The organism is Pseudomonas sp. IT-P171, from assembly GCF_949767765.1.
Classification (GTDB): Bacteria; Pseudomonadota; Gammaproteobacteria; order Pseudomonadales; family Pseudomonadaceae; genus Aquipseudomonas; species Aquipseudomonas fluorescens_B.
Genome location: NZ_CATKQN010000016.1, coordinates 1 through 55,883, shown reverse-complemented (window position 1 = coordinate 55,883; position 55,883 = coordinate 1). Strand labels below are relative to the sequence as shown.

The following is a 55,883-nucleotide window of genomic DNA, read 5'->3' as shown; positions in this document are numbered from 1 at the left end:
TCAAGCATCACGCTACCCGTCAGGTTGCCCATCAAGTTACCCACAGCCGAAAAACGCGACAGCGAAATCAACGAGCCGTAGTCGGTGTACTTGTACACAGGCAACGGCTTGCCTTCGATCCGCAGCTTCAGCGATTTGGCCAGCAGCGACGCCTGTTGATGCGCTGCCTGGGCACGCGGCGGCACGTTGCGATCGGTGCCCGGCTGCGGGCAGGCGGCGCAGTCGCCGAAGGCGAAGATGTTTTCGTCTCGGGTGGTTTGCAGGGTCGGCAGCACTTGCAGCTGGTTGATCCGATTGGTTTCCAGACCGTCGATGTCCTTGAGGAAACCTGGCGCACGAATGCCCGCGGCCCAGACCTTGAGGCTGGCGTTGATCACTTTGCCGTCGGCGGTGATCAGGCTATCCGCGGTCACTTCACTGACGGCCGCATTGGTCATGACGTTGACCCCGAGTTTCTCCAGGGTTTTATGCACAGGGCCGCCGATCCGTTCCGGCAATGCTGGCAGTACCCGTGGACCGGCCTCGATCAGGGTGATGTGCATGTTCTCCGGTTTGATCCGGTCCAGGCCGTAGGCCGCCAGTTCATGTGCGGCGTTGTGCAGTTCGGCCGCCAGCTCGACGCCCGTGGCGCCGGCGCCGACGATTGCCACGCTGATCTGCTGCACCACATCCGTCTGCCCGGCGTGGGCGCGCAAATAATGGTTCAACAGTTGCTGGTGGAAGCGCTCGGCCTGTTTGCGGGTGTCGAGGAACAGGCAATGCTGCGCCGCGCCCTGGGTACCGAAATCGTTGGTGGTGCTGCCGACGGCGATCACCAGCGAGTCGTAAGGCACTTCACGCGCCGGCACCAATTCCAGGCCGGCCTCATCGTAAGTGGCCGCCAGCTGGATTTTCTTCTGCGCGCGATCAAGCCCGCTCATGCGCCCCAGCTGGAACTCGAAGTGGTTCCATTTTGCCTGGGCGACATAGTTGAGTTCGTCTTCGGAAGAGTTAAGGGAACCGGCCGCGACTTCGTGCAACAGCGGTTTCCAGATGTGGGTCAGGTTCGCGTCGACCAGCATCACACTGGCCGTGCCGCGCTTGCCCAGAGTCTTACCCAGACGGGTAGCCAACTCCAGACCGCCGGCGCCGCCGCCAACGATGACAATACGATGAGTCATGGGGATATCTCGCAAGGCTAAAAGAAATCGGTGCAATTACCCGAGCGAGCGCGATGCAGCTCATAGCGTCAGGTAACTGATAAATCGGCTCAACAAGCCCAGGCCAATGGTCACTGCCAACACCACCACCAGGAGCATCCACGGCCGGAAAGGCCGGCGCTCGACTCGGTGCTGGGACAGGTGCAGGTACTCTTCGACATGTTTCTGGTCGTCGGGGTTCAGGCGGCTGGTCATATCGGGCCTCGTCATCGGGTAGACGTTGCTGAATTGATAGAAGCTACAGGGGTTTTTACCCCACATTGAACGGAGCATAGCCGCTGGCGGGAATCGGCTCGACACTGACTGTATCGTCCAGCCGAATGATTCCACTTTGTAACACTCGGGCGGTGATTCCGCCATGTCCGCGAACGGCCTGGAAAGTGCCGGGGCCGAGGTTGTTTTGCAGGCGTGCGCAAGGCTGGCACCAACCGGTGGTTTCGAAAATCGCCTGGCCGATTTTGAAGCGACGACCCTTGAGGCTGAACAGATTTATCCCGCTGACAACGAGGTTGCGCCGCAAATCACCAGGCAGGACCGGATTGTCGTCCGGTCGGCCCATCAGCGAACTGATCACTGGCAGATGCTCCCATTGAATCAGTGTCACCTGTCGCGCATTGCGTACGCCGGGACGGGCCCGATCGCCGGTCAGGCCGGCCTCGAGACGCGCTTCCACGGCCTCCAGCTCGATCATCGGCACATGCGGTTGCGGGCGCACGCCGATCCAGCGTACACGGCCGGTTTGCGGGACTTCAGCGATCAGTTCCTGCAGCGGACTCACAGGCTGATCCCGACATCGAAGACGATGCTGCGACCGAGGTTGCTGCGCAGGAAGTCCGGTGCGTCGGGATGCGCAAACAAAACCCGGGCGAATGTCGGACCGACCAGTGACAACGAGCGCCAGCCCTGACGCAAGTATTCGGTGGGTGGCGGGAAATGGCTGTTGAGGTCGAGCACTTCGCGCTTGAGGCTGGCAAAGGCGATGATGTCCAGTTCGCCCAGGTCCATGCCGCGTTCCTTGTAGTTGTGCGCTTTTTTGCGCAAGGTCGGCGCCAGTCTCAGCAGGAATTCATTGGCCGGAATGCGCCTGGGCTTGGCTTCTCGGCGCACCAGCGAACTCAAGGAAAACGCACTGCGTCGCCGCTGCAGCTCATCGCGCCACTCATCATTGAGACGCCGGCCCTCGTCGAGCACGAAAAACACTTCGAAATTCGCATCGCGAAACAGCACGTCCGGCGGTTCGCCGGCGGGAGCGAATTCGTCGACGCGGTAAGGAATGTTCAGGCCTTGCAGCAGGCGCTGGCACACCCAACGCTCACGCTCCCATTTGCGGGCATTGGAAAGGAACGCGTTGGCTTGCTCGGCCGCAATGGTCAGCAGGCGTAGATAATCTGAGTCATCCATAGGCCCAAGCTTAGCGTTCAAATGCGACAAGCTGAAAGCTTTGCGTTGAAACGAGGACGTAATGCCCCGGCAGGCGTCATCGCTGATCGGATGGTAGCTGCGGTGCTTCTTTGATCGTTGTCGCGGCGATGGGGTGTGCAATACAGGCGGTGTAGACTGGATTCATTGCGCTCAAGCGCCTCAACGAAGGGGAATGTCGTGAAATTATGGCCCGTGTTATTGCTCAGTCTTGTGCCTCTTTGGGCTCAGGCGCTGGAGGTGGGGGAGCGGCTGGCGCCGTGGACCTTGCTTGATCAGTTCGATCAGGCCTTCACGCTCGACAATCAGACTCAGACGCTGCTGGTGGCGCGCAGCATGGACGCCGCGAAGCTGGTCGACGCGGCACTGCAGGGCCAGCCCAAGGGCTATCTGGAGGCCCGGCACGCGGTATTTGTCGCGGATATCCAGCGCATGCCCCGGCTGATCGCGAAGATGTTCGCCGTGCCGGCCATGCGCGATTATTCCTATCGCGTGATGCTCGACCGTGACGGACGCGTGGCGCCGCGCTACCCCGGGGCCGTGGATAAAGTGTTGTGGCTGGAGCTCAAGGACGGTCAAGTGGTCGGTGAGCACGAATACGCCACGGCGGCGCAACTGCGTGAGGCACTGGAGAAGGCCCGGCCGTGATCGGGCTTCAGTGCGTTGACTTGTTCGGCCGCAAGGGTCAGCAGGTGTAAGTCGTCGGGGTCATCCATAGACCCCGGCTCTCCAAAGTAATCGCCAGGAAAACTGTTTGTCGCGCAGGAGCAAAGCCTGCTGCGACATCCCTCCTTCTCGCGCCCGATTCAGGGCCCTGCACAAAACGGATAGCGATCTGCGCAAAGCGGATATTGCCCCGCGCCTGGCAACTTTACCCTCGGCTTTACGGGACGTTAGCCGCTTTACCGACGCTCTGAAAAAAACAACAACAAGAGATAAATGCCATGCGCAAGATTGACGTACATGAGGTTATCGACAACGCACGATTCAACCGCTTCCACTGGATGGTGCTGTTCTGGTGTGCGCTGATCATCATCTTCGACGGTTACGACCTGGTGATTTACGGGGTCGTGCTGCCGATGCTGATGAAAGAATGGGGGCTCAGTCCTTTGCAGGCTGGCGCTCTGGGCAGTTACGCGCTGTTCGGCATGATGTTTGGCGCGCTGTTTTTCGGCCCGCTCTCGGACCGGATCGGCCGCAAGAAAGCCATCACGATCTGCGTGATGCTCTTCAGCGGTTTCACCGTGCTCAACGGTTTTGCGCGTAACCCCACCGAGTTCGGGATTTGCCGGTTCATCGCCGGACTGGGCATCGGCGGGGTGATGCCCAACGTCGTGGCATTGATGAACGAGTACGCGCCGAAGAAAATCCGCAGCACGCTGGTGGCGATCATGTTCAGCGGTTACTCCGTGGGCGGCATGCTCTCGGCGGGGCTGGGCATCGTGCTGATCCCGAGCTTCGGCTGGCAGTCGGTGTTTTACGTCGCGGTGCTGCCGTTGGTGTTGTTGCCGCTGATCATGTACTTCCTGCCCGAGTCGGTGGGTTTCATGCTGCGACAGGGACGCAATGAAGAGGCGCGCGCCATTCTTCAGCGGGTGGATCCGGCGTACATCGCGCAGACCAGCGATCAGCTGCACATGTGCGAAATGAAGGGCACCGGCACCCCCGTTCTGCAACTGTTTCGCGAGGGCCGGGCGCTGCGCACGCTGATGCTGTGGCTGGCATTTTTCTGCTGCCTGCTGATGGTCTACGCCTTGAGTTCGTGGCTGCCGAAACTGATGGCCAACGCCGGATACAGCCTGGGCTCGAGCCTGTCGTTCCTGCTGGTGCTCAACTTCGGCGCGATTTTCGGCGCGGTGGGCGGCGGCGTTCTGGGTGACAAGCTGAACCTGCCGCGGGTGTTGGCGGTGTTCTTCGCCATGGCAGCCGTGTCGATCACTTTGCTGGGCTTCAACAGCCCGATGCCAGTGTTGTACTTGCTGATCGCTATTGCCGGCGCCACCACCATCGGTTCGCAGATTCTGCTGTACGCCTGCGCCGCGCAGTTCTACTCCATGACCATTCGCTCCACCGGTTTGGGCTGGGCCTCGGGCATCGGGCGCAACGGCGCGATTGTCGGACCGCTGCTGGGCGGGGCCTTGCTCGGGATCAGCCTGCCGCTGCAACTCAACTTCATGGCGTTCGCCTTGCCCGGTGCGGTGGCCGCGATCGCCATGACCGTGTTCGCCATCAGCAGTCAGCGCAGCACCCGACAGTCGTTGGCGGATTTACGTCATGGTGCGGCGGGCGGGTCTGTCGGCGAAGCTTCATGAGGGCGTTCGTCCGGGATTTTTCCCTGTCGGCGGCGGTCGCTGGATTTATCGCCACGGTGATTTCCTACGCCGGCCCGTTGGTGATTATTTTCCAGGCGGCCGAGACCGCGCAGTTGTCGCGGGAAGTGCTGTCGTCGTGGGTCTGGGCGATCTCCATCGGCAGCGCGGTGCTCGGTATCGGGTTGAGCCTGCGTTACCGCGTGCCGGTGATCATCGCGTGGTCGGCGCCGGGCTCGGCGCTGTTGGTGGCGCTGTTGCCGGGGATCTCCATGCCGGAAGCGGTGGGGGCTTATCTGGTCAGCAGCCTGATCATTTTCCTGGTCGGCGTGTCGGGCGCGTTTGACCGGATCATCGGCAAACTGCCGGCGGCGATTGCGGCGGCGATGCTGGCGGGGATTCTGTTCAGCTTCGGCACCGGATTGTTCGTTTCGTTGCAGGGCAAGCCGTTGCTGGTGCTGGCGATGTTTGCCACGTACCTGGTCTGCAAACGATTAATGCCGCGTTATGCGGTGTTGATGGTGCTGCTGGTGGGCTGCTCGATGGCCTTTCTCGCCGGCGATTTGCACAGCGAAGCGTTGGTGATCGGCTTGGCCACGCCGGTGTGGATCACGCCCGAGTTCAGCCTGAGCGCCACCCTGAACATTGCGTTACCGCTGGTGATGGTGGCGCTGACCGGACAGTTCGTGCCCGGTATGGCGGTGCTGCGCGCCAGCGGTTACGCCACGCCGGCCGGTCCGATCATCGCCAGCAGTGCCTTGGGCACGGCGTTGTTGGCCCCGTTCGGCTGTCACGGACTGAATCTGGCAGCGATCACCGCGGCCATTTGTACCGGCCGCGAGGCCCATGAAAACCCTGGCAAGCGCTACGTCGCCGGGGTGGTCGGCGGGCTCTGTTACCTGGTGCTGGGGATCTTCGGCGCCACTCTGGTTTCACTGTTTTCGGCGTTCCCCAAAGAACTGATTGCGGCACTCGCCGGGCTGGCGCTGTTCGCCGCGATTGCCGGGGCGTTGGCCGGCGCCATGGCGGTGCCGAGTGATCGGGAAGCCGCGCTGGTGACCTTCCTGACCACCGCGTCGGGCATGTCGCTGTTGGGTTTGTCCGCAGCTTTCTGGGGCCTGATTTTCGGCATGGTCACCCATGTGTTGTTAAACGCCCGTCGCGAAAGCGCGGCGGCTGAAGCACTTCCAACTGTCGATCAATAAAAATAAGAGAACAAACGATGAAACAGATTTTTCCAGCAACCGGTCCAGTGTTGTCCATGGCGCTCGTCTCGGGTTTCTCCGCGGGGGCGATGGCGGCCGAGAGCGGCTTTATCGAAGACACCACAGCCACCTTGCAAGCACGCAATTACTACTTCAGTCGGGACTTCTCCGACATCGTCGGGGCGAACAAACAGTCGAAGGCTGAAGAGTGGGCGCAGGGTTTCATCCTCAACGTCAAATCCGGTTACACCCAAGGCCCCGTGGGATTCGGTGTGGATGTGATCGGCTTGCTCGGGCTCAAGCTCGACAGCAGTCCGGATCGGGTCAATACCGGTTTACTGCCCGTTAAAGATGACGGGCGCGCGGCGAATGATTACAGCCGTCTCGAAGCGGCGCTGAAGGTGCGTTTCTCCAAAACCGAGCTGAAAGTGGGCGAGTTGCAGCCCAATCTGCCGGTGCTGGCGTTCAGCGATATTCGTCTGCTGCCGCCCAGCTATCAGGGCGCAAGCATCAGTTCCAACGAGATCAATGGCCTGACCCTGCAGGGTGGCCACTTGAACACGACCAGCCTGCGCAACGAGGCCGGCGACGAAAAGATGCAGGCCATGCTCGGCCACGTGCCGCAACGTCAGGTCAGCAGTGACGGCTTCAATTTCGCCGGTGCCGATTACGCCTTCAACGATAAACGCAGTTCGGTCAGTGCCTGGTTCGGGCAACTGGAAGATATCTACAACCAGCGCTTTCTCGGTCTCAAGCATAGCGAACCGATGGGGGACTGGATTCTGGGCGCGAACCTGGGTTACTACGATTCGCGCGAAGACGGCAAGAAGCTGCTGGGCAACATCGATAACCAGGCGTTCTTCTCGCTGTTGTCCGCCAAGCGCGGTGGCCACACGTTTTATGTCGGTTATCAGGGAATGTTCGGTGACAGTGCTTTCCCACGGGTCTTTGCCAACATCTCGCCGCTGGGCAATGAGGTGCCCACCTACGAGTTCGCCTACACCGATGAACGCTCCTGGCAAGCGCGCTACGACTACGATTTCGCCGCCCTCGGCGTGCCGGGGCTGACCAGCACTGTGCGCTACATCTCCGGCAACAATGTCGATACCGGGCAAGGCTTCGAGGGCAAGGATCGCGAGCGTGATCTCGACCTCGGCTACGTGCTGCAAAGCGGCAGCCTCAAGGGCCTCGGAATTCGGGTGCGTAACGTGATGGCCCGTTCCAACTACCGCAGTGATATCGACGAAAACCGCCTGATCCTCAGCTACACCTGGACGCTGCTATGACCATTGAAAAAGAACAACCGTCGTACAACATCGGTTTGCAGGTCAAGCTGGAGCAATTGACCGAGTCGGTGCTGCAAACCGAGGAGGACATGCGCTTTGCCAATCAACTGGCGCGCACGGCCGGTGATCGGGTCAAGGCGAGTGCGCAGAGCATGCAGTCGTCGGCCAGTGTGCTGGAGGATCTGAACCTCTACATGCAGCGTCTGGATCAAGTGTTCGATGAGCTCGGCAGTCAGTCGATGCGCATCGGCGCGATTGTCGGCAGCATTCAGGACATCGCCCGTCAGACCAACCTGTTGGCGCTGAACGCGGCGATCGAGGCGGCGAGGGCGGGCAGCCATGGCCGAGGGTTTGCGGTGGTCGCCGATGAGGTGCGCAATCTCTCCCGTCAGGCGGCGGACTCCAGTGCGCAGATCCGGCAAATCGCCACGGGGCTGGAACAGTCGGCGGAGCAGGCGCGCCAGGGGCTTCAGCAGCTATCCGGTTCAACCCGTCTGGGTCTGGAAAAGGCTGGCGTGGCGTTGCACTCGATGGGTGAACTGCAAAGCGGTGCGGTGGCCAGGGTCGAGGTGGTCGAACGGATCATGGCGCGTCTGGCCGGTCTGCATGATTTGGCGTTGCAGGCGAAACGGCTGATCGTGTGAGTCGTGGGTTACCCGGCTTTACAGGCTGCTGGTGCAGTTGCCCATGACTGGGTAGGTCACGCTGTGGGTCTGGCCTTGATGATCGATGTAGACCATGGTTGCCGGTACGACATCGCACGCGGTTGCGGTGTCGGTCACTGAAACCACCTTGGCGATGTCCAGCGGTTGCGCCGGGTTGTATGGGGTGGCGGCTGGCTCGTGGGTGGCGGCCATGGCTGACGTGGCAATGAGGCTCAGAAGCAGGGTGGTCAGGGTTTTCATTTTTGTCGGCTCGGGGTTGGTTCTGATGCTTTGAAGTCTAGTCCTTCGCTGGGGGTGATAAAGGTGGCTGGGGCTGATTCAGTTTTGCAGGAAGCGTAATAATCGCTCGGGTTGATTGGGGGCACAAACGGCGGTGTAGACTGAAAACCTGTCCTCTCCCGGCAAAGAAAAAGGAGCAAGCCCAGCCATGATCGGCGCCGAACTGCTGACCCCGGAAACCCTCGCCGTCGGATGGCTGATCTACGTCCCAGCCCTGATCTGGGCCGTCGCACGTGCCCCGTGGGTCGAACTGTTCAGCGACAGCCGCCGCCAGCACCTGCTGTTCGGCACCGTATTCGCCCTGTTCATGCTCTGGCTGGTACGACGGGATTTCGACACCGGCGTGTCCTATCACTTCATCGGCATGACCGCAGTGACCCTGCTCCTGGACTGGCCGATGGCAATCGTCGGCGGACTGGTCGCACAAACAGGCCTGGTCCTGCTCGGACGCCAGGACCTCGCCGCCGTCGGGGTCAACGGCGCGTTGTTCATTCTGCTGCCCGTGCTGGTCACCGAGTGCTGTGCCATCCTGGTCGAGCGAGCGCAACCACGAAACCCCTTCGTTTACATCTTCGTTTCCGGCTTCTTCGCAGCGGCGCTATCGGCCTTGCTGTGCCTGTTGCTGGCCCTGTGGTTGTTGTGGTTCAACGAGCTTTTCGTCATGCCCTATTGGCTGGAGGATTTTGTCGGTTACCTGTGGCTGATCATCTTTCCCGAAGCGTTCATCAACGGCATGGTCGTCAGCGCACTGGTGGTATTCAGCCCGGAATGGCTGGAGACCTTCAACCGCACACGCTACCTTTCGGCGCCCTGGAAGGACGACGACCCGAAATCTTGATCCACATCAAATCCAAAAAACGTCGACGAATCCATGCTCCGCAAAACCTTCAGGAGCATCGAAATGAGTGTCTACGAATGGGCAAGGCAGGAGTTGCGCCACAGTCTGGATGCAGCGCAGGAAGTCGGGTTTGATCCGGGGTTGAGCTTGCGCGCCTTGCTCAGTGCAGTGGTGCAGCAGAGCAAGGCGGTACGCAGTATCGAGGATCTGGCGGATGAGTTGCAGTTTCTTGCCGAGAACCTCGATGACGGTCAGGACTACGGCTTTATGCGGCCCTGAATCCCGGCCTCAGTGACGTGGTTCGAAGTCTTCGCTGAACAGTTCGTCTTCGGCATCCGGGCTCACCGGGATCTTGTGTTCTTCCGACGCCCACGCGCCCAGGTCGATCAGTTTGCAGCGGTCCGAACAGAACGGCCGGAATTTGCTTTCCGGGGTCCATTCGACAGGGGCGCCGCAGGTTGGGCAATCGACGGTTGGGATCTGGCTCATGACTGGCCTCCACGCAAAGTAAGGTAAAAGTGATGCAGGCGCTCGACCTCGCTGTGCAGCCAGGCGAGGTCGCGGTCATTGACCACCACATCGTCGGCATGGCTCAGGCGATCCTGGCGGCTGGATTGCGCCTTGAGAATCGCCTGGACCTGTTGTTCGCTGGTCTGGTCGCGCTGCAGGGTGCGTTCGATCTGCAGTTGTTCGGGCGCATCGATCACCAGCACGCGCTGGGTCATGGCGAATTGACCGGACTCGATCAGCAACGGCGAAACCAGAATCGCGTAAGGCGATTGTGCCTTGCCTAGGTGATCGGCAATTTCCCTGGCGATCAGCGGATGCAAAAGCGCCTCGAGCCAGAGGCGTTGCTCAGGCACTTCGAAGATCAGTTTGCGCAATGCCGCACGATCCAGTTGACCGTCGGCCTGCAACACGCCGGGGCCGAAATGTTCGGCAATCTGTGCCAGCGCCGGGCGCCCCGGCTCCACCACCCAGCGCGCCGCATGATCAGCATCGACCACATGCACGCCCAGGTCGATGAAGTGCTGGGCAGCCGCGCTTTTGCCGCTGCCGATGCCACCGGTCAGGCCGAGAATCCAGGGTTTTTCCACAGGGGTATTCATTTCAAACCGACAAACTGCCAATAGAAGTCGGTTATTTGACCACCCCAGAGCAACGCAATCCAGCCGGCAATCGCCAGATAGGGACCGAAGGGGATCGGCGTCGAGGCTTTAGCGTTGCGCAGGCTCAGCAAAATAACGCCGATAAAGGCACCGACCAGAGACGACAGCAGAATGGTGAGCGGCAAAATCTGCCAGCCACCCCAGGCGCCCAGCATGGCCAGCAGCTTGAAATCGCCGTGGCCGATGCCATCCTTGCCGGTGATCAGCTTGAACAGCCAGAACACCGACCACAGCGCCATGTAGCCAGCAATTGCGCCCCACAGTGCCTCGGTCAATGGCACGAACAACTCGAAGCTGTTGACGATCAATCCCAGCCACAGCAGCGGCAGCACCAGTACATCCGGCAACAACTGATGCTCGGCGTCGATCAGGCTCATGGCCAACAAACCCCAGGTCAACACCAGCACCATCACGGCCTGCCCACCGAAACCGAAATGCCAGGCGATGAACGCTGACAGCAGGCCGCACGCCAGTTCGGTCAATGGATAACGTTTGCTGATGGGGGTTGCGCAGCTTGCGCATCGCCCACGTAAAAACACATAACTGAGCAGCGGAATGTTTTCCCAGGCGCGGATCCGGTGCCCACAGTGCGGGCATTGGGAATGGGGCAGCATCAGGTTGTAGGTCGGGAGCGGTGTTTCGCCAGGCAAGCCGAGAATTTCATAGGCCTGCAGTCGCCATTCCCGCGCGAGCATTTTCGGCAGGCGCCAGATCACTACGTTGAGGAAGCTGCCGACCAGCAAGCCGACTATCAGTGCAATGCCGACAAACGCCAGCGGGTACAGGGTCAGGATTTCGTTCAGGGGCATGTCAGATCGCATTGCCGAGTTGGAAAATGGGCAGGTACATTGCAATCACCAGGCCGCCGACGATAACCCCCAGCACCACCATGATGAACGGCTCCATCAGACTGGTGAGGTTATCGACCATGTTGTCGACTTCGGCCTCATAGAAACTCGCGACCTTGTCGAGCATGTCATCCAGTGCGCCGGACTCTTCGCCAATGGCGGTCATCTGGATCGCCATGTTCGGAAAGATGCCGGAGGTGCGCATGGAGAAATTCAGCTGCATCCCTGTCGACACATCCTGCTTGATGCGCAGCACCGCACGCTTGAACACGATGTTGCCGGTCGCGCCCGCCACCGATTCCAGCGCCTCGACCAGCGGCACGCCAGCGGCAAAGGTGGTCGACAGTGTGCGGGCGTAACGGGCCACGGCGGACTTGTACATCAGCGTGCCAATCAGCGGCAGTTTCAACAGCCAGGTGTCGGTCCGGTCGCGAAAGCCTTGTGATGTCCTGAAGGCGTGGCGCGCACCGAATATCGCAGCAATCAAAGCCCCCAGCATCACCCACCACCAATCCTGCATGAACTGCGACAGACCGATGACCATCACCGTGAACGCCGGCAATTGCGCACCTAATCCTTTGAACACCGACTCGAATTGCGGCACCACCTTGACCAGCAGAATGCCGGTGACGATGATCGCGACGAACACCACGGCCAGGGGATACGTCATGGCTTTCTTGATCTTGGCCTTGAGGCTTTCGCTCTTTTCCTTGTAGGTCGCGACGCGCTCCAACAGGGTGTCCAGCGCGCCGGCCTGTTCGCCGGCATCCACCAGGTTGCAGTAGAGCTCATCGAAATACTGCGGTTTTTTACGCAGGGCAGCGGCGAAACTGTTGCCCGCCGCGACCTCCTGTTTCACGTCGTCCACCAGTTTGCGCATGGCCGGGTTATCGAAGCCTTCGCCGATGATGTCGAACGACTGCAACAGCGGCACCCCGGCTTTCATCATGGTCGCCATCTGCCGGGTGAACAGGGCAATGTCATGCGCCTTGATGCGTTGGCCGAGGCTGAAAATCGCGGCGGACTTCTTGCGCACCTTGCCGGGATTGATGCCTTGCTTGCGCAATTGCGCCTTGATCAGCGCCGGGTTCTGACCGCTGAGTTCGCCGGTCATTTTCGTGCCTTTTTTATCCGTGCCTTCCCAGGCGTAAACGCTGATTTTCGCTGCTTTGACTGCCATGTTCAGTCCTTGGTGACCCGGTTGATTTCTTCAAGGCTGGTGATGCCTTGCATGGCCTTGATCAGCCCGGAAGTACGCAGGTCGTTGAAGCCGTCTTTGCGCATCTGGATATCGATTTCCAGCGAATTGCCTTCGGCCATGATCAGCCGTTGCAGGTCCGGTGTGTTCTTCACCACTTCATAAATTCCCACGCGCCCCTTGTAGCCAACGTTGCACTGGTCGCAACCGACCGGTTCATAGATCGTGAACGAGCCAATGCGTTCCTCGGGGAAGCCTTCCTTGATCAACGCCTCGCGGGGAATATCGATGGGTCTCTTGCAATGGCTGCACAGTTTGCGCGCAAGGCGCTGGGCGATGATCAGACTGACCGAGGTGGCGATGTTGAACCCCTGAATGCCCATGTTGTGCAGGCGGGTCAGGGTTTCCGCGGCGCTGTTGGTGTGCAGGGTCGACAGCACCAGGTGACCGGTCTGGGCGGCCTTGATGGCGATCTCCGCGGTTTCCAGGTCACGGATCTCGCCGACCATGATCACGTCCGGGTCCTGGCGCAAAAACGAACGCAGCGCCTGGGCAAAGCCCAGCCCCTGCTTGGGGTTGACGTTGACCTGGTTGATGCCTTCCATGTTGATCTCTACCGGATCTTCGGCGGTGGAGATATTGATGTCCACGGTGTTGAGGATATTCAGCCCGGTATAGAGCGACACGGTCTTGCCCGAACCGGTAGGCCCGGTCACCAGGATCATCCCTTGTGGCTGCTTCAGTGCGGCCATGTACAGGTCTTTCTGGTCCGGCTCGTAGCCGAGGGCGTCGATGCCCATTTGGGCGCTGGACGGGTCGAGGATCCGGATCACCACTTTCTCGCCCCACAGGGTCGGCAGGGTATTGACCCGGAAGTCGATGGACTTGCTCTTGGACAGGCGCATCTTGATCCGCCCGTCCTGGGGTTTGCGTCGCTCGGAGATGTCGAGGCTGGCCATGACTTTCAGGCGCGCGGCGATGCGGTTGGCCAGTTGAATCGGTGGCTTGGCGACTTCACGCAACATGCCGTCGGTGCGCATCCGCACGCGGTAGGTTTTCTCGTAGGGTTCGAAGTGCAGGTCGGATGAGCCGCTCTTGATTGCGTCGAGCAACATCTTGTGGACAAAGCGCACCACCGGCGCGTCGTCGGCGTCTTGCCCGGCGATGGCGTCCTGGTTGCGGTCGTCGATCGACTCGATGTCGACGCCATCGAGGTCGACGTCGGCCATGTCTTCGAGGCCGGAATTGTGGCTGTCGAAAAATTTCTCGATGGCGTCGCTGAGCTTGTCGTCCTCCACCAGGATGGCTTCGGTGTTCAGCCCGGTGCTGAACTGGATATCGTTGATGGCCTGGTAATTGGTCGGGTCGGAAACGCCGACGAACAACTTGTTGCCGCGCCGCCAGAGGGGCAGGGCGTTGTGCTGGCGAAGCAGTTTTTCGCTGACCAGCCCTTTGGGTTGGGACTCTTTGTCCAGGCAGTGGAGGTCCAGCAGCGCCATGCCGAAATGCTCGGAGGCGATCTCGGCGATCTGACGGCTTTTCACCAGTTTGTTCTGCACCAGATAACTGACCAGGGAGAGTTTCTGGCGTTGGGCTTGCTGATACGCCTGTTGCGCGCTTTTGTCAGTGAGCAGTTCGGCCATGACCAATTGCTTGGCCAGACCGCTAAGGGCGATGTCATTCATTGGGATACCGGACGCAGACAGTTCATGACTTATAGCCTAGTCAACCCAAGGAGCCAAACCAGCGCTGCTCTGGTGACAAAAAGTGTCAGTTAGTGCGGACCTTGGGTGCAGACAAAAGCGCCGCGTTGTTCTCGCGCCCCGTTAACAGGGGATTAACGGATTGGCACGGGCTGTGCTGCGGCTAATTCAGATCATGAGATGTCGACTCATGCATGGAGCTTGTCTATGAATACTCAAAAAGGTTTTACGCTGATCGAACTGCTGATCGTGGTGGCGATCATCGGGATTCTGGCGACATTTGCGTTGCCGGCTTATTCGAAATATCAGGCCCGGGCCAAAGTTACGGCCGGGCTTGCTGAGATTTCTGCTTTAAAAGTGAATTTTGAAGATGTGCTGAATCAGGGGCTCAATCCGGATTTGGCCAAAGTGGGTGGCACGTCGCCTACCACCAATTGCACGATCACTGCTTCGGGTACAGCCTCTGACGGCAAAGGTACTATCGGTTGCACGATTCTTAATGCGCCAGCGCCAGTTCTTAGCAAGACCATTACGCTGACCCGCGACCCGACAACCGGCTGGGCGTGTACGACCAAGGTCGATGCCGACTATGCCCCAGGCGGATGTGTTGCTAACTAAGAGCCTGTTCTGCCTCGCTTGAAATATGCCCCGTTAAAAACGGGGCATTTTTTTTGATAGCCCAAAGGAAAAAAAGAAAACCCCGAGAATTCATGGCCTTAGGCCCACGCCAAAACCCGCAACTTGCATGTACATATTTTCAAAGTCATGCAATTTGCATGATTCCGAAAATTTCACATTTATATATACCATTGATTTATAACGATTTTTTATCTGTCTCAAACTTGGCACAGCGTTCGCAATATACCCAGTAACCCTGCTGACAAGACATGCAGCAGACTTTATGAAAAAACAGGAGTTACTCGTATGAAGAAGTTCGCTATCGCTGCCGCTACTGCTACCGCGCTGACCCTGACCATGGCCAACGCTGCATTTGCTCAAACCACCCAGGCTACCCAGTCCCCAATGGTGCTGGCTGCTGGTGAAGTGACAGAAGCCAAAGAAGCAACCTCTGACACCTGGATCACCACCAAAGTCAAAGCTGACCTGGTGACCGAAAAAGGCATTCCTGGTACCGACATCAAGGTTGAAACCAACAAAGGTGTTGTTTCCCTGTCGTCTACCGTCGCGGTGACTGACGCTCAGAAAGCCACTGCTGTGGCCATCACCAAGAAAATCAAAGGCGTCAAAGCGGTCTCCGCTGACGGCCTGAAAGCCGAGTAAGGCAAGACTTCTCGCCTGGACCGGGAGAAGACGCGGTAGACGGGCCGAGTCATACGTCCGCCGCGACTTGAGAGTTCATGCGACGGCCACAAGGATGTGGCCATTACAGGCCCCGGACATTCGTGTTCGGGGCCTGTTCTATTGTGGGCGCACAAAAAAAGATCGCTGCCTTCGACAGCGCCTACAGAGATCCACATTCCCTGTAGGCGCTGCCGAAGGCTGCGATCTTTTGCTCTTCAGTTACCGCGCTTGCTGGTGATCTGCTTCAACCGATTCCCTTCAAACCGCAGATACTGGTACATCCCGCCGCTGGGTCCGTAGGTCCATTCCTCGACCTGGAATTCTTCCCGGCGATTGGCACTGCGCTTGTAGCCCAACAGATCGCGGCTGACCGGCTCACCGCACTTCTGCAGCACCTCGCTGGACCTGTCCCCGACGCTGACCAACTGACTGCCGCAACGCAGGGTATCGGCGGCCGAAGCCTGACTGGCCGCGAGTGCCAGGGTCAGGCCGAACAGCAATTGTCTGATCATCACTCGGCGTCCAGATGCAGTGGTGTCACCACCTTGCCGTCACTTTCCGCTTCGCCGAGGCTGGCGTCGATGAAATACACGCGGTCGTCGGCCAACTGTCCCTTGTCGACCAGATAATCCTTGATGCTGCTGGCACGGTCCTGGCCCAGTTGGCGCAACAGCACGTCGCTGGTACTCCAGAACTTGATCACGTCCGCGCGCATTTTCGCGGTGCGTTCTTCCTTGCCCAGATCCTTCCATTCGGCGGGTGGCTGGGTTTTCAGGCGAGTGCGGTAGATGCCTTCCAGCAGCGGGCCTTTCTCGCTGTCCGGTACTTGCAGCAGCGAAGCCTGCGCCGGCACCTTGTCGCCGCGACGCTGGAGCATTTTGTAGTAGTTGTACTGGTATTCCCGCTCCAGGCGTTGCTCGGCGATCGGCGGACCATCACTGCTGGCGGCAGCGGTGCCTTCGATTTCCAGGCGCAACGCCGGACGTTCCTTGAGGGCCTGGGACAGTTTGACCAACGAGCCCTCGGCCTCCTTGCTCAGGTCGCTGGAACCTGGTGCGAACGACACCGTGCCCAGGTCTTCCGAGCCACCGCCACTGACCAGTCCGCCGATCATTTTGAACGGCGCGGCGGCGGCCTTGACGATCAGGTTGCGCAGGGTCTGCCAGACAATCGGCATGACGCTGAATTGTGGATTGTTGAGGTCGCCGGTGACCGGCAGTTCGATGGAAATCTTGCCGTCGACGTCCTTGAGCAGGGCAATCGCCAGTTTCAACGGCAGGCTGACGGCGTCCGGGCTGTCGACCTTTTCACCGAGCTGCAACTGCTCGACCACCACTTTGTTTTCAGCCTTGAGCTGACCTTTGGTGATCAGGTAATGCAGGTCGAGATTGAGCCGGCCCTTACGGATACGGTAGCCGGCGAACTTGCCGGAGTAGGGCGTCAGCGTGGTCAGCTCGACGCGTTTGAAACTGGTAGCGATGTCGAGGCTGGCCATTGGGTCGAACGGATTGACCGAGCCCTTGATGGTCACCGGTGCGTAGCGATCGACCTTGCCTTTGATGTCCACGGTCGCCGGTTTCGCCTGACGGCTGTCGATGGTGCCGATCTGGCCGTTGAGCTGTTGCACGGCGGTGGCGAAGTTCGGGGTCAGACTGAAGTCGGCAAAGTTGGCCGAGCCGTCATTGATGGCAACCCCGCCAATGTGAATGCCCAGCGGTTTGTCCTTGCTGGCGGCGGGTTTGGCGGCGGCCGTTTTGGCCCCGGAGTCGGGCGGTTGCGGGATCAGCAGGTCATCGACGTTGGTGGTGCGGTCATCGTTGATCATGAAGCGCACATAGGGCTGGAACAGGTTGATCCGGTCGATCGACAGGCTGTCGCCGTGCTGATAATTCAAGCCTTCGACCACCACCTGCTGCCACTTGAGGAAGTCGCGGGTTTTCAGGGTGTCGAGGGTGTGCAACTGATCGATTTGCGCGCGTCCTGTCACGCTGAGCGCCAACGGCTCGGTGCTTTTCAGGTTGACTGCCAGGTCGCTGCCAAGCATGCCGCTGCGCAGTTCGAGGCGAATGAACGGGTTGATGTAGGACTGCGCAACCCGCAGGTCGATGTCCTTGGTCTGCACGTTGAGCCTGGCGCTGACGGGGGCCAGATTGACCTCGCCATCGGCGGTGATCTTGCCTTGCTTGCCCACGCCGGTGTCGAGCTTGAGGGTAAAGGGCGAGCCATTGAGGCTGTCGAAATTCTGCAGGTCCAGGTTCAGCGGGGTCAGGTCCAGCGTCACGGCGGGTTGCGCTTTCCGATCAGCCAGGTGCACCTGGTAATCGCGCAGTTGCACGTCCTTGAGCACTACCTGCCAAGGCTTGCTCGGCGCGGCAGGTGCTTTCGGCGAGTCGGCGGCCGCCGGCGTGCTTACGGGCTCGGCTTTGGCCTTGGTCGCTTCTTTGGACGGTTGGCTGGCGAACAGTTTCTGCCAGTCGAGTTGGCCGTCCGCTTCGAGCGCCGCCCAGGTTTCCAGTTTATTGCTGCGAATCTTGCCGACCACGACTTGCTGTTTGGCCAGGTCCACGGTGGTGTCGGTGATGTCCAGTCGCGCGAGTTTCGCCAGCGGTCGACCGTCCGGGGCATTGATGGCGAAAGGCGCGACGCTGACCGCTACGTTGCTCAGCAGCAGTTCGGTTTCCTTGGACAAGTTGAGCTTGTAGTCGGTGCTCAGGTTCAGCACGCCGTTTTCCAGCACCAGCGGCAGCGCGTCGCGCACATAAGGCCAAAAGGCTTTCATCTGGCCGTCGGTGATTTTCAGCTTACCTTCGGAGGCGATCGGGATCAGGCTGAAATTGCCGGTCCAGTCGAGTTGCCCACCGTTCGGGCCGATGGCCACAAGGGTCATGTCGGCGCTGTCTTCGGGCAGGGTGCTGAGGTTGTTCAGCTCGAAATCGAGTTTGTCGTAGAGGAACTCGATGGCTTCGCTGGGGCGATCGTCCTTGAAGTGCACGACACCGTCCGCCAGTTTGATCCGCTCTATGCGCAGCGGAAAAGGTTTGGCGTCCGGGTCGGCCGGGGTCGGTTCGCTGGCGGGGATGTTGAACAGACCGAGCAGATTGAGCTTGCCGTCCTTGCCAAAGAGGATTTCGGTCTTGGGTTTGTCCAGCTCGATATCCGACAGATGCAGCGCCTTGGTCCAGAGGCTGTCGATCTGCAGGTTGGCGTACAGGCGTTCGAAGCCGATCTGTTCCTTGCCCGGCTCTCCGATGATCAGGCCCCACAGGGTGACTTCAAGGCTGAAGGGGTTGAGTTCGATTCGCTGAATCGTGGCGGGCGTCGTGGCGTAGTTGGCCAGTTGCTGGTTGGCAACCCGCAATGCGATGCCCGGCAAAATCAGAAACCCCAGCAGGCTGTAGAGGGCCAGAGCAGTCAACAGGGCGCCGATAGCGCGGATCAATCCTTTGGGCATGTGTGGCTTCATCTGTCTGAATCGGAGTGCGTTGGAGTATGGCACGCGAATCCGGTTCCGAAGCCACCCTGCGTTATAGGATTTATCTGAAATTTTCTTTGGGATTCAGAGTTGCAGGATCAGGGTTTTCAGCGGTGGCTGTTGATCCATGGACGGGAAATCGCCGCCCGGTTTCATCACCGTCCACTCGCGCACCGGCCTCCCGGCTTTCTCGGCGCAACGCAAAACCTGTTCGCGCCAGTCGTCCATGCTGACTTTTGCCAGGTTGTTGCAGCAGATCAGCACGCCATTGTCGGCGGTGGTCAGCAGCGCCGGTTTGAGCAGGCTCTGGTAGTCGCGCAGCAGGTCGACGGTGCCGAAAGCGCTCTTGGCCCAGGCCGGAGGGTCCAGCAACACCAGGTCGTATTGACGTTGTTCCAGGCGTTGATAGCTCGGCAATTTTTGCCCGCGGCGCTGGCTGATGGGCAGGCCGGCGAGCTGGCGAATGGCCGGGAAGTAATCGGACTGGATGAACTGCATGGTCGGCAACTGCGGATTGAGCAGACCGTTTTCGCGGCCAACCGCCAGATTGCCTTCGGCGAAATCCAGGTTGCACACTTCGCTCGCGCCACCGGCCGCAGCGCTCAGGCCGACGCCGCAGGTGTAGGCAAACAGGTTGAGCACGCTTTTGTGCTTGCTGTGTTCCTTGACCCAGCCGCGGGTGTTGCGCAGGTCGAGGAACAGCAGCGGGTCCTGACCGGCGTGACGGCCGCGGACCCGGTAGTTCAGGCCCCATTCGTGGCCGACCAGGTCTTGCAGGGCGGCTTCGTCGGCGCGGTAAACGGTGTCTTCGCGGTCGATGCGCGAGTTGCCCCGGGAGCGGTCGTTGTAGACCAGCAGGGTTTCGAAGCCCAGGTGTTGATTGATCGCCTCGTGCAGTTGCAGCAGGTCATCGCGCTCCAGGGCCTGGTGAAAGCTCTGTACCAACAGTTGCGGGCCGTAGCGGTCGATGGTCAGGCCGCCGGCGCCTTCCTGGCTGCCATGGAACAGGCGATAGCAATCGGTGCCTTGCTGATGCAGTTCGGCAAGCAGGTCCTGGCGATGATCGAGGGCGGCGCGCAGCGCCTGATTCAAGGAAGACATGCTGAGCGCCTTGCAGGAGGGAGGGAATTTGGCGCGGGAGTTTAACACTGTGGCAAGGGGGATTGCCTGTGGCGCGGGAGCTTGCGCCCGCTGGGCTGCGAAGCGGCCCCAAAATCTCGAGCGTTTCCGAAATCTTGCCAGTGGAACGGGGGCAAGCCCCCTCGCCACAAGGGCCGGAGTTCAGGTCGGCAACCCCATCCGCCGCTTCGCCCGATGCACCGAGCCATTACGCACTGCCCAGCGCAGCATCGGCGCGCTGCGGTTGACGCTGGCGCGGATCAGCGTGCGTTGCAGCGGACTCTGGCGGACGCCCAGCATGTCACTGGCCCAATCCGGCAGCAGGTCGATACCGGCCTGCATCATCAATCCGCCGAACGGCTTGGCCAGACGGCTGGGGGCCGGGGCGTTCAACAACCGTCGCAACACCTCGCGACTGCGATCGTCGCACAGCAGTTGCGGGCGAATGCGCTCAAGGTAATCGGCTATTTCCTGTCGCGAACGGGGCACGTCACGAGCACCGAGCCGTTCGGCGACCAGAGCGATTTCGTCGTAGTAACGGACCTGATCGGCCGCAGACAGGTGCGGATTGCGGTAACGCAAATGCGCCGCGAGGAAGTTGCTGACCTCGGCCACATGCACCCACGTCAGCAGATCGGGATCACTCGCGGCGTATGGCCGACCATCCGGCGCGGTGCCGGTCACTTGAAGGTGGATGGTGCGCACTTTCTCGATCAGCCAGTCCGCATCCCGGCGGGAACCGAACGTGGTGCCGGAAATAAACTGCCCTGTACGGCGCAAGCGACCGAGCATGTCCTCGCGAAAATTCGAATGGTCCCAGACCCCGGCCAGCGCCAATGGGTGCAGGGCTTGCAGCATCAGCGCGCTGATACCGCCAATGAGCATGCTGCTGAAGTCGCCGTGAACCTGCCAACTCACCGAATCGGGACCGAACAGGCCGGGGTCGCCCTTGGGATTTTCCAGGTCGAGCTTGCCGAGGGACAGACCGGTGAGGCTCATGACCTGGGTTTCGATGCGGCTGCGGATGAATTCCATGGCGACTCAGTGGCGAAAATGAAACGCGGCCATTGCTGGCCGCGCTGGGCTTATTGGTTCAGGCGTTTATCGACCAGGTCCTGAACCACACTTGGATCGGCCAGGGTCGACGTGTCTCCCAGACTGTCGAGCTCGTTGCAGGCGATCTTGCGCAGAATCCGCCGCATGATCTTGCCCGAACGGGTTTTCGGCAAGGCCGGTGCCCACTGGATCAGGTCCGGTTTGGCGAAGCTGCCGATCTCCTTGCTGACGTGGGCCAGCAGTTCTTTCTTCAGTTCGTCGGTGGGGTCGGTGCCGTTCATGGGCGTGACAAACGCATAGATGCCCTGGCCTTTAATGTCGTGAGGGTAACCGACCACGGCAGCCTCGGCGATGCTGTCGTGCAGCACCAGGGCACTTTCGACTTCGGCGGTGCCGATGCGGTGACCGGAAACGTTGATCACGTCGTCGATACGCCCGGTAATCCAGTAATCGCCGTCCTCGTCGCGGCGAGCGCCGTCGCCGGTGAAGTAGTAACCGGGATAGGGTTTGAAGTAGGTATCGACCATCCGTTGCGGGTCGCCGTAGACGCTGCGGATCTGTGCCGGCCAGCTGGATTTGATCGCCAGCACACCGCTGCCGGCGCCTTTGATTTCCTTGCCCACTTCATCGAGCAGCACCGGTTGCACGCCGAACATCGGTTGCGTGGCGCAGCCGGGTTTGATCCGCTGCGCGCTGACCAGCGGGCTGAGCATGATGCCGCCGGTCTCGGTCTGCCACCAGGTATCGACGATCGGGCAACGCTGTTCGCCGACGACATTGAAATACCAGTCCCACGCTTCCGGGTTGATCGGCTCACCGACGCTGCCGAGTAATCTGAGGCTGGCGCGAGACGTTTCCTTCAACGGTTCGGGGCCTTCGCGCATCAGCGAGCGCAGGGCGGTGGGGGCGGTGTAGAAGATGTTGACGTGGTGTTTATCGATCACCTGCCAGAAACGTGAACTGCTTGGATAACTGGGTACGCCTTCGAAGATCAGCGTGGTCGCGCCGTTGGCCAGCGGCCCGTAGACGATGTAACTGTGGCCGGTGACCCAGCCGACATCGGCGGTGCACCAGAAGACTTCGTCGTCGCGGTAGTCGAGCACGTATTTGAAGGTCATCGCCGCTTGCAGCAGATAGCCGCCGGTAGTGTGCAGCACACCTTTGGGTTTGCCCGTGCTGCCGGAGGTGTAAAGAATGAACAGCGGGTCCTCGGCGTCCATCGGTTCTGGCGGGCAATCGTCGCTGACATCGCGCAGAGCCTGGTGATACCAGAGGTCGCGGCCTTCGACCCAGTTCACTTCACCCTGAGTACGCTCGACCACGATCACGGTGCTGACATTCGGACAACTCTGCAGCGCCTTGTCGACCTTGTCTTTGAGCGGTACGAATTTGCCGCCGCGCACGCCTTCATCGGCGGTGATCACGGTGCGGCAGTCGGCATCGAGAATCCGGTCACGCACAGAATCGGGGGAGAACCCGCCAAACACCACCGAATGCACCGCACCGATCCGCGTGCAGGCGAGCATGGCGTAGGCGGCTTCGGGGATCATCGGCATGTAGATGCACACGCGGTCGCCTTTCTTCACGCCACGGCTTTTGAGCACGTTGGCCAGGCGGCAGACGTTGTGGTGCAGTTTTTTGTAGGTGATCTGGGCGGACTCGGCGGGGTCGTCGCCTTCCCAGATGATTGCGACCTGATCGCCGCGTTTTTCCAGGTGCCGGTCAATGCAGTTGTAACTGACATTTAACTTTGCACCGGCAAACCAGCTGGCTTCACCGGTTTTCAGGTTATAGCGCTGGACGGTATCCCAGGGTTTGCTCCAGTCGAGAAAGCGTGAAGCCTGCTCGGCCCAGAATTCGCTGGGGTGTTCGATGGATTGGCGGTACAGGCGCTTGTAGTCGTCTTGACTGAGTTGTGCGGCCCGGCGGACGGCATCGGCTTTGGGGAACGTGCTGATATCGAACATGACGGTTCCTTATTCTTGTTTTGGTAAACAAGTAATAAAGATGCGCCGAGTGACCGAAGGGTTCAAGCCGTGTGCTAAACAACTGTGGGAGCGAGCCTGCTCGCGATAGCGGTGGGTCAGCCAACATCATCGTTGAATGACATACCGCTATCGCGAGCAGGCTCGCTCCCACAGGGTAATGCAGTGAACTGTCAAATCACCCGCGGTGACGACCGCGGAAGTAGTTGATCAGCCCTTGGGTGGACGCATCGTCAGCCGGGGTTTCTTCGCTGCCGACCAGGCGGTTGTAGACGCCTTTGCCCAGCTCTTTGCCCAATTCCACGCCCCACTGGTCGAAGGCGTTGATGCCCCAGACCACGCTTTGCACGAAAACCTTGTGTTCGTACATCGCCACCAGTGCGCCAAGACGACGCGGGCTGATGCGTTCGACCACCAGCGTGTTGCTCGGACGGTTGCCCGGGATCACCTTGTGCGGCGCGAGTTTCTGCACGTCCGCTTCGGCCATGCCCTTCTCACGCAGTTCGGCTTCTGCTTCGGCGCGGGTCTTGCCGAGCATCAGTGCCTGGCTTTGCGACAGGCAGTTGGCGTACAGCCATTGGTGATGATCGGAGACCGGGTTGAAGCTGACGATCGGCACGATGAAGTCGGCCGGAATCAGTTGGGTGCCCTGGTGCAGCAACTGGTGATACGCGTGTTGGCCGTTGCAACCCACGCCGCCCCAGATGACGGGGCCAGTGTCGGTGGACACCGGCGTGCCGTCCTGACGCACGCTCTTGCCGTTGGATTCCATGTCCAGCTGTTGCAAGTGTTTGGTGATATTACGCAGGTAGTGGTCGTACGGCAGGATCGCGTGACTTTGCGCGCCCCAGAAGTTGCCGTACCAGACGCCGAGCAAGGCCAGCAGCACCGGCATGTTCTGTTCGAACGGCGCGCTCTGGAAATGCTGGTCCATGGTGTAGGCACCGGACAGCAGTTCCTTGAAGTTCGACATGCCGATGGCCAGGGCAATCGGCAATCCGATGGCCGACCACAGCGAGTAGCGACCGCCGACCCAGTCCCACATCGGGAAGATGTTTTCTTCGCGGATACCGAACGCCACAGCCGCCGCGTTGTTGCTGGAAACGGCGATGAAGTGACGATACAGCTCGGCTTCCGAACCGCCCTGAGCCAGGTACCAGGCGCGAGCGGCCTGGGCATTCTTCAGGGTTTCGAGGGTGTTGAAGGATTTCGACGAAACGATAAACAGCGTGGTCTCGGCACGCAGCTTCATGGTCAGCTCATGGAGTTCACTGCCGTCGATGTTCGCCAGGTAATGACAGCGCACGCCTTTCTGGGCGTAGGACAGCAGCGCTTCTGAGACCAGCTCGGGGCCGAGGAACGAGCCACCGATGCCGATGTTCACCACGTCGGTGATCGGCTTCTCGGTGTAACCGCGCCACAGGCCGTCGTGGATACGGCCCACGAGGTCGGTAATCTTGTTCAACACCTTGTGTACTTCGGGCATCACGTTGACGCCATTGACCGACAGCTTTTCACCCACTGGACGACGCAGCGCGGTGTGCAGGGCCGGACGGCCTTCGGAGGAGTTGACGATCTCGCCGTCGAACAGCGCTTTGATCGCGCCCTTGAGGTCGACTTCGTTGGCCAGGCCCACCAGCAGATCGCGGGTTTCGGCGTTGATCAGGTTCTTCGAGTAGTCGAGAAACAGGCCGCAGCTGCTGAGGGTGAATTGAGTAAAACGCTGCGGGTCGGCATTAAAGGCTTCGCGCATGCTGAAATCCTGCATGGCTTGGCGGTGGTCATTCAGCGCTTGCCAGGCGGGCAGAGCGGTCACGTCGTGAGGAGTGCGGTAGTACGCCATCGCTGCGGGTTTCCTTTTTACTTGAACGGCCTTTTGAACACTAAAAATCCCGGAGCGCTGTGAGGGCGTCCGGTCAACTGCGTCGACACGATTTCATGGCGCAGGGCGAATACAGTAAACCTCGCGCTGCGATCTGTCTTGACTTTGTCTGACCCGTTCCCGGTACTTTTTTATACATAAAGTGGGGAACGGTCCGACAAACGGAAGAGAAGGTTCGGTCAGGCAACCTGAACCGGAATGGCATTGCTGGTGTGGCTCAACTCGTTACCCGGCGCCATGTAAAGCATGCGCGGCTTGAAGTTGAGCAGCTCGGCTTCGCTGTAGTGAGCGTAAGCGCAGATGATCACACGGTCGCCGACCTTGGCCTTGTGCGCCGCGGCACCGTTAACCGAAATCATGCGCGAGCCTTCTTCGCCACGAATCGCATAAGTGGTGAAGCGTTCGCCGTTGTCGACGTTGTAGATCTGGATCTGTTCGTATTCACGGATGCCGGACAAGTCCAGCCATTCGCCGTCGATGGCGCAGGAACCTTCGTAATCAAGAACTGCGTGGGTGACTTCGGCGCGATGCAGCTTGGCCTTGAGCATGATGGCGTGCATGAGTGTTTCCCCAGGTCGGAATCGAACGGCGGGCAGTTTGCCCGAAGGCATTGTGGGCAGCAATACAGGGCGCAAGGGAGCAGCCCTCTGCAGGAGCCAGCAAGCCGGCTCCTAAGGATTTGTGGTGTTTTATGCGGTGGCGTCGAGGTTCAGGTGCAGGTTGTCGATCAACCGTGTGGTGCCGAGGAACGCCGCCACCAGAATCACCAGATCCCGATCTTCCGTCGTCGCCGGACGCAAGGTCAGCGCATGACGGATTTCCAGGTAATCGGTACGCAGGCCCGCGGCTTCGAGCTGCTGCTGTTGTGCCGCGATCAGCGCCGGATAATCGCGATCACCTTGTTTGATGGCTTCGGCAATCGAGGCCAGCGTGCGATACACCACCGGCGCAACCGCCCGCTGTTCTTCGCTGAGGAACCCATTGCGCGATGACAGTGCCAGGCCGTCGGCCGCACGGACCGTCGGCTCGCCGATGATCTGGATCGGCATGTTCAGGTCATGCACCAGCGCGCGAATCACCGCCAGTTGCTGGAAGTCTTTCTGACCGAAGATCGCCAGGTCCGGTTGAACCATGTTGAACAGCTTGCTGACCACCGTCGCCACACCTTCGAAATGCCCCGGACGGCTGGCGCCGCACAAGCCTTCGGACAGTTGCGGAACACTGACGCGAGTCTGGCCAGCCATGCCATCGGGGTACATTTCTTCGACTGTCGGCGCGAACAGCAAGTGGCAACCGGCCTGGAGCAACTTTTCCTGGTCTGCCGCGAGGGTGCGGGGGTACTTGTCGAGGTCTTCGCCGGCACCGAACTGCAGTGGGTTGACGAAAATGCTCGCGACCACGAAATCCGCCCGTTGGCTGGCTTTGGTAATCAGTGCGATATGACCGCTGTGCAGGTTGCCCATGGTCGGCACGAAGGCAATGCGCTTGCCTTCGCTGCGGGCACGGGCCACGGCGGCCCGCAGTTCGCGTACGGTTTTAACGGTGTTCATGCAGAGAATCCGTGTTCGATACCAGGGAAAGTCGCCGCTTTGACGTCAGTGACGTAAGCGTTCAGGGCCGCTTGAATGCTGGGTTGGCCGTTCATGAAGTTTTTCACGAATTTCGGCACTCGGCCCGTAATCGACAGACCGAGCATGTCGTGCAGCACCAGGACCTGGCCGTCGGTACCGCTGCCGGCGCCGATGCCGATCACCGGTATCCCCACTGCCTGGGTAATTTCCTGAGCCAGTTCGCTCGGTACGCATTCGAGCAGCAGCATGGCGGCACCGGCCTGTTCCAGGGCGATGGCGTCGGCGCGCATCTGCCGTGCCTGGTTCTCGTTACGGCCCTGGACTTTGTAACCGCCCAGAATGTTCACCGACTGCGGTGTCAGCCCCATGTGTGCGCACACCGGGATACCGCGCTCGGCCAGCAGACGGATCGAGTCTGCCAGCCACAGCGCGCCTTCGACCTTGACCATGTGCGCACCGGCCTGCATCAACAGGGCGCTGTTGGTCATGGTTTGTTCGAGGGTGGCATAGGCCATGAAGGGCAGGTCGGCGAGGATCAACGCGTCAGTGTTACCGCGTTTGACGGCGGCGACGTGGTAAGCCATCTCGGCGGTGGTCACCGGCAGGGTGCTGTCGTGACCCTGGAGCACCATGCCGAGGGAGTCGCCCACCAGCAGCACTTCGACGCCAGCCTCATTGCAGGCGTGGGCGAAGGTCGCGTCATAGCAGGTCAGCATGGTGATTTTTTCACCTTTTTGCTTGAGACCTTGCAGAGTGGTCAGGGTGATGGCTGGCATGAAAAGTTCCTCATTCAGGCGCTGTGGAAACTACTGCGAGTAACGCGCGTGATTCTTCGTTAAATACAGGCGCACGGTCTGTTGTCGTGCTTTTAAGGCCTGGATTGCGCCCTTCAATGCCGCGTTGGCGGCAGCGGGACGCCTATAGTCGTGAGGAGAACTCGGGAAGTCAATTGCGTGTGTTACCGCGTTGTTACGCGTGGGGTGTTACCGGAGTAACTGATGCGATTCAGCAGCCGCAGATCTTATGCACGACACAAGCGGGCTTGCTCGCGAAGGCGGTGGATCAGTCGGCATCAATACTGAATGACACACCGCCTTCGCGAGCAAGCCCGCTCCCACAGTGGTTTTGTGTCAACTTTGAGGGAGGCGTTCCAGCCCGACGAACGGGCAGGCTGCGAGCAATTCACTCAGGCTGCGCCCATCCGCCAAACGCAAATCCGCCGGCGCCAACTCGGCCAGCGGATACAGAACGAACGCGCGTTCCTGCATATGGTAGTGAGGCACCTTGAGGCGCGGTTCATCGATCAGTCGATCGCCGAACAGCAGAATATCGAGATCCAGCGTGCGCGGCCCCCAGCGTTCCAGGCGTTCGCGGCCCTGTCCGTTTTCGATGGCTTGCAGCGCGTCGAGCAGGTCCAGCGGTGCGAGCGTGCTATCGAGCGCGGCGACCGCGTTGGTGTAACGCGGTTGGCCGGGTAGCAGCGAGTCGCTCTGATAAAACGCTGAAACCCCGACCAGTTCGGTCTGCGGCAATTGCGCCAGCGCCTCGACGGCGCTGCGCAATTGTTCGGCGGGGTCAGCCAGGTTGCTGCCCATGCCGATGTAGATGCGTTCCATGCTTACTCGCCCGTAGCGCTCGGAGCGCCAGCCGCGCGTTTGCGCTTGGCACCGCCGCTGCGGCGACGTTTGCGCGGCGCACCGCTGGCGCCGTCGTCCTTGCCGCTGAGGTCGCGGATCATGTCGCGACGCTCACTGTCGTTGGCGTCCTGATAATCGGTCCACCATTCGCCCAGGCCATCGGTCTGCTCGCCGGCGCTTTCACGCAGCAGCAGGAAGTCGTAACCGGCGCGGAATCGCGGATTGTCCAGCAACAGATCGGCGCGTTTGCCGCTGCGGCGTGGCAGGCGTTCCTGCATGTCCCAGATTTCGCGGATCGGCATGGTGAAGCGTTTTGGAATCGCGATCCGCTGGCACTGTTCGGCAATCAACTCATGCGCCGCTTCCTGCATCGCCGGGATCGGCGGCATGCCACGTTCCTGCAAGCGCAACACGCGAGCCGGCAGGGCAGGCCAGAGCAGGGCTGCAAACAGGAACGCCGGGGTCACCGGTTTGTTCTGCTTGATCCGCAGGTCGGTGTTGATCAGCGCTTCGCTGATCAGGGTGTGGGTGTACGTCGGGTTGTATTCCAGCGCCTCGGCACTGGCCGGGAACAGCGGATCGAACAACTGCAAGTCGACCAGCATCTCGAAGGTGTCCGCGGCGTGGCCGGAGAGGAACAGCTTGAGCACTTCTTCGAACAGGCGGGCCGACGGGATCTCGCGCAGCATCGGCGCCAGATCGCGGATCGGCACGGCGCTGTGTTTTTCGATACCGAAATTCAGTTTCGCGGCGAAACGCACGGCCCGCAGCATCCGTACCGGGTCTTCCTGGTAGCGTTGCTTCGGGTCACCGATCAGGCGGATCAGGTGATTGCGGATGTCGTGTACGCCGTTGGCGTAATCGAGAATACGTTCGCTGACCGGATCGTAATACAGGGCGTTGATGGTGAAGTCGCGGCGTTGCGCGTCTTCTTCCAGCGTGCCGTAGACGTTGTCGCGCAGGATGCGCCCGCTCTCGTTGCGGGAAGACTGGTTGCTGTCTTCCTCTTCGTCGTTTTGCGGGTGATTGGCGCGGAAGGTTGCGACTTCGATGATTTCGCGACCAAAGTGGATATGCACCAGTTTGAAGCGACGACCGATGATCCGCGCATTGCGGAATTCGGCGCGAACCTGTTCAGGGGTAGCGCTGGTGGCAACGTCGAAATCTTTTGGCGTGATGCCGAGCATCATGTCACGCACACAGCCGCCGACCAGATAAGCCTGGTAACCGGCGTTCTGCAGGCGTTCGACGATATTCACCGCATAACGGCTGAATTGCGCCTTTTGCAGCGAATGTTGGCCGCTGTTAAGCACTTCAGGCGTGCTGCGGATGTGTTGCGTATGACGCTTGGGAGAACGGAATGACTGGAACAGCTTCTTCAGCATGGGATGCACTGTTTGAAGGAATGTTCGGCCATAACGAAGAATGACCGCATGATGGGCGGGGATTCTAGCATTTAGTCGGGGGATGGTGTAGGAAGCTGCGCAAGCGCTTGAAGGGCATGCCTGGCACGGGGGGTAAACAGCAGAAACTACAAGGGGAGCCGAAGCTCCCCAAGAAGTAGTTGCATGTTCTATTTTTGTTATTGGTTTCGGGCTTCTTGTTTTTGTTGAGTGCCCGCGTCATGAAGTTTTCCTTCATGACCCTCCCAATCGGGAGCCAAGAGCAAACGGATTGCTTTGGTCGCTGTGCTGCAGTGATCTTGCGATCCAACCAGTTCAGGCTCTGTCTCAGGACAGTTTTTGTTGTTCTCGGCCTGGTCGTGGGGCAAGCCCCAAATACAACGCCTCTCCAAAAGAATCAGTTAGCTGCGCCTCTCGCCGTCTTGTTTTTATTGTGCGTGAGTCGATTCGTCTTATTTTTATTGTCTTGTGCATTGCTTGTTATTGTTGTTGTACCAAACATATAGCAGGGTGCGTGCCAACTTTTGTGAGGCCCAGCAAAACAAGGGGTTACGTCACCTGAGCAGGTTTTTCGAGGCCCAAAAAAACCGGGGCTTCGTTACCGTAAGCCCCGGCTTCTGTTACGTGAAAAAGCTGAGGTAACAGTTTTTTCACAAAGTCATGTGTTACCCGCTCAGCTCTCGCTGGCCACCCCGGTCTTGCGCCGCGGGATACCCAGGCGCTGGCGACGTTCCCACAGACATTTACGGCTGACCCCGAGTTTGCGTGCCAGCTCGGTTTCGGTCATGTGGTCCTGATGCTCGAGAACGAAGTGCTGGAAGTAATCTTCCAGCGACAGGTCTTCGGTCGGCTCATGATTGTTGTTGCCGGCGCCGTTGCCCTGTTGCGGGGGCAGGCCGATGAACTCGTCGTCTTCCAGGCCGCTCAGCTCGATGTCGATGCCCAGCAGCTCGGCGGAAATTTCCGGGCTCTCGCACAGGATGACCGCACGCTCGACCGCGTTTTCCAATTCGCGCACGTTGCCCGGCCAGGAGTAGTGACGAATCGCCTGCTCGGCGTCCGCGGCGAATTTCAGGTCGGTGCGGTTGACCCGCGCGCTCTGCCGCGCCAGGAAAGCATTGGCGATTTCGTTGACGTCGGCGCCACGCTCGCGCAGTGCCGGCAGTTTCAGGGCGATCACGTGGAGGCGGTAATACAAGTCTTCACGGAACTGACCGATCTTGGCCAGGCTCTTGAGGTCGCGGTGAGTCGCGGCGATCAAACGCACATCGACTTTCTGCGACTGCACCGAGCCCACCCGGCGAATTTCGCCTTCCTGCAACACGCGCAGCAGGCGAGCCTGGGCTTCCAATGGCAGTTCGCCGATTTCATCGAGGAACAAGGTGCCGCCGTCCGCCGCTTCCACCAGGCCGGCACGTCCGGCGCTGGCGCCGGTGAACGCGCCTTTTTCGTGACCGAACAGTTCGGACTCGATCAGGCTTTCCGGAATGGCCGCGCAGTTCACCGAAATCATCGGTGCCTTGGCGCGTTTGGACAGGTTGTGCAGGGCGCGCGCCACCAGTTCCTTACCGGTGCCGGACTCGCCCTGGATCAGGACATTGGAGTCGGTCGGTGCCACTTTGCGGATCTTGCTGTACAGATCCTGCATCGGCGGGCACGAGCCGATGATGCCGATTTCGCCGTTGCTGTTGTCGATGCCCGGTTTCGCCGCGCCATTGGCGGCTTTGCCGACGGCAGGTTCACCGCTGGCCGGCACCGATTGCCGGTCACGCAAGATGCGAGCGACGGCCTGGAGCATTTCGTCGTGGTCGAAAGGCTTGGCGATGTAATCCACCGCGCCCATCTTCATTGAGTCGACCGCCGAGCGCAGGCTGGCGTAACTGGTCATGATCAGCACCGGAGTGCCCTGGCCGAGTTTGATCAACTCGGTGCCCGGTGCGCCAGGCAGGCGCAGGTCACTGACGATCAGGTCGAACGTGGGAATGGTGAAGCGTTCTTGTGCTTCCTGCACTGAACCGGCTTCGCTGACCTGGTACTGGTTACGTTCCAGCAGGCGGCGCAAGGCGGAGCGGATAATTGTTTCGTCTTCGACGATCAAAATGTGCGGCATTGATTCGATACTCTCGACGGTCTCAGTTCACAGCGGACGTCGCTTCGACATGACGCGGCAAGGTCACCCGGATACGGGTGCCGCGTTGGCTTTGAACATCAGCCGGGCTGTCGATGGTGATTTGTCCATAATGCTCTTCAACGATGGAATAGACCAGTGCAAGGCCCAGACCGGTGCCTTCGCCAGGATCCTTGGTGGTGAAGAAAGGTTCGAACAATCGGTCCATGATGTTCTTCGGAATACCGCTGCCTTCGTCTTCCACGATCAGGTCGACCGTGTGTTCGCCGGCTTCGCTCTTGACCCGCACCGCACTGCCGGGAGGCGAGGCGTCACGGGCGTTTGAGAGCAGGTTGATCAATACTTGGGCGAGGCGTTGCGGATCGCCTTCGACCCAATGATCGGGGTCGCACAGGTTATAGAACTGCACTTCGAAATTGCGTCGGTTCAGGGCCAGCAAACCGATGGCGTCCTGGGCCACTTCGGCCAGACAGACGGGCTCGTCGCTGTGTTGATGACTGCCGGCGTGGGCAAAACTCATCAGCGACTGAACGATGCGCGACACGCGTTTGGTTTGCTCCAGGATCTGCCCGCTGATCTCCTTCAGCTCGCCATCGTCTTCACGTTCTTCGCGCAGGTTCTGCGCCAGGCACGCGATGCCGGTGATCGGGTTGCCGATTTCATGGGCCACACCCGCCGCGAGTCGCCCGATGCTGGCCAGGCGCTCGGAGTGCACCAGCTTGTCTTCGAGCATCTGGGTTTCGGTCAGGTCTTCCACCAGCAGTACCAGGCCACTGTTGCCCGGTGCGAGCGGTTCATCGATCGCCGCTTTGTGCAGGTTCAGCCAGCGGGTCTGGCCATCGAGCGCCAGATGTTGCTTATGCAAATGTTCGTCGGGCAGGTTGATGAAGCCTTGCAGCAGTTCTTTCCACGGATCGGCGATGGTGCTCAGTCGTGAGCCGACCACACGCTGCGCGGCAATTCCGGTCAGCTCCTCCATGGCTTTGTTCCACATGAGGATTTCCTGATCCTTGGCCAGCGAGCAAACGCCCATCGGCAATTCCTGCAAGGTCTGACGGTGATAGCGGCGCAGGGCATCGAGTTCGGCGGCAAGACCGGTGAGGCGCGAGTGGTAGTCCTCGAGGCGGCTTTCGATGAAGTGGATGTCCTCGGTGACATAGTTTTCGCCGCCGGCCTTGTAAGGCAGGAACGTCTCGACCATGTCCTGCGCGACGCTCGGCCCCATCAGGCCCGAGAGGTTGGCTTCGATCCGGTCACGCAAGCGGCGCAAGGCATAAGGCCGGCGCTCGTCGAACGGCAGATAGAGATCGCGCAGCGCCTGCTCGACTTCCTTTTGCGCAGCCTTGGCGCCCAAGGGTTTGGCCAGTTGCGTGGCGAACTCCTGGGGCGAGGCGGCGTGCAGTTCACGGCGTTGCGGGCGGCGCACGTTGTCCACGGCGCAGGCTTCGGCAGCGCTGGCCTCCTCGGGACTGGCGTTGGTGAACAGTGAAATCAGGGTGAACATCAGCACGTTGGCGGCCAGCGACGCAATCGCGGCCATGTGCCAACTGGTGTCGTCCAGCACGTAGATCATGTTCAGCAGCGGAATGTAGAACCCTTGCAGATTGCCGACCAGCGGCAGCAGCATGGTCACCAGCCACACCAGAATCCCCGCCAGCAAACCGGCGATGAAGCCGCGACGGTTGGCGGTCGGCCAGTAAAGGACGGACAGCACGCCCGGCAGGAACTGCAAGGTCGCCACAAACGCGACGATGCCGAGGTTGGCCAGGTCCTGCTCGGCACCCAGCAACAGGTAAAAACCGTAACCGGCCATGATGATCGCGACGATCAAGGCCCGACGGGTCCATTTCAGCCAGCGATAGATGTTGCCTTCGGCCGGTGGCTGATAAAGCGGCAGCACCAGATGGTTCAGCGCCATCCCGGACAGCGCCAGGGTGGTGACGATGATCAGTCCGCTCGCTGCCGACAGCCCGCCGACATACGCCAGCAACGCCAAGGCCTTGCTGTTGGCGGCGATGCCGATGCCCAGCGTGAAGTATTCAGGGTTGGTGGTGGCGCCGAGTTTCAGCCCGGCCCAGAGAATGAGCGGTACGGCCAGGCTCATCAGCAGCAGGAACAACGGCAGACCCCAGCTCGCACTGACCAGCGAACGCGGATTGAGATTCTCGGTAAATGTCATGTGGTACATGTGCGGCATCACGATCGCCGACGCGAAGAACACCAGCAGCAGCGTGCGCCACGGGCCTTCCTGCAACGGCGTGTGCAACGCGGCGAGGGCGGTCTGGTTTTGCAGCAGCCACAGTTCCAGCTGTTGCGGGCCATCGAACACGCCATACAACGCATACAGGCCAACACCGCCAATCGCAATCAGCTTGATCACCGACTCAAAGGCAATCGCGAACACCAGCCCTTCGTGTTTCTCGCGGGTGGCGATATGGCGCGAGCCAAAGAAAATCGTGAACAGCGTAATCAGCGCACAGAAGCTCAGGGCCACGCGATGCTGCACCGGTTCGCGGGTGAGGATACCGATGGAGTCTGCAACCGCTTGAATCTGCAACGCCAGCAACGGCAGCACGCCGATCAGCATGAAGATCGTGGTCAGTGCGCCGGCCCAGGTGCTGCGGAAACGGAACGCAAACAGGTCGGCCAGCGACGACAGCTGATAGGTGCGAGTAATTTTGAGGATCGGATACAGCAACACCGGCGCCAGCAGAAAAGCGCCGGAAACGCCCAGATAGCTGGAGAGAAAGCCGTAGCCGTACTGATAGGCCAGGCCCACGGTGCCGTAGAACGCCCAGGCACTGGCGTAGACACCCAGCGACAGGGTGTACGTCAGCGGGTGGCGAATGATCGCCCGGGGAATCATGCCCCGTTCGCTGATCCAGGCCACGCCGAACAGCACCGCCAGGTACGCGGCGCTGATCAGGATCATCTGGGTCAGGCTAAAGCTCATCGGCATCTTTTTGGCTCTGCAGGATGAAGGTCACGACGATCAGAATCAGCCAGAGCAGATAAGGGCGATACCAGGCGCCAGTGGCGTCGATCCACCAATCCATGATGGCCGGGGAGAACAGATAAATCCCCACTACCAGGAGCAGGACCAAGCGATAGATGTACATCCCGGCCTCTCTTTTTTATGCGCGTGCCCGAAAACGTGCGGCGATGGTAACGGATGGGCGCGCCACTGCAAGTGTGATCACTGTAGTTGCGCTTCGGGCAAGGTGAGTGTGCGCGGGATCTTCAGCGCATCCCAGTGGACGATTCCCCAGTTCAGCACTTCGCGTGGGGTGGCATACGCCAGTTCGGCGCCCGGATTCTGCCCGAGCGCGCGCAATGCACGCAGTAATAAAGGCGTGGCCTGATCTTCGGTCAGCGGCGGCGAACGGTAGGACTTGCCGAGCTTGTTGCCGTCAGGCTGGGTAATCAGCGGGATGTGCAGATAGCGTGGTTGCGAGAAACCCAGCAGTTCTTGCAGATAGAGCTGACGTGGCGTGGAGTCGAGCAGGTCCGCGCCACGGACGATGTCGGTGATGCCTTGCCAGGCGTCATCGAGGACCACGGCCAGTTGGTAGGCGTAGAGCCCGTCGCGGCGGCGGATCACGAAATCACCGACATCCCGGCCCAGATGCTGGCGGTATTCGCCTTGCACGCGGTCGATGAAGTGGTATTCGAGCTCGGGCACACGCAGGCGAATCGCGGCGTCTTCGGTGCCGTGGCCGGCATTGCGGCACAGGCCCGGATAAATGCCGTGATAGGGCTCAAGCTGTTTTCGCGAACAGGTGCAGGCGTAGGCCAGGCCATGATTGAACAGGCGATTGAGCACTTCGGCGTAGGCGTCGTGCCGGTCGCTCTGTCGGACCAGTTCGCCGTCCCACTCGAAACCGTAGCTTTCCAGCGCCTTGAGGATGGCCGCTTGCGCGCCGGGTTCTTCCCTTGGCGGATCGAGGTCTTCCATGCGCATCAACCAGCGCCCACCCACCGAGCGCGCGTCGAGGTACGAAGCCAGCGCAGCGACCAGCGAGCCGAAATGCAGGTGGCCGCTTGGCGTGGGGGCGAAGCGACCGATGTAGGGGGTGGCAGTCATAAGGGCGATCTATGTTGTCCGGTCGTACGCAAGTCCCTGTGGGAGAGCCTTTGTGGCGAGGGGATTTATCCCCGTCGGGTCGCGTAGCGCCCCCAAACTCTGTCATCGCGATGCGTCAGATAGAACGCATCAACCGGGTTTGCGACTGCTCCGCAGCCGAACGGGGATAATCCCCTCGCCACAAAGGCTCGCTCCCACAGGGTTCTGTCGGGGCAAATATCAGAAACAAAAACGGAGCGTTCGCACGCTCCGTTCTTCGTTCAAGTCGAGATTACTTGCCGACTTGCTTTTCCTTGATTTCCGCCAGGGTCTTGCAGTCAACGCACATGTCGGCGGTAGGGCGGGCTTCCAGTCGCTTGACGCCGATTTCGACGCCGCAGGACTCGCACCAGCCATATTCTTCGTCTTCGATCAATTGCAGCGTCTTGTCGATCTTCTTGATCAACTTGCGCTCACGGTCGCGGGCGCGCAATTCAAGGCTGAATTCTTCTTCCTGACTGGCACGATCTGCCGGGTCGGGGAAGTTCGCCGCTTCGTCTTTCATGTGATCAACCGTGCGGTCGACTTCCTGCATCAAGTCCTGTTTCCACTTGTTCAGGATCTTGGTGAAGTGAGCGCGCATGGGTTTGCCCATGTACTCCTCGCCCTTTACTTCTTTGTAGGGTTCGAAGCCGCTGATCGACTGATTTTGCTGCTTTGCTTGGGTGGGCATGAAATGGACCGCCTCTACTCTTGTAATCCATCTGCGCAGGATTGCTCCATCACCGACACCTGCCGGCCCTGCGGCTGCAAGCGGGCGAACTTACCAGATCAAATCGGGCCGCGCTACTCCCGGATGTCGAGGTAGTGGCCCGAAGGGCTTGCAAAAGATTGCAAAGCCTTGACTGGTGGTGCTGGAGACCTGATCAATTAATGATTTTAGTCAAACCTTGCGCACTCGCATGAGTCGTTTGTGGCCAGGGTCTTAACGCGTCTGACCGCTTTAGGTTCTCGCTCGTTCCTGCGCTTGGGTAGAATCGGTTTTTTTTTCCCGTTGAAGGAAGGCTAATGGCTCAGTCCTACAGTGCCCGCAGTCGCGCAATCGAACCGTTCCATGTCATGGCGCTGCTGGCGCGGGCCAATGAGCTGCAAGCCGCCGGTCACGACGTGATCCACCTGGAAATCGGCGAGCCGGACTTCACCACCGCCGAGCCGATCATCCAGGCCGGCCAGGCTGCACTGACGGCGGGGAAGACCCGTTACACCGCCGCCCGTGGCATCCCCGAGCTGCGTGAAGCGATTTCAGGCTTTTATCAACAGCGTTACGGTTTGAACATCGACCCACAGCGAATCCTCATCACGCCCGGCGGTTCCGGCGCGTTGCTGCTGGCCAGCGCCTTGCTGGTGGATCCGGGCAAACACTGGCTGCTGGCGGACCCGGGTTACCCGTGCAACCGGCATTTCCTGCGGTTGGTGGAAGGCGCTGCGCAGCTGGTGCCTGTGGGGCCGGACGTGCGCTATCAACTGACACCGGACTTGATCGATCGTCATTGGGATCACGGCAGCGTTGGCGCTTTGGTGGCGTCGCCGGCTAACCCGACCGGGACAATTCTGACCCGCGACGAACTGGCGGGGCTGTCGACCGCGATCAAGGCACGCCACGGCCATCTGGTGGTGGACGAGATCTATCACGGCCTGACTTACGGCACCGACGCGGCCAGTGTGCTGGAAGTCGACGACAATGCCTTCGTGCTCAATAGTTTTTCAAAGTATTTCGGCATGACCGGCTGGCGGCTCGGCTGGCTGGTGGCGCCCGAAGCGGCGGTCGGTGAGCTGGAAAAGCTTGCGCAGAACCTTTACATCAGTGCCCCAAGCATGGCCCAGCACGCGGCGCTGGCCTGCTTTGAACCCGCGACCATCGCCATTCTGGAAGAACGCCGCGCCGAATTCGGCCGTCGCCGGGATTTCCTTTTGCCCGCCTTGCGGGAGCTGGGTTTCGGTATCGCCGTCGAGCCGGAAGGGGCGTTCTATTTGTACGCCGATATCAGCCAGTTCGGTGGCGATGCCTTCGCCTTCTGCCGACATTTTCTCGAAACAGAGCACGTGGCGATCACGCCGGGGCTCGACTTCGGGCGTTATCAGGCCGGTCATCACGTTCGGTTTGCCTACACCCAAAGTCTCCCGCGCTTGCAGGAAGCGGTTGAACGCATCGCTCGCGGCTTGAAGAGCTGGCAAGGCTGATGCGCTTTCATCCTCCCCTCGAAGAAGGCCGCCTGATTCGACGTTACAAGCGTTTTCTCGCCGATATCGAAACCGTTCACGGCGAGTTGTTGACCATTCACTGCCCGAACACCGGCTCGATGCTTAATTGCCAGGTCGAGGGCGGGCAGGTGTGGTTCAGTCGTTCCAATGACCCCAAGCGCAAATTGCCGGGCACCTGGGAAGTCGGCGAAACCCCTCAGGGGCGGCTGTTTTGCGTGAACACCGGACGAGCCAACGGTTTGATCGAAGAGGCGCTCAGGGCTGGCGTCATCACCGAACTTAACGGTTTCACCGAACTGAAGCGTGAAGTGGCCTACGGTCAGGAAAGCAGTCGCATCGACTTTCGACTCGATTACCCGTGCGGGCCGGCGTATGTGGAAGTCAAAAGCGTCACGCTGGGGTTCGATGGCTCATCGGTCGCGGCGTTTCCCGATGCGGTCACCCAGCGTGGCGCCAAGCATTTACGGGAATTGGCCCATTTGGCCCGGGACGGGATTCGCGCGGTGCAGTTGTATTGCGTGAACCTCACCGGCATCGATGCCGTGCGTCCTGCAGACGAAATCGATTCGGCCTACGCGGCCGCTTTGCGGGAAGCGGTGTCGTGCGGGGTCGAGGTGTTGGCTTACGGCGTGCGCCTGACCCACGAAGAAATGGTGGTCGACCGGCGTCTGGAGGTGGTGTTCGGCGGTTAAAGATTGATCCAGACGCCTTGATCGTCTTCGCGGCTTGCAATGGTGGTCAAGGATTTCCCGGCACACGGGCCGGAGACGCACTCGCCGTCTTCGATCAAGAACAGTGCGCCGTGAGTGGCGCACTGGATCAGGCTGTTGCTGGGGTCAAGAAACTGGTCGGGTATCCATTCCAGCCCGACGCCACGGTGTGGGCAGCGGTTGATGTAGACGTAGACCTGACCGGCCCGGCGCACGGCAAAGAGTTTCTGGCCGTCGAGGTCGAAACCGCGGCTGCCGGACTCGGCCAGCTCAGAGCCTGTGCAAAGAAACTTCATGTCTATCCTCAACTCCGTCGGCTCGTGACCGGATATGTCCGAGCTTGACGTTCAAATGCAAACAATTATCAAATGGCCGCCTTGCCCATCGGGCGCAGGTGCGGATGCCGAGGATACTTGGCCTGTCACTTCAATGCCCGGGAAAACCTTTAAAGGAAGCTGTTTATGCGCCTGAGTACCCGCGTTGCCGCGCTGTGTGTCGGACTCCTCGTCAGTCACCATGCCGCGGCGGCCGAGTTGCCACAACGCTGGGTCAGCGCCGGCGCGGCCTTGTCGGAGTGGGTCAGTGCGCTGGGCGGCGAATCGAAACTGGTGGGTGTCGATACCACCAGCCAGCATCCGGAATCCCTCAAGGCGTTGCCCAGCATCGGCTATCAGCGGCAGTTGTCCGCAGAAGGCATCCTGAGCTTACGCCCGCAAATTCTGGTCGGCACCGAAGAAATGGGCCCACCGCCGGTGCTGTCGCAGATTCGTACGGCGGGCGTGCAGGTCGAACTGTTCTCGGCCCGGCCGGATCTGCCGACGTTGCAGGGTAACTTGCGGCAGTTGGGCAAGTTGCTCGGAGCAGAAGACAAGGCTGCGCAATTGTTCGAGGCTTATCAACAGCAACTCGATCAGCAAAGGATTCGGGTCACCCACGCGCAGTTGACACAACCTTCACCTGGCGTACTGGTGCTGCTCGGTCACGCGGGCGGCAAACCGCTGATCGCCGGCAAGGACACCGCTGCCGATTGGTTGATCCAGAAGGCCGGCGGGCACAATCTGGCGACGCACACCGGTTACAAACCTTTTTCCAATGAATCCTTGATCAGTCTGGACCCTGAGGTGCTGGTATTTGCCGACCGCGCACTGAGCGGCGACGCAGCGCGTGCAGCGTTGTTCAAGGAAAACCCGATTCTGTCCTCGACCCGCGCCGCCCGGGACGGGCGCGTCATGGAGCTTGATCCGACGCTGCTGGTGGGTGGGCTCGGCCCGCGGTTGCCCGATGCGTTGAAAAAGGTCAGTGACGGTTTCTATCCGGGCACGGCAGCCCAATGACCGTTCTGGTAAAACCCCGAACGCTGTTCATTGGCCTGAGCCTCCTGTGTTTGCTGGCGATCTGGCTGTCATTGGCGTTAGGGCCGGTGAGCCTGCCGCTGCTCGATACCTTGCGTGCGGCGTTGCGCATGATCGGCTTGCCCATTGCGCCCGACGGGCTGGAGCAGGCCGAACTGATCCTCGGGCAAATTCGCCTGCCGCGTACCTTGCTGGGGCTGGCGGTAGGCGGTGTGTTGGCGTTGTCGGGCGTGGCGATGCAGGGATTGTTTCGCAACCCGTTGGCCGATCCGGGCCTGGTGGGTGTTTCCAGTGGTGCGGCATTGGGCGCGGCGATTGCGATTGTCGGCGGTTCCGTTTTTGGCGGTTTGCCGGAATCCCTCGGACCTTATCTGTTATCGCTATGCGCGTTTCTGGGTGGCCTTGGGGTGACCGCGTTGGTGTATCGACTGGGCCGGCGTAATGGGCAAACCAATGTCGCGACGATGCTCCTGGCGGGTATCGCATTGACGGCGCTGGCGGGCTCGGCAGTGGGACTGTTCACCTATCTGGCCGACGATGCGACCCTGCGCACGCTGACCTTCTGGAACCTGGGCAGTCTCAATGGCGCCAGCTATTCGCGCCTCTGGCCATTATTGCTGATCAGTGTCGGCGTGGCGCTGTGGTTGCCGCGTCGGGCCAAGGCCCTGAATGCGTTGTTGCTGGGAGAGTCGGAGGCCGGTCACCTGGGGATCGACGTCGAAAGGCTCAAGCGCGAATTGGTGTTCTGCACGGCGCTGGGTGTCGGGGCGGCGGTGGCGGCAGCGGGGATGATCGGGTTTGTCGGGTTGGTGGTGCCGCATTTGGTGCGCCTGCTGGCCGGTCCCGATCATCGGGTGTTGTTGCCGGCCTCGGTGCTGGCGGGCGCCAGTCTCCTGTTGTTCGCCGATCTGCTGGCGCGACTGGCGCTGGCCCCCGCCGAACTTCCGATCGGCATTGTCACCGCGTTCATCGGCGCTCCGTTCTTCCTCTATTTACTGCTCCGAGGGCGTGCCTGATGTTGCGAACGCAAGATCTGCAAATCCTCCGGGGACGCAAGATCGTCCTGACGGACATCACACTTGAACTCAATCCGGGGGAAGTCCTCGGCGTACTGGGGCCTAACGGTGCCGGCAAAAGTACGCTGCTGGGTGCCTTGTGTGGTGAGTTGCCGGCGAATCAGGGCAGCGTATGGCTCGATGAACGCGAGTTGCGTGACTGGACCGGCACCCAGCGAGCCCAGCGTCTGGCGGTGTTGCCGCAAGTCTCGACCCTGGACTTCGCTTTTCGCGTCGAGGAGGTCGTCGGTATGGGGCGTTTGCCGCATCAGAGCGGCCGGGTCCGGGACGACGAAATCGTCGCCGCTGCGTTGCAGGCCGCCGATGCCGGGCATCTGAGTGGTCGCAGCTATCTGGCATTGTCCGGCGGCGAACGTCAGCGGGTGCATCTGGCTCGGGTGCTGGCGCAACTCTGGCCGGGTGAAGCGGGGCAAACGCTGTTGCTCGATGAACCGACTTCGATGCTTGATCCGCTGCATCAGCACACTACGCTGCAAGCGGTGCGCGAGTTCGCTGATCGCGGTGCGGCGGTGCTGGTGATCCTGCATGATCTGAACCTGGCGGCGCGCTATTGTGATCGCCTGTTACTGCTCGAAGGCGGACGCCCGGTGGCACTTGATACTCCCGAGCAGGTGTTGCGCCCTGAGCCGCTCAAGGCGGTGTTCGGGCTGGAAGTGCTGGTGCAACAGCACCCGGAGCGCGGGCATCCGCTGATCATCGCCCGCTGATACAGGATGGGAGTGAGTGCATGCGCGTCATGGTGATTCTGGTTGTGTTGGTACTCAGTGCTTGCCAGCATGTTTCGACGCCGCCACCGGTCGTCGGCGAGATCCGCGACCTGCGCACCGGCCAGGCGCTGACGGCACAGGAGCTGGTGCTGCGACTGGCCGAGCCTTCGCGATTGATCGTGGGTGAACAGCATGACAATCGCGATCACCACGAGTTGCAGCGCTGGTTATTGCAGGTGCTTGGAGAGCAGCGCCCGCAAGGCAGTCTGCTGTTGGAAATGCTCACGCCGGACCAACAGCCGCGCGTCGATGATGCTCGTCATGCCTCGACGCTGCCCACCGATTTGCCAGCTGCATTGGCCTGGCAACCTGGCTGGGACTGGAATCTCTACGGCCCGATCGTCCGTTTCGCCCTGACCCAACCGTACCCACTGCTGGCCGCCAATCTGGACATCGTCGAGGTGCGTGCTTTCCACGCCCATCCGCCGATATTGAGTGGCGCTCGCTCCCATGCCGCACCGGTGAAGGCTGAGTTATTGGCCCAGATCAGCGAGTCTCATTGTGGCTTGCTGCCCACCTCGCAGATGCCGGCGATGCTCGCGGTCCAGCAACAACGTGATCGACGCATGGCTGAGCGGCTGCTGGCGGCACCCCCCCCCGCGCTGCTGTTTGCCGGCGCTTATCACGCGCGCAAAGACGTGGGTGTCCCGATTCACACGCTTGATCTGGGCGCGCCCGAAGCGCCAACGGTATTGATGCTGGCGCAACAGGGCAGTGAGGTCACGGCGGCGATGGCCGATTACGTCTGGTACACACCTGCCACGCCGGCACCGGATTACTGTGCAGACATGCGCAAGCAGTTCGGCAAGTAACAGGCACTTTTCCACAGGAAAAAAAAGACCCGGCAAGAGCCGGGTCAAATAACCGTGATTAGCCTGATGAGGAGATATCTGAGAGTCCGAACCAAGGGCTTTTCAAATATCGACCAGTCTCGCGACCAGTTGTGATAATCATAGCGATTCTCATTACCAAGTCAACCGCTGATTCTTCATTTATCTGAAATTCACCTTTCGGTCGCCGAAAAGCCCCGTAACATTGGGTTTCAGGGTGTGCCTGGCTGCGTAACTTGCTTGTTCCGCAAGCACACGCTGCGCCCGTTCAATTCTTGTGGCGTGACGAGATAGCTTCCAGCTGTTTATTCAAGGCTTCCTTGCGCTCGGCGGGAATGTCGTTCCAGTGCACGTCCATCAAAGCGCCTTCGATCGCATACAACAACACCTTGGATGCCCGAAACCCGCGTGTGCGCACGGCCCGATAAGCGTCCACCGCTCCCAGGCGACGCAAGTCCGAGGCGCTGTGGATGCCCACGGCATGCAGCCATTGCGCCGACGTCTTGCCAAGATTCTTCAGGTGCTGCAGTTCATCATTCATCAAGCCTCCTTGCGACGGCCGAACGGTGCGTGGGCAAGCTTCTGAGGAGTGTAGCCATCAGTAGGAAAAGCGTGATTGTTTGGTCGGTTTCGGAGCAAATGCTTCTAAGAGGCAAGATTAATGAGCGGCGTAAAAGTACGCGAACACGATAGGAACAGGCGGGAGGGTGTCAGGTTCTCAAGCCGAAAATGCCCACAGTCCAGCGCAAGGCGGGGGCGCTGGACATGTCAGTTATCGGTCGTTTTTAACGGGTGCGATAACGCAGGCGAGTGCCGAAATTCATCGACATCAGGATTTCGTCGGCACTCAGTTCTGGCGGAAAGTAGGCGCCGGAAATCTGTGCATGGGCCAGGCTGGCCCCTTCCAGCTTGGAGTGAGTGAAGTCGATGCCGCGCAAGTCGGCGGAGCGGAAATAGGCATCGGTAAAGTCGACGCCGTCGGCGTTCAGCTCTCGCAGGTCCAGGCCTCGGAAATCACCACCGACCATGTCGATAGGCCCGTCTTTTGGACGTTCGTTGTTGAAACCTGTGATGTCGTCTTTGTGCAGCAAGGCATAAAGCGGGGTGTCGAGAAGTTTGGGCTGGTTCATGTCACATCACCTGTTGGTTTTATGACGCCAGTATAGTGCCACTATTTGACAGCCGTGAAGCCGGCGAAGGCTCCACGGCTGAAATACTTTCCTACAGCCCTGGCAAGCGTTGGCGAATTTGCGCAACGACGGTGTCGAGGGTTCCGGCTTCATTGGTCTGAACGCGCTTGCTGCAGAGGATTTCTTCTGGCGTCAGGGCTTCACGACTGGCTTGCTGGGCTGCGATCACAGCCAGGTTGGCGTCGGACGGATCCTTTTTGTCTGCCTGACGCAGGGCCAGCCAGCTTTCGATCACCGCCTGTGGCGCGTTGCAGTCAAGGATCAGGAACGGCGCCCCGGTGGCTTCGGCAATTCTGGCCGCGCCATCACGCTGATCGCGCTTGAGGTAAGTGGCATCGACCACCACCGGGAAGCCGGCTCGCAGGATCACGGCGGCGATTTCATGCAGACGGGTGTAGGTCGCGGCGCTGGCGTCTGCGCTATAAATGCCGGCCTGCGGATCGTTCGCGACGGTTTGCTCGCCGAACAGGCGTTTGCGTTCTACATCGGAGCGCAGGCGGATCGCGCCCAGCGCTTCCACCAGTCGCATGGCCACATGGCTTTTGCCGACAGCCGAAACGCCGTGCGTAATGGCCATGAAGCGCGAAGGAATGGTGCTGTAGCTTTCCGCCAGGTTGGCGTAGTTGCGGTACTGGCGCAGGGTGGTGGCGCGCTGCACCGGGTCGGCTTCGGCCGGCATGCTGAACAGGCTGACCTTGGCGCGAACCAGTGCGCGGTAGGCTTTATAGAAGTTCAGCAGCTCCAGGCCCTGGTAATCGCCGGTCAGCTCCAGGTATTGGCTGATGAAGCGACGGGCCAGGCTTTTCAGTCCGCGGTCTTCAAGGTCCATTGCCAGGAAACCGGTGTCGGCATAGACGTCGGTGAAACGGAACGGTTCGTTGAATTCGATGCAGTCGAAGATCACGACCTTGCCATCGATCACGGTGGCGTTACCCAGGTGGATGTCGCCGTGGCACTCGCGGATGAAACCTTCGGCCTTGCGTTGGGCGAACAGCGGCTTGAGGCGTTCGAAGCTGCTTTCGGCCCAGGCTTGCAGGGCGTCGAGTTGCAGCAGGTCGGCCTTGTCGCTCAGGAACGGGCGGATCTGTTCGAAGTTCTGCCGCACCGGCGCCATGACGCTGTCTGGCGTGCCGGCTTCGTGTTCCGCAGGTACTTTTGGTGCGGTGAGGTGGAATTGCGCAATCTGTGCGGCCATCTCGTCGATGTGCGCGGTGGTCAATTCGCCATTGGCTTGCAGGGTGCTGAGCAGTTGGCTCTGTGGGAACTGACGCATCTTCAGCGCATATTCGATGACCGGGCCTTCGCCGCCCAGTTGTGGTGCTTCGGCACTGCCGGTAATCGGCAACACTTCGAGGTACAAATCATTGGTCAGACGCTGATTCAGGCGCAGCTCTTCGCCGCAGAAATGCTCGCGAGCCTCAAGGCTGGTGAAGTCGAGGAAGCCGAAATTGACCGGCTTCTTCACTTTATAGGCAAACGGGCCTGTGAGAATTACCCAGGAGATGTGGGTTTCGATGACCTGGAACCCGTCTACCGGATGCGGGTAAAGGGCCGGGTTTTGCAGGGCGGCGATCAGGGACTGGCTCACAGGTGTTCCTTCAGAGTCTGGGAAAATTCACGGTCGCCATTATGGCCGCAAGTCCGCCCGACGCAAACCTCGGAGGGCTCCTGTTGAGTATGAATAAAGTGCGTATAATCCGGCGCCATGACTCGTACTCGATCCCCCCGCACCCCCAAAAAACCACCTTCCAGGGGCCTGAGCCCTTGGCTGGGCTGGGCCCTTAAACTCAGTCTGGTCGGCCTCGTGGTGCTCGCCGGATTCGCGGTTTACCTCGACGCTATTGTCCAGGAGAAGTTCTCCGGCAAGCGCTGGACCATCCCGGCCAAGGTGTATGCGCGCCCGCTTGAGCTGTTCACCGGCCAGAAGCTGAGCAAGGAAGACTTCCTCACCGAACTCGACGCTTTGGGCTATCGCCGCGAAAGTGTGAGCAACGGCCCCGGCGCTGCGTCAGTCAACGGCAACACCGTCGACTTGAATACCCGTGGTTTCCAGTTCTATGAAGGTCTGGAGAAAGCGCAGCCCGTGCGCGTGCGATTCTCCGGCGACTACGTGGCCGAACTCTCGGCGACCAACGGTTCGAAGCTTTCTGTCGTGCGGCTGGAACCGCTGCTGATCGGCGGGATTTACCCGAAGAATCTCGAAGACCGCATTCTGATCAAGATCGATCAGGTGCCGCCGTATTTGCTGGAAACCCTGATTGCCGTGGAGGATCGGGACTTCTATAGCCATTGGGGCGTGTCGCCGAAGTCGATTGCCCGCGCCATCTGGGTCAACACCTCGGGCGGCAAGATGACCCAGGGCGGCAGTACCCTGACGCAACAGTTGGTCAAGAACTTCTACCTGACCAGCGAACGCAGCCTGACCCGCAAACTCACCGAAGCCATGATGGCAATGCTGCTTGAGCTGCATTACGACAAACGGGAAATTCTTGAGGCTTACCTCAATGAAGTGTTCGTCGGTCAGGATGGTCAGCGCGCGGTGCACGGTTTCGGTCTGGCCAGCCAGTTCTTCTTCGGGCAGCCGTTGTCCGAGTTGAAACTGCATCAAGTTGCGATGCTGGTAGGCATGGTCAAGGGGCCGTCCTATTACAACCCGCGTCGCAATCCGGAGCGGGCGCTCGAGCGGCGCAACCTGGTGCTCGACGTACTTGAGCAGCAAGGCGTCGCCACCGCCGAACAGGTCGCTGCGGCGAAGAAAATGCCGTTGGGCGTGACGACACGCGGCAAACTGGCCGACAGTTCGTTCCCCGGTTTTATCGATCTGGTTAAACGTCAGCTGCGCGAAGACTATCGCGATGAAGACTTGACCGAAGAAGGCCTGCGGATCTTCACCAGTTTCGATCCTATTTTGCAGATGAAAGCCGAAGCGTCGGTCAACGATACGTTCAAGCGCTTGTCCGGGCGTAAAGGCTCCGATGACGTTGAAGCGGCGATGGTCGTGACCAACCCGGAGACCGGCGAAGTCCAGGCCATGATCGGCAGTCGTCAGGCGAGCTTCGCCGGTTTCAACCGGGCGCTGGATGCTGTCCGACCGATCGGCTCGCTGATCAAGCCGGCGGTCTATCTGACAGCCCTTGAGAAACCGACCCAGTACACGTTGACCAGCTGGCTGTCGGACGAATCCTTCTCGGTCAAAGGCGCGGACGGTCAGGTCTGGAAACCGCAGAACTATGACCGCCGCTCCCATGGCACGGTTTTCCTTTATCAAGGCCTGGCACATTCCTACAATTTGTCTACCGCGCGTCTGGGGTTGGCGGTGGGCGTGCCGAATGTCTTGAAGACGGTGGCTCGCCTGGGTGTGAGTCGCGAGTTTCCGGCATTTCCGTCGATGCTGCTGGGCGCTGGCGGCATGACGCCGATCGAAGTGGCGACCATGTACCAAACCCTCGCCAACGGTGGGTTCAATACGCCGATGCGCGGGATCCGTAGCGTACTGACGGCCGAAGGCGAGCCGCTCAAGCGGTATCCGTTCCAGATTCAGCAGCGTTTCGATCCGGCTTCTATATACCTGATCCAGAGCGCCATGCAGCGGGTCATGCGTGAAGGCACCGGCAGTTCGGTTTACAACGTGTTGCCGAAAACTCTGACGCTGGCCGGCAAGACCGGTACCAGTAACGATTCGCGAGACAGCTGGTTCGCCGGTTTCAGTCAGGACTTGCTGGCGGTGGTGTGGTTGGGGCGCGACGACAACGGCAAGACACCGTTTACCGGTGCCACCGGTGCGTTGCAGGTCTGGACCAGTTTCATGCGCAAGGCCGATCCGTTGCCGCTGGATATGCCGCAGCCGGATAATGTGGTTCAGGCCTGGGTCGATTCACATACCGGGCAAGGCTCTGATGCCAACTGCCCAGGCGCCGTGCAGATGCCGTATATTCGCGGCAGCGAACCGCCTCCCGGCGCCGCGTGCGGTGGCGAAAGCCCTGTTAACGGTGAAACGGTGATGGATTGGGTCAAGGGCTGGATGAATTAAGCAAAGAGGGTTTCAAGTGAACAAGTGGTTGATTCCAGCGGTGACCGCCGTGGCTTTGCTCAGCGGTTGCTCAAGCGTACAGCGCGGTTCGATTCCGGTTGTGGATGCCGGCAGCGCCGTTTCCAACAGTGAACGGGTTTCGGCAAATGGCGGATTTCGTCAGACGACGACCAAGCGTCCTGTGCAAGCCCAGGCGCAAGCGATTCCGCAAGGCGACACTGGCGTCGTGGTCATGGTGCCGGGTGGCGGAGCAGTGGCGTCGGCACCGATCAGCACCTCGCCGATTACGCCTGGCCCGATGACCTCGGGTCCGATCGACACCTCGCCGGTTCAGTCGGCGCCGATCAATCAGGGCAGCTACAGCATGCCGTCGACACCGAGCGGGATTCCTTCGTCGAGCGCTGGTGGCCTGTCTGCCGACGAACAGCTGGACGGCCCGGTGCTGGCATTGCTGACCACCGCTCAGCAGCAACAGGCCGGTGGCGACCTCAACGGTGCCTCTTCCAGTCTCGAACGCGCCCAGCGTGTCGCGCCGCGTGAGCCGCAAGTGCTTTATCGTCTGGCTCAGGTCCGCATGGCGCAAGGCGATGCGGCACAAGCCGAACAGTTCGCTCGTCGCGGTCTGACGTTCGCCAATGGTCGTCCGGCGCTTCAGGCCAGCCTGTGGGAACTGATTGCGCAGGCTCGTGAGAAACAGGGTGATTCCGCAGGCGCATCACTGGCCCGTCAAAAGGCCAAGGTTTCGTCGTGATGGATGCACGCTTTCCCAAGATTGCCGAGCAGTTGCTATTGATCGAGCGCGAGCTGCGCGTTCAGGGGTGGTGGGGCGATGTCTCGCCTTCCGCTGAGGCGCTGTCCAGCGTCGAGCCGTTCTCGGTCGATACGTTGGATTTCGAGCAGTGGCTGCAATGGATTTTCCTGCCTCGCATGAAAACAATCCTGGAGCAGGATTTACCGCTGCCCAATGCTTCTGGCATTCAGGAGATGGCCGAAATGGTCTTCGCCGCGCGCAATGTTCAGGGCAGGGATCGGCAGTTGCAGGTACTGCTCAAAGAGTTCGACCTGTTGATTACCGCCTCTCGCTGACCCGTTCTTTGTAGGGACGAGCTTCTGCTCCTACAGGCGTTACTGGCAGTTCTCGGCGATCTGTCTCTGCGCTTCTGCGGTGCGCTCCTGACGTTGTTCGTCAGTCAGGCGGCGCATCTCACCGTCGACATCCTCCCGCAGTCGCGGATTGTTCTGCAGTTGCGCCAGGTTCGTCCGAGCCTGCTCACAGAACACCTTCAGTTGGGCTTGCTGCTCGGCGACCTGTTTTTTCACTGTCTTGTCGACGGCTTGTTGATCACCGATGGTGTTACTGCGTGGCAGCGTAGCCGGCTTGCCCGCAGAGGGTGAGGGCGTGACCACGGTCGCGGCTTCCCGGCCCTGGGGCGGTTGCGCATCGAAGTGGGTAACGCCCTGCTCATCGACCCATTTGTATATCTGGGCGGCCATGGACACAGGGCAGATGCCGATCAGCAGGCTGGCGGCCAGGAAAAACGTTCGCATGCCATTTCCTTGTATTGAGTTGCGCAATCGAAGCTAACACAGTTGCTGTTTCGCGGTTTTTTCTTGCTTTCTCATGTGCTTAGTTCAATAAAGCACATTGACGACTTGACTTGCAGGGGACGAAACAGAAGAATCCAAAGTCCGCTGTAGAGGGACTGCCAGAAGCAGACCCACTCGGCAGATCATGAGGCGCACACCCGCGCCGACCTGTTACACCCGCAACGCGTTACCTCGCGCTGGGTGGGAAAGGCCCGCAACACTTGGGACGATCCCAATACTTGCTCAGTCAGTGCTGACGTAGTCGGCGACCACCGTCGCTCATGCTCTGCCGAGAAGTAAACCTATTAAGACCCGTCCGCCTTTGATGTGGACGGTATTCTGGCGTTTTAGAGGTGAACAACGTGGAGCTTTTATCTGGCGGTGAGATGCTCGTCCGCTTTTTGCGTGACGAAGGCGTCAAATATATCTACGGGTACCCGGGTGGTGCTCTTCTTCATGTCTACGATGCCCTGTTCAAAGAACCGGAAGTGACACACATCCTGGTTCGTCACGAGCAGGCTGCGACCCATATGGCTGACGGCTATGCCCGTGCCACCGGTAAAGCCGGCGTGGTACTGGTGACCTCCGGCCCGGGCGCAACAAACGCCATCACCGGTATTGCCACCGCGTATATGGACTCCATTCCGATGGTGGTCATTTCCGGCCAGGTGCCTAGCACCATGGTAGGCACCGATGCGTTCCAGGAAACCGACATGATCGGTATCTCCCGGCCGATCGTGAAGCACAGCTTCATGATCAAGCACGCCTCGGAAATCCCGGAAGTCATGAAGAAGGCGTTCTACCTGGCGCAATCCGGTCGTCCTGGTCCGGTCGTTGTCGATATCCCGAAAGACATGACCAACCCGGCCGAGAAGTACGAATACATCTTCCCGAAAAAAGCCAAGCTGCGTTCCTACAGCCCGGCCGTTCGCGGTCACTCCGGGCAAATCCGCAAGGCAGCCGAAATGCTCCTGGCGGCCAAGCGTCCGGTGATGTACGCCGGCGGTGGCGTGATTCTCGGTGGTGGCTCCGCGCCGCTGACCGAATTGGCGAAGATGCTCAACCTGCCAGTGACCAATACCCTGATGGGGCTGGGTGCCTACCCTGGCACCGACCGTCAGTTCATCGGCATGCTCGGCATGCACGGCAGCTACACCGCTAACCTGGCGATGCACCATGCTGACGTGATCCTCGCAGTCGGCGCACGTTTCGACGATCGCGTGATCAACGGCGCGTCGAAGTTCTGTCCGAACGCCAAGATCATTCACATCGACATCGATCCGGCTTCGATCTCCAAGACCATCAAGGCCGACGTACCTATCGTCGGTCCGGTCGAGAGCGTCCTGACCGAAATGGTCGCGATCCTCAAGGAAATCGGCGAGACCCCGAACAAGGAGTCCGTTGCGAGCTGGTGGAAGCAGGTTGATGAATGGCGCGGTGATCGCGGCCTGTTCCCTTACGACAAGGGCGACGGCAGCATCATCAAGCCGCAGACTGTGATCGAAACCCTGTGCGAAGTGACCAAGGGGGATGCCTTTGTGGCCTCCGACGTGGGTCAGCACCAAATGTTCGCGGCGCAGTATTACAAGTTCAACAAGCCGAACCGCTGGATCAACTCCGGTGGCCTGGGCACCATGGGCTTCGGTTTTCCGGCGGCCATGGGTATCAAGTTGAGCTTCCCGGATGCCGACGTCGTCTGCGTGACAGGCGAGGGCAGTATCCAGATGAACATTCAGGAGTTGTCGACCTGCCTGCAGTACGGTTTGCCGGTCAAGATCGTCATCCTGAACAACGGTGTTCTGGGTATGGTTCGCCAATGGCAAGACATGAGTTACGGCAGCCGTCACTCGCACTCCTATATGGAATCGCTGCCTGATTTCGTCAAGCTGGCCGAGGCTTATGGTCACGTCGGCGTGCGCATCACCGAATCGAAAGATTTGAAGTCGAAGATGGAAGAAGCGTTCGCCATGAAGGATCGCCTGGTGGTGCTCGATATTTCGGTCGATACCAGCGAGCACGTCTACCCGATGCAGATCAAAGACGGCTCCATGCGCGATATGTGGCTGAGCAAGACGGAGCGTACTTAATCATGCGGCATATTATTTCCTTGCTTCTGGAAAACGAACCCGGCGCTTTGTCTCGTGTAGTCGGCCTGTTCTCGCAGCGCAACTACAACATCGAAAGCCTGACTGTGGCGCCAACCGAAGACCCGACTCTGTCGCGTCTGACGCTGACCACGGTGGGCCACGATGAGGTCATCGAGCAGATCACCAAGAACCTGAACAAGCTGATTGAAGTGGTCAAACTGGTCGACCTGTCGGAAAGTGCTCACATCGAGCGCGAACTGATGCTGGTCAAGGTCAAGGCCACCGGCGCCCAGCGCGCCGAGATCAAGCGCACCACCGATATTTACCGTGGGCAGATCGTCGATGTCAGCGCTAGCGTGTATACCGTTCAATTGACCGGTACCAGCGACAAGCTCGACAGCTTCATTCAGTCCATCGGCACCGCGTCGATTCTGGAAACCGTCCGCAGCGGCGTAACCGGTATTGCTCGCGGCGACAAAGTACTCAGCATCTAAACCAAATTAGCGAACGGCCTGAACGGCCTGGATATATAGGGGAATTTCATGAAAGTTTATTACGAAAAAGACTGCGACCTGTCGATCATCCAGGGCAAGAAAGTTGCCATCATCGGTTACGGTTCCCAAGGCCACGCTCAAGCGTGCAACCTGAAAGACTCCGGCGTTGACGTCACTGTCGGCCTGCGTAAAGGCTCGGCCACTGTTGCCAAAGCCGAAGCCCACGGCCTGAAAGTGACCGACGTTGCTTCCGCAGTTGCAGCTGCCGACCTGGTCATGATCCTGACCCCGGACGAGTTCCAGTCTGCCCTGTACAAGAACGAAATCGAGCCGAACATCAAGAAAGGCGCCACCCTGGCCTTCTCCCATGGCTTCGCGATCCACTACAACCAGGTTGTGCCGCGCGCTGACCTCGACGTGATCATGATCGCGCCGAAGGCACCGGGTCACACCGTGCGTTCCGAGTTCGTCAAAGGCGGCGGTATTCCTGACCTGATCGCTATCTACCAGGATGCTTCCGGCAACGCCAAAAACGTTGCACTGTCCTACGCTGCTGGCGTGGGTGGTGGTCGCACCGGCATCATCGAAACTACCTTCAAAGACGAGACCGAAACCGACCTGTTCGGCGAGCAAGCCGTTCTGTGCGGCGGTACCGTTGAACTGGTCAAGGCCGGTTTCGAAACCCTGGTTGAAGCTGGCTACGCGCCGGAAATGGCCTACTTCGAGTGCCTGCACGAACTGAAACTGATCGTTGACCTCATGTACGAAGGCGGTATCGCCAACATGAACTACTCGATCTCCAACAACGCTGAATACGGCGAATACGTGACCGGCCCGGAAGTGATCAACGCCGAATCCCGTCAGGCCATGCGCAACGCCCTGAAACGTATTCAGGACGGCGAATACGCCAAGATGTTCATCAGCGAAGGCGCAACCGGCTATCCTTCGATGACCGCCAAGCGTCGTAACAACGCCGCTCACGGTATCGAAATCATCGGCGAGCAACTGCGCTCCATGATGCCGTGGATCGGTGCCAACAAGATCGTCGACAAAGCCAAAAACTAAGTCGCGCACTTGTACGGAAAACGCGGCCTAGGCCGCGTTTTTTCGTTTGCGCGGCCGGTTCTGGTATAAAGCTGCATCGTTTGCGGCCGAACCCTCGTCCCAGACACCTGTCGAAACTTTCCACCCCGTTGCAAGGTAATGTCCATGAGCGAACGTCCCGAAGAGCCAAACCAGGCTTCTGACGCCGAAAGCCTGCTGCCCATCGATGAACACATCGAAGAAGGGCATGACGCTGAAGGTCGTAAAGTCCGGCATCGTGGTATCTATCTTCTGCCGAATCTGTTTACCACTGCGAACCTGTTCGCAGGGTTCTACTCCATCATCAGCTCGATGAGTGCCCAGAGCGCGTTGAGTGCCGGTGATGCAATCGGTGCGAGCAAGTATTTTGCGTTTGCCGCGATCGCCATTTTTGTCGCCATGGTGCTCGACGGTCTCGACGGTCGCGTTGCCCGTATGACCAATACCCAGAGTGCCTTCGGTGCCGAGTACGACTCGCTCTCCGATATGGTCGCCTTCGGTGTCGCACCGGCATTGCTGGCCTTTGGCTGGGCCTTGGGCGATATGGGCAAGGTCGGCTGGATGGTCGCCTTCATTTATGTCGCTGGCGCCGCACTGCGTCTGGCGCGTTTCAATACCCAAGTGGGCACTGCGGACAAACGCTACTTCATCGGCCTGGCCAGTCCGGCTGCCGCGGGTGTGGTTGCAGGGATTGTCTGGGCGTTCAGCGATTACGGCATTCAGGGCTCGAAGATGTCTTTCCTGGTGGCGCTAATGGTCGCTGCCGCCGGCATGTTGATGGTCAGTAACATCAAGTACAACAGCTTCAAGGAGCTGGACCTGAAAGGGCGCGTACCTTTTGTGGCGATCCTTGCGGTCGTGCTGGTGTTCGCCGTCGTATTCAGTGATCCGCCGCGCATCCTGCTGCTGGTTTTCCTCGCCTACGCAGCATCGGGTCCGGTTCAATATCTGTTACGTCTTCGTCGGCACAAAAACACGTAATTTCCCTCATACTCCGCAGTCTATTGGTGTATCTGTTCTCCAATTCTGCGGAGTTGCCATGCTGATCAAAGTCCCCAAGACGTCCGACTGCCACGAGTCGGACGTTACGCCTGAATCCCTCTATCTATCTCGTCGAAATGTGCTGGGTGCTGCCGTCGCCGGTTTGGCAGTGAGCAGCTTGCCGAGCTGGGTCAGCGCGGACGATGCCGTGCGCTATCCGGATGTCGAGCCTGGCAAGGCGCCTTCCTGGTTTGCCGAGAAACTTCCTTCTACCCGGTGGGGGGCGGTCAACGTCAAGGATGAAGCGATCACGCCATTCAAGGATGCAACCCACTACAACAATTTCTATGAGTTCGGCACCGATAAAGGTGATCCGGCGACGAACGCGGGCGCGCTGAAAACCGAACCCTGGAGCGTTGTGGTGGATGGGGAGGTCGGCAAGCCGGGTCGATATGCGCTGGAAGACTTCATGAAGCCGTACCAGCTGGAGGAGCGCATTTATCGTCTTCGTTGCGTGGAGGCCTGGTCGATGGTTATCCCGTGGATCGGTTTTCCCCTATCGGCTCTGCTCAAGGAAGTGGAGCCGACCTCCAAAGCCAGATTCATACGCTTCGAAACCCTGCAGGATCCGAAGACCATGCCGGGTCAGCGCTCTGGTTTTGCCTTGATCGACTGGCCCTATGTAGAAGGGCTGCGTCTGGATGAGGCAATGAACCCGTTGGCGATTCTTGCGGTGGGCATGTATGGGCGCGAGTTGCCTAACCAGAATGGCGCGCCTTTGCGCCTGGTGGTGCCATGGAAATACGGCTTCAAGAGCATCAAATCCATCGTGCGGATCAGCCTCGTCAGCGAACAGCCGAAAACCACCTGGCAAAGCATTGCCGCGGATGAGTATGGCTTTTATGCGAACGTGAACCCGACTGTCGATCATCCGCGCTGGACCCAGGCCCGGGAGCGGCGTTTGCCGAGTGGTCTGTTCAAGCCCAACGTGCGCGACACGCAAATGTTCAACGGCTACTCGGATGAAGTCGCTTCTTTATATGCAGGGCTCGATCTGCGGAAGAATTACTGATGCGATATCCGTTATGGCGAGTGGCGGTCTTCATCGCGGCGGCGATATGGCCGTTGCTTTGGCTTTACCAGGCCTGGGCGGATGTGCTGGGGCCGGATCCGGGTAAGGTGCTGGTTGATCGGTTAGGGCTGGGGGCGCTTGTGCTACTGCTTATTACGTTGAGCATGACGCCTTTGCAGAAACTTAGCGGTTGGGCGGGGTGGATTGCTGTCCGTCGGCAACTGGGTTTGTGGTGTTTCGCTTATGTGGTTCTGCATTTGAGCGGTTACACGGCGTTCATTCTCGGTTTCGATTGGTCCCAGATGGGTGTCGAATTGCGCAAACGTCCCTACATTATTGTCGGGGCGCTTGGCTTCCTTTGTTTGTTGGCGTTGGCGTTGACCTCTAATCGCTACAGTCAGCGGCGTTTGGGATCTCGCTGGAAGAAGTTGCATCGGCTGGTTTATGTGGTTCTCGGACTCGGATTGCTGCATATGTTGTGGATTGTGCGTGCCGATCTAAAGGAGTGGGCTGTTTATGCCTCAATAGGGGGGTTGCTGTTAGTTCTGCGCCTACCCCCGGTAACCCGCCGAATTCCACGTCTAATCGCTAAAAAGCCATCTTCTGCAAGAAAAGCGTAATTAAGA

55 protein-coding genes (1 of these 55 running past the window's edge) are annotated in these 55,883 nt (G+C 59.8%); 24 read left to right on the top strand and 31 right to left on the bottom strand.

Going from position 1 to position 55,883, the window contains the following annotated elements:
- The 4 genes in view from ACM6I5_RS14245 to ACM6I5_RS14230 are tightly spaced (at most 60 nt apart) and all read right to left on the bottom strand, a layout consistent with a single transcriptional unit that may run on beyond the window.
- A protein-coding gene (locus ACM6I5_RS14245; RefSeq protein ID WP_017340832.1) for an NAD(P)/FAD-dependent oxidoreductase crosses the window boundary here: on the bottom strand, positions 1-1,160 show its 5' portion. It extends 139 nt beyond the left edge of the window; only the first 1,160 of its 1,299 coding nucleotides appear in the window; its start codon is at positions 1,158-1,160; the stop codon falls past the left edge of the window.
- A gap of 60 nt (positions 1,161-1,220) precedes the next feature.
- Positions 1,221-1,394 carry a DUF3094 domain-containing protein gene (locus ACM6I5_RS14240; RefSeq protein WP_008028730.1) on the bottom strand — a complete coding sequence of 58 codons (174 nt, stop codon included), beginning with the start codon at positions 1,392-1,394 and terminating at the stop codon, positions 1,221-1,223.
- A 55-nt stretch (positions 1,395-1,449) separates the two neighbouring features.
- A complete protein-coding gene (locus ACM6I5_RS14235) occupies positions 1,450-1,977 on the bottom strand; it encodes an MOSC domain-containing protein (protein WP_017340831.1) in 528 nt (175 codons plus the stop codon).
- Positions 1,974-2,600, bottom strand: coding sequence for a DUF1780 domain-containing protein (locus tag ACM6I5_RS14230; protein WP_017340830.1), 627 nt, complete (start codon positions 2,598-2,600; stop codon positions 1,974-1,976). The genes ACM6I5_RS14235 and ACM6I5_RS14230 overlap by 4 nt, the downstream gene beginning before the upstream one ends.
- Before the next feature lie 198 nt (positions 2,601-2,798).
- Between ACM6I5_RS14230 and ACM6I5_RS14225 the strand changes: the two genes are divergently transcribed.
- The 5 genes from ACM6I5_RS14225 to ACM6I5_RS14205 all read left to right on the top strand — a co-directional run bounded on the left by ACM6I5_RS14225 (position 2,799) and on the right by ACM6I5_RS14205 (position 8,062).
- Positions 2,799-3,266 (top strand): hypothetical protein, encoded by a 468-nt coding sequence (locus tag ACM6I5_RS14225; RefSeq protein ID WP_017340829.1) that lies wholly within the window; start codon positions 2,799-2,801, stop codon positions 3,264-3,266.
- A 296-nt stretch (positions 3,267-3,562) separates the two neighbouring features.
- The gene (locus ACM6I5_RS14220) at positions 3,563-4,930 is read left to right on the top strand and encodes an aromatic acid/H+ symport family MFS transporter (RefSeq protein WP_414884101.1); all 1,368 of its coding nucleotides are present in this window, start codon (positions 3,563-3,565) and stop codon (positions 4,928-4,930) included.
- Complete coding sequence (locus ACM6I5_RS14215) at positions 4,927-6,132, top strand: benzoate/H(+) symporter BenE family transporter (protein ID WP_414878308.1); 1,206 nt, start codon at positions 4,927-4,929, stop codon at positions 6,130-6,132. Before ACM6I5_RS14220 ends, ACM6I5_RS14215 begins: the two co-directional genes overlap by 4 nt.
- Positions 6,133-6,149: 17 nt before the next feature.
- On the top strand, positions 6,150-7,418 hold the full coding sequence (locus tag ACM6I5_RS14210; RefSeq protein WP_017340826.1) for an OprD family porin: 1,269 nt from the start codon (positions 6,150-6,152) through the stop codon (positions 7,416-7,418).
- A complete protein-coding gene (locus ACM6I5_RS14205) occupies positions 7,415-8,062 on the top strand; it encodes a methyl-accepting chemotaxis protein (RefSeq protein ID WP_017340825.1) in 648 nt (215 codons plus the stop codon). The genes ACM6I5_RS14210 and ACM6I5_RS14205 overlap by 4 nt, the downstream gene beginning before the upstream one ends.
- Before the next feature lie 18 nt (positions 8,063-8,080).
- Here the strand turns inward: ACM6I5_RS14205 and ACM6I5_RS14200 are convergent, their stop codons facing one another.
- On the bottom strand, positions 8,081-8,323 hold the full coding sequence (locus ACM6I5_RS14200) for a DUF2790 domain-containing protein (RefSeq protein WP_414884100.1): 243 nt from the start codon (positions 8,321-8,323) through the stop codon (positions 8,081-8,083).
- A gap of 187 nt (positions 8,324-8,510) precedes the next feature.
- Between ACM6I5_RS14200 and ACM6I5_RS14195 the strand changes: the two genes are divergently transcribed.
- Entirely contained in the window at positions 8,511-9,200 is a 690-nt protein-coding gene (locus ACM6I5_RS14195; RefSeq protein WP_017340823.1) for an energy-coupling factor ABC transporter permease, read from the top strand.
- A gap of 63 nt (positions 9,201-9,263) precedes the next feature.
- The gene (locus ACM6I5_RS14190) at positions 9,264-9,479 is read left to right on the top strand and encodes a hypothetical protein (protein WP_017340822.1); all 216 of its coding nucleotides are present in this window, start codon (positions 9,264-9,266) and stop codon (positions 9,477-9,479) included.
- A 9-nt stretch (positions 9,480-9,488) separates the two neighbouring features.
- On the opposite strand, the gene yacG is transcribed toward ACM6I5_RS14190, so the two are convergent.
- The 5 genes from yacG to pilB are packed head-to-tail and all read right to left on the bottom strand — an operon-like array spanning position 9,489 to position 14,100.
- On the bottom strand, positions 9,489-9,689 hold the full coding sequence (gene yacG / locus ACM6I5_RS14185) for a DNA gyrase inhibitor YacG (protein WP_017340821.1): 201 nt from the start codon (positions 9,687-9,689) through the stop codon (positions 9,489-9,491).
- Positions 9,686-10,309: a dephospho-CoA kinase gene (gene coaE / locus ACM6I5_RS14180; protein WP_017340820.1), complete on the bottom strand. Its 624-nt coding sequence runs from the start codon at positions 10,307-10,309 to the stop codon at positions 9,686-9,688. Before coaE ends, yacG begins: the two co-directional genes overlap by 4 nt.
- Positions 10,306-11,178 (bottom strand): prepilin peptidase, encoded by an 873-nt coding sequence (locus tag ACM6I5_RS14175; protein WP_414884099.1) that lies wholly within the window; start codon positions 11,176-11,178, stop codon positions 10,306-10,308. Before ACM6I5_RS14175 ends, coaE begins: the two co-directional genes overlap by 4 nt.
- A gap of 1 nt (position 11,179) precedes the next feature.
- Positions 11,180-12,397 carry a type II secretion system F family protein gene (locus ACM6I5_RS14170; protein ID WP_017340818.1) on the bottom strand — a complete coding sequence of 406 codons (1,218 nt, stop codon included), beginning with the start codon at positions 12,395-12,397 and terminating at the stop codon, positions 11,180-11,182.
- Between the two features lie 2 nt (positions 12,398-12,399).
- On the bottom strand, positions 12,400-14,100 hold the full coding sequence (gene pilB, locus ACM6I5_RS14165; RefSeq protein WP_017340817.1) for a type IV-A pilus assembly ATPase PilB: 1,701 nt from the start codon (positions 14,098-14,100) through the stop codon (positions 12,400-12,402).
- Between the two features lie 225 nt (positions 14,101-14,325).
- On the opposite strand from pilB, the gene ACM6I5_RS14160 reads away from it, so the two are divergent.
- Both ACM6I5_RS14160 and ACM6I5_RS14155 read left to right on the top strand, forming a co-directional pair.
- A complete protein-coding gene (locus tag ACM6I5_RS14160; RefSeq protein ID WP_414884098.1) occupies positions 14,326-14,736 on the top strand; it encodes a pilin in 411 nt (136 codons plus the stop codon).
- A 306-nt stretch (positions 14,737-15,042) separates the two neighbouring features.
- Positions 15,043-15,399 carry a BON domain-containing protein gene (locus ACM6I5_RS14155; protein ID WP_017340815.1) on the top strand — a complete coding sequence of 119 codons (357 nt, stop codon included), beginning with the start codon at positions 15,043-15,045 and terminating at the stop codon, positions 15,397-15,399.
- Positions 15,400-15,635: 236 nt separating this feature from the next.
- Here ACM6I5_RS14155 and ACM6I5_RS14150 read toward each other — a convergent pair whose 3' ends face one another.
- The 16 genes from ACM6I5_RS14150 to dksA all read right to left on the bottom strand — a co-directional run bounded on the left by ACM6I5_RS14150 (position 15,636) and on the right by dksA (position 36,469).
- Entirely contained in the window at positions 15,636-15,932 is a 297-nt protein-coding gene (locus tag ACM6I5_RS14150; protein WP_017340814.1) for a DUF2845 domain-containing protein, read from the bottom strand.
- Positions 15,932-18,883 (bottom strand): DUF748 domain-containing protein, encoded by a 2,952-nt coding sequence (locus ACM6I5_RS14145; RefSeq protein ID WP_414884097.1) that lies wholly within the window; start codon positions 18,881-18,883, stop codon positions 15,932-15,934. Before ACM6I5_RS14145 ends, ACM6I5_RS14150 begins: the two co-directional genes overlap by 1 nt.
- Positions 18,884-18,976: 93 nt before the next feature.
- The gene (locus ACM6I5_RS14140; protein WP_017340812.1) at positions 18,977-19,993 is read right to left on the bottom strand and encodes a class I SAM-dependent rRNA methyltransferase; all 1,017 of its coding nucleotides are present in this window, start codon (positions 19,991-19,993) and stop codon (positions 18,977-18,979) included.
- Positions 19,994-20,173: 180 nt separating this feature from the next.
- Complete coding sequence (locus ACM6I5_RS14135) at positions 20,174-21,046, bottom strand: oxygenase MpaB family protein (protein ID WP_414884096.1); 873 nt, start codon at positions 21,044-21,046, stop codon at positions 20,174-20,176.
- A 50-nt stretch (positions 21,047-21,096) separates the two neighbouring features.
- Positions 21,097-23,034 carry an acetate--CoA ligase gene (acs, locus tag ACM6I5_RS14130; protein ID WP_017340810.1) on the bottom strand — a complete coding sequence of 646 codons (1,938 nt, stop codon included), beginning with the start codon at positions 23,032-23,034 and terminating at the stop codon, positions 21,097-21,099.
- 196 nt (positions 23,035-23,230) lie between these two features.
- On the bottom strand, positions 23,231-24,895 hold the full coding sequence (pgi, locus tag ACM6I5_RS14125) for a glucose-6-phosphate isomerase (RefSeq protein WP_414884095.1): 1,665 nt from the start codon (positions 24,893-24,895) through the stop codon (positions 23,231-23,233).
- 218 nt (positions 24,896-25,113) lie between these two features.
- Complete coding sequence (gene panD, locus ACM6I5_RS14120) at positions 25,114-25,494, bottom strand: aspartate 1-decarboxylase (protein ID WP_003228271.1); 381 nt, start codon at positions 25,492-25,494, stop codon at positions 25,114-25,116.
- A gap of 129 nt (positions 25,495-25,623) precedes the next feature.
- Positions 25,624-26,484: a pantoate--beta-alanine ligase gene (gene panC / locus ACM6I5_RS14115; protein WP_017340808.1), complete on the bottom strand. Its 861-nt coding sequence runs from the start codon at positions 26,482-26,484 to the stop codon at positions 25,624-25,626.
- Complete coding sequence (gene panB, locus ACM6I5_RS14110; protein WP_017340807.1) at positions 26,481-27,281, bottom strand: 3-methyl-2-oxobutanoate hydroxymethyltransferase; 801 nt, start codon at positions 27,279-27,281, stop codon at positions 26,481-26,483. The genes panC and panB overlap by 4 nt, the downstream gene beginning before the upstream one ends.
- 354 nt (positions 27,282-27,635) lie before the next feature.
- Positions 27,636-28,121: a 2-amino-4-hydroxy-6-hydroxymethyldihydropteridine diphosphokinase gene (folK, locus tag ACM6I5_RS14105; RefSeq protein WP_017340806.1), complete on the bottom strand. Its 486-nt coding sequence runs from the start codon at positions 28,119-28,121 to the stop codon at positions 27,636-27,638.
- 2 nt (positions 28,122-28,123) lie between these two features.
- The gene (locus ACM6I5_RS14100; protein ID WP_414884094.1) at positions 28,124-29,527 is read right to left on the bottom strand and encodes a polynucleotide adenylyltransferase PcnB; all 1,404 of its coding nucleotides are present in this window, start codon (positions 29,525-29,527) and stop codon (positions 28,124-28,126) included.
- A 691-nt stretch (positions 29,528-30,218) separates the two neighbouring features.
- Positions 30,219-31,655, bottom strand: a complete 1,437-nt coding sequence (locus ACM6I5_RS14095; RefSeq protein WP_017340804.1) for a sigma-54-dependent transcriptional regulator — start codon at positions 31,653-31,655, stop codon at positions 30,219-30,221.
- A 22-nt stretch (positions 31,656-31,677) separates the two neighbouring features.
- Positions 31,678-34,632, bottom strand: coding sequence for a sensor histidine kinase (locus ACM6I5_RS14090; protein WP_031319123.1), 2,955 nt, complete (start codon positions 34,630-34,632; stop codon positions 31,678-31,680).
- A complete protein-coding gene (locus ACM6I5_RS14085; protein ID WP_003176118.1) occupies positions 34,616-34,792 on the bottom strand; it encodes a hypothetical protein in 177 nt (58 codons plus the stop codon). The genes ACM6I5_RS14090 and ACM6I5_RS14085 overlap by 17 nt, the downstream gene beginning before the upstream one ends.
- 77 nt (positions 34,793-34,869) lie before the next feature.
- Positions 34,870-35,757, bottom strand: a complete 888-nt coding sequence (gluQRS, locus tag ACM6I5_RS14080; protein ID WP_414878299.1) for a tRNA glutamyl-Q(34) synthetase GluQRS — start codon at positions 35,755-35,757, stop codon at positions 34,870-34,872.
- Positions 35,758-36,028: 271 nt separating this feature from the next.
- The gene (gene dksA / locus ACM6I5_RS14075) at positions 36,029-36,469 is read right to left on the bottom strand and encodes an RNA polymerase-binding protein DksA (protein ID WP_007902025.1); all 441 of its coding nucleotides are present in this window, start codon (positions 36,467-36,469) and stop codon (positions 36,029-36,031) included.
- Positions 36,470-36,804: 335 nt separating this feature from the next.
- On the opposite strand from dksA, the gene ACM6I5_RS14070 reads away from it, so the two are divergent.
- Positions 36,805-37,977 carry a pyridoxal phosphate-dependent aminotransferase gene (locus tag ACM6I5_RS14070; protein ID WP_414884093.1) on the top strand — a complete coding sequence of 391 codons (1,173 nt, stop codon included), beginning with the start codon at positions 36,805-36,807 and terminating at the stop codon, positions 37,975-37,977.
- Positions 37,977-38,690 (top strand): DNA/RNA nuclease SfsA, encoded by a 714-nt coding sequence (gene sfsA, locus ACM6I5_RS14065; RefSeq protein WP_017340801.1) that lies wholly within the window; start codon positions 37,977-37,979, stop codon positions 38,688-38,690. The genes ACM6I5_RS14070 and sfsA overlap by 1 nt, the downstream gene beginning before the upstream one ends.
- Here the strand turns inward: sfsA and ACM6I5_RS14060 are convergent.
- Entirely contained in the window at positions 38,687-39,004 is a 318-nt protein-coding gene (locus ACM6I5_RS14060; protein ID WP_414884092.1) for a Rieske (2Fe-2S) protein, read from the bottom strand. The two genes, sfsA and ACM6I5_RS14060, sit on opposite strands and share 4 nt — an antisense overlap.
- 165 nt (positions 39,005-39,169) lie before the next feature.
- Here ACM6I5_RS14060 and ACM6I5_RS14055 point away from each other — a divergent pair, with 165 nt between their 5' ends.
- Genes ACM6I5_RS14055 through ACM6I5_RS14040 form a run of 4 tightly spaced genes read left to right on the top strand, consistent with a single transcriptional unit; the run spans position 39,170 to position 42,715 of the window.
- Positions 39,170-40,042, top strand: coding sequence for a heme/hemin ABC transporter substrate-binding protein (locus ACM6I5_RS14055; RefSeq protein WP_414884091.1), 873 nt, complete (start codon positions 39,170-39,172; stop codon positions 40,040-40,042).
- A gap of 50 nt (positions 40,043-40,092) precedes the next feature.
- Entirely contained in the window at positions 40,093-41,076 is a 984-nt protein-coding gene (locus ACM6I5_RS14050; protein WP_193393008.1) for a FecCD family ABC transporter permease, read from the top strand.
- Entirely contained in the window at positions 41,076-41,843 is a 768-nt protein-coding gene (locus ACM6I5_RS14045; protein ID WP_414884090.1) for a heme ABC transporter ATP-binding protein, read from the top strand. The genes ACM6I5_RS14050 and ACM6I5_RS14045 overlap by 1 nt, the downstream gene beginning before the upstream one ends.
- A 20-nt stretch (positions 41,844-41,863) precedes the next feature.
- Positions 41,864-42,715 (top strand): ChaN family lipoprotein, encoded by an 852-nt coding sequence (locus ACM6I5_RS14040; protein ID WP_414884089.1) that lies wholly within the window; start codon positions 41,864-41,866, stop codon positions 42,713-42,715.
- 286 nt (positions 42,716-43,001) lie between these two features.
- On the opposite strand, the gene ACM6I5_RS14035 is transcribed toward ACM6I5_RS14040, so the two are convergent.
- The 3 genes from ACM6I5_RS14035 to ACM6I5_RS14025 form a co-directional block, all read right to left on the bottom strand.
- On the bottom strand, positions 43,002-43,274 hold the full coding sequence (locus ACM6I5_RS14035) for a TfoX/Sxy family protein (protein WP_007971093.1): 273 nt from the start codon (positions 43,272-43,274) through the stop codon (positions 43,002-43,004).
- Positions 43,275-43,518: 244 nt separating this feature from the next.
- The gene (locus ACM6I5_RS14030; protein WP_017340795.1) at positions 43,519-43,863 is read right to left on the bottom strand and encodes a pentapeptide repeat-containing protein; all 345 of its coding nucleotides are present in this window, start codon (positions 43,861-43,863) and stop codon (positions 43,519-43,521) included.
- 91 nt (positions 43,864-43,954) lie between these two features.
- Positions 43,955-45,511 carry an AAA family ATPase gene (locus tag ACM6I5_RS14025; protein WP_414878291.1) on the bottom strand — a complete coding sequence of 519 codons (1,557 nt, stop codon included), beginning with the start codon at positions 45,509-45,511 and terminating at the stop codon, positions 43,955-43,957.
- Positions 45,512-45,628: 117 nt separating this feature from the next.
- Here ACM6I5_RS14025 and mrcB point away from each other — a divergent pair, with 117 nt between their 5' ends.
- Genes mrcB through ACM6I5_RS14010 form a run of 3 tightly spaced genes read left to right on the top strand, consistent with a single transcriptional unit; the run spans position 45,629 to position 49,039 of the window.
- Positions 45,629-47,953 carry a penicillin-binding protein 1B gene (gene mrcB / locus ACM6I5_RS14020; RefSeq protein ID WP_414878290.1) on the top strand — a complete coding sequence of 775 codons (2,325 nt, stop codon included), beginning with the start codon at positions 45,629-45,631 and terminating at the stop codon, positions 47,951-47,953.
- A gap of 16 nt (positions 47,954-47,969) precedes the next feature.
- The gene (locus ACM6I5_RS14015) at positions 47,970-48,704 is read left to right on the top strand and encodes a tetratricopeptide repeat protein (protein WP_414884088.1); all 735 of its coding nucleotides are present in this window, start codon (positions 47,970-47,972) and stop codon (positions 48,702-48,704) included.
- Positions 48,704-49,039, top strand: a complete 336-nt coding sequence (locus ACM6I5_RS14010) for a YqcC family protein (RefSeq protein WP_017340791.1) — start codon at positions 48,704-48,706, stop codon at positions 49,037-49,039. Before ACM6I5_RS14015 ends, ACM6I5_RS14010 begins: the two co-directional genes overlap by 1 nt.
- Positions 49,040-49,078: 39 nt before the next feature.
- On the opposite strand, the gene ACM6I5_RS14005 is transcribed toward ACM6I5_RS14010, so the two are convergent.
- Entirely contained in the window at positions 49,079-49,501 is a 423-nt protein-coding gene (locus ACM6I5_RS14005) for a DUF4124 domain-containing protein (RefSeq protein ID WP_414884087.1), read from the bottom strand.
- A 401-nt stretch (positions 49,502-49,902) separates the two neighbouring features.
- Here ACM6I5_RS14005 and ACM6I5_RS14000 point away from each other — a divergent pair, with 401 nt between their 5' ends.
- The 6 genes from ACM6I5_RS14000 to msrQ all read left to right on the top strand — a co-directional run bounded on the left by ACM6I5_RS14000 (position 49,903) and on the right by msrQ (position 55,877).
- A complete protein-coding gene (locus ACM6I5_RS14000) occupies positions 49,903-51,627 on the top strand; it encodes an acetolactate synthase 3 large subunit (protein ID WP_031319122.1) in 1,725 nt (574 codons plus the stop codon).
- Between the two features lie 2 nt (positions 51,628-51,629).
- A complete protein-coding gene (gene ilvN, locus ACM6I5_RS13995) occupies positions 51,630-52,121 on the top strand; it encodes an acetolactate synthase small subunit (RefSeq protein WP_003176102.1) in 492 nt (163 codons plus the stop codon).
- Positions 52,122-52,169: 48 nt separating this feature from the next.
- A complete protein-coding gene (gene ilvC / locus ACM6I5_RS13990; protein ID WP_007948647.1) occupies positions 52,170-53,186 on the top strand; it encodes a ketol-acid reductoisomerase in 1,017 nt (338 codons plus the stop codon).
- A gap of 144 nt (positions 53,187-53,330) precedes the next feature.
- On the top strand, positions 53,331-54,185 hold the full coding sequence (gene pssA / locus ACM6I5_RS13985) for a CDP-diacylglycerol--serine O-phosphatidyltransferase (protein ID WP_017340788.1): 855 nt from the start codon (positions 53,331-53,333) through the stop codon (positions 54,183-54,185).
- Between the two features lie 58 nt (positions 54,186-54,243).
- Positions 54,244-55,257 (top strand): protein-methionine-sulfoxide reductase catalytic subunit MsrP, encoded by a 1,014-nt coding sequence (msrP, locus tag ACM6I5_RS13980; protein ID WP_017340787.1) that lies wholly within the window; start codon positions 54,244-54,246, stop codon positions 55,255-55,257.
- Entirely contained in the window at positions 55,257-55,877 is a 621-nt protein-coding gene (gene msrQ, locus ACM6I5_RS13975; RefSeq protein WP_414878286.1) for a protein-methionine-sulfoxide reductase heme-binding subunit MsrQ, read from the top strand. Before msrP ends, msrQ begins: the two co-directional genes overlap by 1 nt.
- Positions 55,878-55,883: the final 6 nt, after the last annotated feature.

Coding starts and splice junctions, on each gene's coding strand:
- ACM6I5_RS14210 (WP_017340826.1), top strand. CDS start 6,150: ATGAAACAGATTTTTCCAGCAACCGGTCCAGTGTTGTCCATGGCGCTC.
- ACM6I5_RS14045 (WP_414884090.1), top strand. CDS start 41,076: ATGTTGCGAACGCAAGATCTGCAAATCCTCCGGGGACGCAAGATCGTC.
- ilvN (WP_003176102.1), top strand. CDS start 51,630: ATGCGGCATATTATTTCCTTGCTTCTGGAAAACGAACCCGGCGCTTTG.
- ACM6I5_RS14205 (WP_017340825.1), top strand. CDS start 7,415: ATGACCATTGAAAAAGAACAACCGTCGTACAACATCGGTTTGCAGGTC.
- ilvC (WP_007948647.1), top strand. CDS start 52,170: ATGAAAGTTTATTACGAAAAAGACTGCGACCTGTCGATCATCCAGGGC.
- dksA (WP_007902025.1), bottom strand. CDS start 36,469: ATGCCCACCCAAGCAAAGCAGCAAAATCAGTCGATCAGCGGCTTCGAA.
- pilB (WP_017340817.1), bottom strand. CDS start 14,100: ATGAATGACATCGCCCTTAGCGGTCTGGCCAAGCAATTGGTCATGGCC.
- sfsA (WP_017340801.1), top strand. CDS start 37,977: ATGCGCTTTCATCCTCCCCTCGAAGAAGGCCGCCTGATTCGACGTTAC.
- ACM6I5_RS14135 (WP_414884096.1), bottom strand. CDS start 21,046: ATGGAATTCATCCGCAGCCGCATCGAAACCCAGGTCATGAGCCTCACC.
- yacG (WP_017340821.1), bottom strand. CDS start 9,689: ATGAGCCAGATCCCAACCGTCGATTGCCCAACCTGCGGCGCCCCTGTC.
- ACM6I5_RS14060 (WP_414884092.1), bottom strand. CDS start 39,004: ATGAAGTTTCTTTGCACAGGCTCTGAGCTGGCCGAGTCCGGCAGCCGC.
- ACM6I5_RS14040 (WP_414884089.1), top strand. CDS start 41,864: ATGCGCGTCATGGTGATTCTGGTTGTGTTGGTACTCAGTGCTTGCCAG.
- pssA (WP_017340788.1), top strand. CDS start 53,331: ATGAGCGAACGTCCCGAAGAGCCAAACCAGGCTTCTGACGCCGAAAGC.
- ACM6I5_RS14145 (WP_414884097.1), bottom strand. CDS start 18,883: ATGAAGCCACACATGCCCAAAGGATTGATCCGCGCTATCGGCGCCCTG.
- mrcB (WP_414878290.1), top strand. CDS start 45,629: ATGACTCGTACTCGATCCCCCCGCACCCCCAAAAAACCACCTTCCAGG.
- ACM6I5_RS14195 (WP_017340823.1), top strand. CDS start 8,511: ATGATCGGCGCCGAACTGCTGACCCCGGAAACCCTCGCCGTCGGATGG.
- ACM6I5_RS14190 (WP_017340822.1), top strand. CDS start 9,264: ATGAGTGTCTACGAATGGGCAAGGCAGGAGTTGCGCCACAGTCTGGAT.
- panB (WP_017340807.1), bottom strand. CDS start 27,281: ATGCCAGCCATCACCCTGACCACTCTGCAAGGTCTCAAGCAAAAAGGT.
- ACM6I5_RS14160 (WP_414884098.1), top strand. CDS start 14,326: ATGAATACTCAAAAAGGTTTTACGCTGATCGAACTGCTGATCGTGGTG.
- ACM6I5_RS14155 (WP_017340815.1), top strand. CDS start 15,043: ATGAAGAAGTTCGCTATCGCTGCCGCTACTGCTACCGCGCTGACCCTG.
- ACM6I5_RS14090 (WP_031319123.1), bottom strand. CDS start 34,632: ATGCCGATGAGCTTTAGCCTGACCCAGATGATCCTGATCAGCGCCGCG.
- ACM6I5_RS14010 (WP_017340791.1), top strand. CDS start 48,704: ATGGATGCACGCTTTCCCAAGATTGCCGAGCAGTTGCTATTGATCGAG.
- acs (WP_017340810.1), bottom strand. CDS start 23,034: ATGTTCGATATCAGCACGTTCCCCAAAGCCGATGCCGTCCGCCGGGCC.
- ACM6I5_RS14055 (WP_414884091.1), top strand. CDS start 39,170: ATGCGCCTGAGTACCCGCGTTGCCGCGCTGTGTGTCGGACTCCTCGTC.
- ACM6I5_RS14140 (WP_017340812.1), bottom strand. CDS start 19,993: ATGTCTTCCTTGAATCAGGCGCTGCGCGCCGCCCTCGATCATCGCCAG.
- msrQ (WP_414878286.1), top strand. CDS start 55,257: ATGCGATATCCGTTATGGCGAGTGGCGGTCTTCATCGCGGCGGCGATA.
- panD (WP_003228271.1), bottom strand. CDS start 25,494: ATGCACGCCATCATGCTCAAGGCCAAGCTGCATCGCGCCGAAGTCACC.
- ACM6I5_RS14200 (WP_414884100.1), bottom strand. CDS start 8,323: ATGAAAACCCTGACCACCCTGCTTCTGAGCCTCATTGCCACGTCAGCC.
- ACM6I5_RS14005 (WP_414884087.1), bottom strand. CDS start 49,501: ATGCGAACGTTTTTCCTGGCCGCCAGCCTGCTGATCGGCATCTGCCCT.
- panC (WP_017340808.1), bottom strand. CDS start 26,484: ATGAACACCGTTAAAACCGTACGCGAACTGCGGGCCGCCGTGGCCCGT.
- ACM6I5_RS14175 (WP_414884099.1), bottom strand. CDS start 11,178: ATGCCCCTGAACGAAATCCTGACCCTGTACCCGCTGGCGTTTGTCGGC.
- msrP (WP_017340787.1), top strand. CDS start 54,244: ATGCTGATCAAAGTCCCCAAGACGTCCGACTGCCACGAGTCGGACGTT.
- ACM6I5_RS14095 (WP_017340804.1), bottom strand. CDS start 31,655: ATGCCGCACATTTTGATCGTCGAAGACGAAACAATTATCCGCTCCGCC.
- gluQRS (WP_414878299.1), bottom strand. CDS start 35,757: ATGACTGCCACCCCCTACATCGGTCGCTTCGCCCCCACGCCAAGCGGC.
- ACM6I5_RS14150 (WP_017340814.1), bottom strand. CDS start 15,932: ATGATCAGACAATTGCTGTTCGGCCTGACCCTGGCACTCGCGGCCAGT.
- ACM6I5_RS14240 (WP_008028730.1), bottom strand. CDS start 1,394: ATGACCAGCCGCCTGAACCCCGACGACCAGAAACATGTCGAAGAGTAC.
- ACM6I5_RS14220 (WP_414884101.1), top strand. CDS start 3,563: ATGCGCAAGATTGACGTACATGAGGTTATCGACAACGCACGATTCAAC.
- pgi (WP_414884095.1), bottom strand. CDS start 24,895: ATGGCGTACTACCGCACTCCTCACGACGTGACCGCTCTGCCCGCCTGG.
- ACM6I5_RS14035 (WP_007971093.1), bottom strand. CDS start 43,274: ATGAATGATGAACTGCAGCACCTGAAGAATCTTGGCAAGACGTCGGCG.
- ACM6I5_RS14085 (WP_003176118.1), bottom strand. CDS start 34,792: ATGTACATCTATCGCTTGGTCCTGCTCCTGGTAGTGGGGATTTATCTG.
- ACM6I5_RS14215 (WP_414878308.1), top strand. CDS start 4,927: ATGAGGGCGTTCGTCCGGGATTTTTCCCTGTCGGCGGCGGTCGCTGGA.
- ACM6I5_RS14230 (WP_017340830.1), bottom strand. CDS start 2,600: ATGGATGACTCAGATTATCTACGCCTGCTGACCATTGCGGCCGAGCAA.
- ACM6I5_RS14070 (WP_414884093.1), top strand. CDS start 36,805: ATGGCTCAGTCCTACAGTGCCCGCAGTCGCGCAATCGAACCGTTCCAT.
- ACM6I5_RS14170 (WP_017340818.1), bottom strand. CDS start 12,397: ATGGCAGTCAAAGCAGCGAAAATCAGCGTTTACGCCTGGGAAGGCACG.
- ACM6I5_RS14100 (WP_414884094.1), bottom strand. CDS start 29,527: ATGCTGAAGAAGCTGTTCCAGTCATTCCGTTCTCCCAAGCGTCATACG.
- ACM6I5_RS14030 (WP_017340795.1), bottom strand. CDS start 43,863: ATGAACCAGCCCAAACTTCTCGACACCCCGCTTTATGCCTTGCTGCAC.
- folK (WP_017340806.1), bottom strand. CDS start 28,121: ATGGAACGCATCTACATCGGCATGGGCAGCAACCTGGCTGACCCCGCC.
- coaE (WP_017340820.1), bottom strand. CDS start 10,309: ATGAATACCCCTGTGGAAAAACCCTGGATTCTCGGCCTGACCGGTGGC.